Here is a 55,854-nt window from a genome sequence, read left to right on the forward strand (position 1 = left end):
AGGGCCCTCCCTCGCTGCGCCCGCCAGGTGAGCAGGGTCAGGACGAGTACGCCGACGAACGTCACCAGGCCGATCGCCGACGCGTAGCCGAACCGGTAGAACTGGAAGCCGGTCTGGTACATGTAGTACGAGATCGTGGTGGTCGCGTCGCCCGGACCACCCGCGGTGATCAGCGCGATCAGGCCGAAGCCCTGCGAGGCCCCGATGATCAGCGTGACCAGCAGGAAGATCGTTGTCGGCAGCAACGACGGCCAGGTGATCACGCGGAACTTCGACCACGCGGAGGCGCCGTCGATGTCGGCCGCTTCGTACAGCTGCTGCGGCGCGTCCTGCAGCGCGGACAGGTAGATCAGCGAGCAGTACCCGACGCCACCCCACACCGCCATCACGATCAGCGCCGGCAGCGCCCAGTGCGAGGAGGCGAACCACCCCGGCTGGAGCCCGAACGCGTCGAGGACCTGGTTCACCAGGCCGGCCTTCGGGTTCATCAACATCAACCAGGTCATGCCGATCGCAACCACGTTGACGATGTACGGCAGGAAGAAGATCGCCCGGAGTACGGCGCGACCCGGAAGCGGACGGTTGAGCGCGATCCCGAGGGCGAGTCCGAGTACGACGGTGAGCGGGACCGACACCACGACGTACACCAGTGTCAGGCCGATCGCGTGCCAGAACCCGGGGTCCCGGGCGATCGCGACGAAGTTGTCGAGGCCGTTGAAGGTGATCCCGCCGAGGCCGGACACCAGGTTCCAGTCCGTGAAGGCGAGTACGACGACGCTGATCAGGGGGATCAGCGTGAACGCGATCACGCCGAGCAGGTTCGGGGCGATGAACAGGAACCCGATCCAGCCGGACGGGCGGATCCCGGAGCCCCGCTCGGTCCGGGCCTTGGTGCCGGCCGCGACGACCGTGGCGGTGGCCATCAGGGCCTCCTCTCGTTACGGGCGATCGCGGCGTCGGCAAGCCGCCGTACCTCACGGATCGCGACCCCAGGGTCCTTCTCACCGAGCCAGCACAGGTCGCGCTGCTGCTTCATCGCAAGGGAAATCTCCGGAAATCCGGTCAGCCGGGTGTCGGTCGCGAGCTTCGGATCGGACGCCAGGACGACGCGCCGGAACGAGTCGAGATCGAAGTACTTCTCCGGCTCTTTTCCGAGCATTCCGGAAACGATCTGCTCGTCGGTGACGTTGCCGAGCGCCGGCATCTTGCCGCCCTTGAGCATCGGCGTCGCGCCCTCGGTCAGCCAGAACTTCACGAACGCCCAGGCCGCCTCGAACTTCGGCGACTTCGGGTTGACCATGATGAAATTGCTGAACGAGCCGCCGTTCCAGTTCTGGCCGTCGACGGTCGGCGACGGCGCGAACGCGACCTTGAAGTCGTGCGGGTACTTCTTCGCGTCGTACAGGTAACGCAGGTTGAACGGGGCCGTCGACCAGAGGTGGAACTCCTCGCCGAGGAACGAGTTCTGCTGGTACGCGTCCAGGTGCCGGGACAGCACCTCGGTCCACGGGAACGCCGTACCCTGGGCGATCATCTCGCGGCCGACGCGGAAACCCTGCTCGAAGTGCGGATCGCCGAAGTTCGAGCGGTTTCCGTCGTACCAGTAGTTCGGCCCGAGGGCGATCCGGGCGACGTCGGGCAGCGTGTACGTGCCGACCGTCTTGTCCGTCGTCAGCTTCTTCGCCGTCGCGCGGAACTCGTCGATCGTCCACGACTGCGGAAGTTCGACGCCGGCCTGTTGCCGGAGCTTCTCGTTGAACAGCACGAAGAACGGCTCCCGCGCGGTGGCGAGCGCCTTGACCTTGCCGTTGTCGATGTACGACCGCGGCTGCTCGGTGTCGAGGAACACCTGCAGCTCCGGGTCCGCCTTGACCCGATCGGTCAGGTCCGCCGCCAGTCCGGACCCGGCCCGCAACGCCATCGCACCCTGCGAGTACGTGAAGTACACGTCGATGTCGACGCCACCCTGGAGGGCGGTGTCGAGCTTGAGGTTGCCGCGGTCGTCGTTCACGAACCGCGTGTAGTTCACCTTGTACTGCGGAAACTTCGCCTGGAACGCCTTCACCACATCAGCCGGCCCGGATGCCGCCGGCACCCCGCCCCACACCTGCAGAGCCCCCGACCGCCCACCGTCGCCACCGGAACACCCCGGCACCACAGCAGCCGCCAGCCCTGCCCCCACCCCGGCCAACACCTCCCGCCGAGAAAATCTTTTACGCCTCACAACCCACCTCCCACCAGATTGCGCAAAAGATTAGCGACCCCAACCCCTCCTGCCTACCCCCAACGCAAATCTTTTTCAGAACCCGCTAACGACAGGAGGTAGTACCGCCCACCGGCCGTCGGCACCTGGTCGCGAGCGCATCTCAGGTAGCTCGACAGGCCTACCTCCTGTCGTTAGCGCGCCGCGAGCGCGCTGCGAACGGTCTCAATCACCCAGGCCGGATCCCCGATCACCTGCTGATAGGTGAACCGCAGTACCAACCACCCGGCACCGACCAGGTCGTCGTACCGCCGGCAATCCGCAGCGAACGCGCCAGCCGAACCGTGGAACTCATAGCCCTCGGCCTCCAGCGCGATCCGCGCCACCCGATGCCCGAGATCGACCCGAACCCGGATGCCGCCGGCGTACACGATGACCTGGGGCTCGAAGTCGTCGATCCCCGCGCCGATCAGCAGGCTCCGCAACATCGACTCCAGGAAACTCTCCGACCGCGTGGTGGCTGCGGCGGCGACCCGAACCGCGTTCGGGCGACCCGGTCCACGCATCGCCTCGGCAGCTGCTTCCAACTCGTCCTTCGCCAGCCTGCCGGTAGCCAACGCCGCGTCAGCCACGGCGAGCGCCTCGCCGAACGGCAGTAGTCGCGAACAATCGAGGGCAGTTCGCAGCAGGCCGGTCAGCCGAGCATCACGCTCCACCCGCGAAACCGCTGCCCAGTGCAGCTCAGCCGGGCGTCCCGGCCGAGGCCTGCGCTTCGCAGGAACCGTGACGTGCGGCTTCTCCGGTCGTACGAGCAGGGGCAATCCCCAGGCGGCTGCGGCGCTGGTGTAGGAAACGACACCGTCGTAGGCGACCGCAGCAAGTCGGTCCGGGCCGAGACTGGGCAGGCCGTAGACCCCGCGCGCGAGCCGCTCGACCTCGCCTCGCTGCACCGCCGCCTTCAAGGCCCCGGGCGAGACCAGCCCGACCAGCTGTGCGGCGGTGGCACAGCCACCCAGCCGGGCCAGGATCTCGGCGACAACGGTCACCCACCGATACTGCGGGATTCGCCGCGACTGGCGCGGAAGTTGTCCACAGGCCCGCTAACGACAGGAGGTAGTCGCCTCAGCGAAGACCCGGCACGCTCGGCCGCTCGCTCAGGAACGGCTCAGCAGGCAGTACTTCCTGTCCTTACAGGGTGCAGTTCACCAGGACGGGTTCGTTGACGAGGGTGATGTTGAAGGATTGTTGGACTTGGGTGCGGACGTGGGTGGCCAGGGTCAGGAGTTCCTTGGCGGTGGCTTGGCCTCGGTTGGTGAGGGCCAGGGTGTGTTTGGTAGAGACGGCGGCGTTGCCGATGGTGAAGCCCTTGGAGACGCCGGCGTGTTCGATCAGCCAGGCGGCGCTGGTTTTGACTCGGCCGTCAGGTTGCGGCCACTGGGGAGCGCCGGCGGGGACTTCGGCGGGGGTGTCGAGGATGGGGTTGGTGAAGAAGGAGCCTGCGCTCCACGTGTCGTGGTCGGCGGGGTCGAGGACCATGCCTTTGCTGCGGCGCAGGCCGAGGACGGCTTCCCGGACCTCGGTCATCGGCGCGCGCGAGCCCGCCTCGACGTCGAGCACCCGGGCAAGTTCGGCGTACCCGACCGGCGCCGACAGATCGCCCAGCGTCAGCTGGAAGGTGACCTCGAGTACGACGTACCGCGACGGGTCGGCCTTGAACCGCGAGTTGCGGTAACTGAACCCGCAGTCGCCCGCGAAGATCGTCTCGACCTTGCGGACGACGCGATCCCACACCCGCACGGACGCAACGGTCTCCGCGACCTCGTGACCGTACGCCCCGACGTTCTGCACCGGCGTCGACCCGGCGAGCCCGGGGATGCCGGACATCGACTCGAGCCCGCTCCACTCCTCCGCGATCGCGCGCTGCACGACGCCGTCCCAGTCCTCCCCGGCCGCGATGTGCACCATCGCCCCGGAGCACATGTCCGCGTCGACGCGGATGCCGGAGGTCGCGATCTTCACCACGGTCCCGCGGAACCCGTCGTCCCCGATCACCACGTTGCTACCGCCCGAGAGCAGCAGCACCGGCTCCCCGGCTGCGTCGGCGTCCCGGACCGCGGTGATCAGGTCTTCCTCGGTGCTGACCTCGACGAACTTGTCGGCCAACCCACCGATTCGCAGCGTGGTGTAGTCGGCCAGCGACACGTGCGTACTCACCGGACCCGCACGACCGCCCTGGCCCGGCCGAGCACCTTCTCCTCGCCGGCGACCGCCGTGATGTCGATCTCGGCGAGCCCGTCCGCGACCTTGTCGACGCGCGCGGAAAACGTCACACCCGCGCCCTTGTCGTCGTCCGGTACGACGACCGGCTTGGTGAACCGTACGCCGTACTCCACCAGGTCGGCCGGATCGTCGATCCAGTCCGTGACGACGCGCACCGCGGACGCCATCGTGAGCATCCCGTGCGCGATCACGCCGGGCAGGCCGAGTGCCGCGGCCATCCGGTCGTTCCAGTGGATCGGGTTGAAGTCCCCGCTCGCCCCGGCGTACCGGACCAGGTCCTCGCGCCGCAGCGTGACGGTCAGCGCCGGCAGCTCGGTCCCTACCTCGATCATGCGTCCGCCCGGTTGTGCGAGAGGGTCGACGTCGCCGTGGCGATCGGCTCGCCGTCGACTGTGGTCAGGGTGGTCTCGTACATGATCACCTCGACGGGCCCGGCCTTGCGCACGGTGGTGATGGTGGCGGTCGCGGCGATGTTGTCACCGGCCTTGATCGGACGGGTGTAGTTGAACTTCTGCGCGCCGTGCACGATCCGGTCCAGCCGCAGGCCGAGCTCCTCGTCGTTCAGCAGCTCCTCGAGCGCGCGGCTGCCGACCATGAACGCGAACGTCGGCGGCGCGATCGCGTCGTCGCCCCGGTACGCCGGGTTTCGGTCACCGATCGCGTCGGCGAACTCCCGGATCTTCTCCCGGCCGACCTGGTAGGACTCGGCGGCCGCGTAACTCCGGCCGACCATCGTGGCGTCGATCGTCATATCCGCTAACCCTACTGGCAGACTATGGTCCGGGTTTCCGCCGCCCACGATTGTGACGGAGAAGGTTGAACGTGACGACAGTGGCGGCGCTGGCGAGGTACGCGCCTCGGTACCGGCTGGAGATCGGCGAGCCGGAGGGCTCCGCGTGGCTGCGGGTGGACCGGATCCTGGAGCCCGGCAGCCCCGAACTCACCGAGCTGCTCAAGCGGGACGACGAGGCCAGTTGCCACCGTACGGCGCACGCGAACGCGCTCAGCATGATGTCGTTCTACGCCGGCCGCGCGCCCGCGACCGCGCTCCTGCTCTGGGCGCTGGAGGGCCGCGTCCTCGACATCCGCCCGCAGAACCTGTGGGTCCGGCCGCACGACGGGCACGGCATCGCGGCAGTCGCCGTACGCTCCGCCCGCTTCCTGCCCGGTGGGATGGACACGCTGTACGACGTGGTGCTGCGCCAGCATCTGCTGCCACTTGCCGAGGAGCTGCACCGGCGGACGCGGGCCGGGTTGCGGCAGGTGTACGGCGGTGTTGCGGCGGGCGTCGCGATGGGATTCTGTGCCGCAACGCGCGAGGACGTCACGGTGGAGCCGACGTACCTGCTCGAGCGGTGGCGGACGTTCATGGCGAAGGCACCTGGCGGGCTGGCGCGGCTCGGCGAGGTGGAGGTAGCGGCCGGGAAGCTCGTCTACCTGCGGAACACGTGCTGTCTGTATTACACGAGCGACGTCGGCAACGGCACGCTCTGCGGCTCCTGCTGCCTCACTCCGCGTGACGAGCGTCTCACGGCGTACGAGGGCGGCTGCCCGATTCTGACCGTCTGAGGGAACAGCGAAGGGCCGCTTCGGTAGTCCGAAGCGGCCCTTGCGAAAGACCTGAGGTCAGCGCGTCTCGCGGTGGTCCGTGTGGTCGTTGCACCGGTGGCAGTACTTCTTCAGCTCAAGACGATCCGGGTCGTTACGCCGGTTCTTCTTGGTGATGTAGTTCCGCTCCTTGCAGACCGTGCACGCCAGGGTGATCTTCGGGCGAATGTCGGTTGACTTGGCCACTGCTGCCTCTTCTGTTCAGGAGTGCGCAACTGAGGTGATCGCACTCTCGAGATACTGCCTTGCCAGGTAGCGGGGGCGGGAGTCGAACCCGCGACACCACGATTATGAGCCGTGTGCTCTAACCACCTGAGCTACCCCGCCGGGTGAGAGTTCGTCATCCCACCCGGAGGTGGGATGCCGTTCTCAGAGCCCCTTTACGGAATCGAACCGTAGACCTTCTCCTTACCATGGAGACGCTCTGCCGACTGAGCTAAAGGGGCGGGCCGAGGAGAGAGATTACACGGTCCGCCGCCCCGATGTGAAATCGAGCCGACCGCACCTTGCAGGCCCCTCAGTCCGTCCCGGAAATCATACCGGGTCCGGCGGAGTGCTCTTGACCATTTTCAGTCCAGTACGGCGTCGTCCTCGGAGAAGTCGTCAGAAGCGTCCGTCGGCGGATGCGCGAGATGCCACCGGACCGACGCGCGGAGCGTCTCGGCCGGATCCACTGGTGCCCAGCCGAGCACCGTGCGCGCCTTCCACGGGTCCATCAGCAGGTGCTGGTCGATCGCCCCCGTGAGCGACAGGTCCGACGGCAGCAGGTCGTCCCGCACCCGCACCAGCTCCGCGTCCTCGACCCCCGCCGCCGCCAGGATCTGTTCGGCGAACAGCCGGTACGGCGCGGTCGACGGCTCCACCACGTTGAAAGCACCGGGGAAGTCGCCACCCAGCGCCAAGGACACTGCGGCCGCGACGTCGCCGACGTACACCCGGCTGAAGAGGAACTGCCCGGAACCGACCGGGATCCGGCGCCGCCCGGACCGGACTCGCCGCAGGACGAACTCGAAGCGCCGCTGATAGTCGTGCTCGCCGTACACCGCCCCGAGCCGCAGCACGGTCGCCCCCCGCGGGAGGTACCGCTCCTCCACCTCCAGGTTCTCGTACTTCGGCCCGTCGACGAAGCGGCGGTCCCGCAGCGGTGATTCCTCGGTCAGCGGCAGCGCGTCCGTCGTACGGTCCGAGTGCAGCCCGTCGTAGGCGCGGTAGACGTCGCCGCTGGAGATGGCGACGAGCTTCACGGACGGTCCGACCGCGCCGAGGGCCGCGTCGGCGGCCGCCGCGTTCATGCCCGAGATGTCGACGAGTGCCTCGGGATCGAACGGTTTCAGCGCGGCAGCCAACGCCGTCCCGTCGTGACGGTTGACGTGCGCGTGCTCGACGGGCACCAGATCGTCGGGCTCATGGTCGCCGCGGTGCACCACCAGCAGCGTGTGCTGCTCCGCAGCCAGCCGCTCGACGACGGCCCGTCCGATGAACTGGGTTCCACCCAAGATCGCGATCCGCATGGAGACAGTCCTACCGCTCCGGGTGCCCGGGTCCTAGATTCGTCTGCGATCGGCAGACAGCGGATGTCGAGAACCGCCGGACGGCTCCGTCCTACTGGCAGGACCTACGAGAGGAGCAGGGATGTCCGAGACAGCAATGCCGCCGGTGGTGCCGGCCGAGGAATGGGCTGCGGCCCGCGCCGAACTGCTGGTCGCCGAGAAGGAGGCCACGCGCACCCTGGACCGGATCGCGGCCCAGCGGCGGCGGCTGCCGATGGTGCGGTTCGGCGAGTACACCTTCACGTCGGCGGACGGGCCGGTCACGCTGCTGGAGTTGTTCGGTGAGCACCGCCAGCTCGCGCTGTACCAGTTCATGAACGTCGGACCGGACGCGTTCTGCGGCGGCTGCACGTATTTCACGAAGAACGTCGCCAACCTCCCAGGCCTGGCCGGCAACGACGTGGCCTGGGCGACCGTTTCCGACATGCCGATCGAGCAGATGGCCGGGTACTGGAAGGAGATGGGCTGGGAGCACATCCCGTTCGCCTCCTCGGCGAGTACGACGTTTTCCGCCGACTGCGGTGTCGGCGGCGGCTTCCTGCTGAGCATGTTCCTGCGCGACGGCGACAACGTTTTCCGCACCTACACGACCGGCCAGCGCGGCGTCGACCGGCTGTTGTTCAGCACCAACGTCTCCGACCTCGCCGCGTACGGCCGCCAGGAGGACTGGGAGGACTCCCCGGCAGGCTGGCCGCAGGCGCCGACGTATGGCTAGGCCCAGACGCGGCTCGGGTACGACGCTCGCAGTGCCGGCATGACGTCTGTGACGAAGGTCTCGACGGACTCCCGGTTGTCCTCCTCCGGGAGCCCCGCGACCTCCAGCGAGATGCCGGAAAGCTCGTGCCCGAACGCTTCCTGGTACCGGCCGAACTTGTCGATCACCTGTTCCGGCGACCCGACCAGCACCGATCCGCCGTCGAGGAACTCCTCGAGCGTCCGGAACGGCAGCTGGTTGTGCCGGGCACCCGGTGAGTCCATGAACGCGTCGAAGATCGGCCGGTACCCATCGACCGCCTCCTGCGACGTCTTCTTCACGTACAGCCCGTTGAACCCAGCACCCACCACAGCTGCCGCCGGGTCCCGCCCGTACGCCTCCCAACGCTCCCGGTAGTGCCGGATCAGCCCGGCGTACTTCTCCAGCGGATGGAAGCCGTTCGCCGAGAACAAGGGATCACCCCAGCGCGCGGCCAGCTCGGTGGACTCCGTCGATGACGCCGACCCGTGCCACAGCGGGATGCCCTCCGGTCGGTACGGGCGCGGCTGCGTGGTCGCGTCGGTCAACGCCGGGCGATAACGCCCCGACCAGGAAACTCCGGTTTCCTGCAGCAGTCGACGGAGCAGCTCGTACTTCTCCCGGTTCCGGTCCCACTGCCCGTCCAGCTCGTACCCGAACAGCGCGTTCTGGTCCGGGTCGTTTCCCTTTCCGATGATGATGTCGAGCCGTCCACCCGACAGCTGGTCGAGCGTCGCGTAGTCCTCCGCGACTCGCACCGGGTCCAGCAGCGACAGCACCGTCACCGTGGTCAGCAGCCGGATCCGCGACGTCACCGCCGCGATGTAGGACAGTACGACCGGCGGCGACGACGAGATGAACCGTTGCGCGTGCCGCTCCCCCACGCCGTACGCGTCGAAGCCCAGCTCCTCCGCCCACTGCGCCTGCTGTACGACGCGCCGGAACCGCTCGGACGGCGTGAGCTGCACGCCGCTGATCGGGTCCGGCGAGTTGTCGATCAATGTGTAGGTACAGAACCTCATCGCACCTTCTTCTCGCCCGCGGTCACCGGCAGACCGAGGCGGTTACCGGGCACCGGCGCCGGGCAGGTCCCGTACGCCGTGAACGCGAACGGCAGGTTGATGGTCCGGTTGAAGTCGATCCGCACCGACCCGTCCCGCTCCACCGGCCCGGTCGTCACCGTCCGCCAGGGCGCCGTTTCCTCACCGTTCGTCTTGTCGTGGAACGAGAGGTTGAGCCGGCTGTCACTCGCCGCGGTCGCGACCAGCTCGTACGCCGTACTGCCCAACGCGACGTGCACCGTGCCGACCGCGGTGATGTGCTGACGCAGGTCGTCGCGCGCCGTGGACACCTCCACCCGCTGCGCCTTCGAGTACGGACTGAAATACCCGGTGACCGTCCAGGCGTCGTCGATCGGGTACGTCGGTACGCCCTGGAAGCCCTGCCGCGTCGCCGCGCCCGGGTCCCGCTGCCGGACGGCGTACCGGCCGCCGCGGAGAACGAGTTCCGCCAACCGGTTTCCGTGCAGCAGCCAGCTGATCGAGCCGGCTTCCGGAACGCTGGCGGAAACCGTTCCGTGTACTGGTTCTCCGCCCGCCGTCAGTTCCCCGGAGGCCGTGACGTGGGCCTGTTCGTCCGCCCACCACTTGCCGGCCAGACCGTCGATCGCGGTCGGTGTGGCCGACAGCCAGTTGAAGGCGACGACGGACAGCCAGCCGTAGTCGGTGTCCAGGTCGCGCTCCCGCGCCGCGTGCCAGGTCTGCCAGTCCTGCTCAAGATCGGAAACGACCGTCATGACGCTTTCCTTTGTTCGCGGTGGGCTACCTCGGAGCGGACCAGCGGGATCACGTACCGGCCGAAGTCGATCGCGTCGTCGTAGATGTCGTAGCCGCGGGCGGAGAAGATCCGGATCCCGAGGTCGTAGTAGTCGAGCAACGCGGCGGCAACGGTTTCCGGCGTTCCGACCAGTGCCGTGGAGTTTCCGCCGCCACCGGTCACGCCGGTCGGCGCCGTCCAGAGTGCGCGATCGTGGCGCTCGCCGGCCGCGACCGCCTTCAGCAACCGCTGCGATCCGGCGTTTTCCGGCGTCTTCGACCGCAGCCGGGTGCTCGCCGGAACGCCGCCGGCCTGCACATCCTTGATCCGGCCGAGAACGCGTTCCGCCTTCTCCCACGCGAGTTCTTCGGTCGGCGCCAGGATCGGCCGGAACGCGATCTGGATCGTCGGCCGGTCCGTCCGTCCCGCGCGCGCCGCCGCGGCGTCGATGGTCGCGAGCTGATCCCGGGTCCCGGCAAGCGGCTCACCCCAGAGCGCGAAGATGTCCGCCTCGGCCGCACCTACCGCGTACGCCGCCGCGGACGAGCCACCAAATGAGATCCGGGGCCGCGGCTGCTGGATCGGCTTGATGTCGGCGAGGAACTGCTCGAACCGGTAGTGCTTTCCGTCGAAGTCGAACCGGGTGTCCGAGGTCCACGCCTGCTTGAGGATCTGGATGAACTCGGCGGTCCGCCCGTACCGGTCGTCCTTCGCCAGGAAGTCACCCTCCGCGGCCTGGTCCGCGGTCGACCCGCCGGTGATCACGTGCACCTCGAACCGGCCGCCGCTGAGGTGGTCCAGGGTCGCAAACGTTTTCGCGGTCAGCGTCGGGTACGCGACGTTCGGCCGATGGGCAACGACGAGGTTGATCCGCTCGGTGCGGCCGGCGACGTACGCCGCGACCTGGGCCGGGTCGGGTGAGCCCGAGTGATAGGCGAACAGGATGCGGTCCCACCCGTTGTCCTCGTGGGCTCGCGCGAGTTTGCTGGTGTACTCCAGGTCCAGCGGGTCGCCGGTTCGCGGCGTCACCTCGCTGGCCGGGTTGGTTCCGGCAATGCCGAGGAACTCAACTGGCATGGCGTTCTTCCTTCCGTACGGTGGGTGCGAGCAGCTTGAGCAGGTCCCTGGCGACGGCGTCGTTCTGCCGGAAGCCGGGACCGTTGAAATGCGGCCGGGAGAAACCTGACGAGCCGGCCGATCCGGAAACGGACGGCCCGAGCAGAAACAGCGTTTCCTGCGTGGATCCGTCGGAGCGGATCGCGCGGCATCGCGAGTCCGCCTTGAGCTGACCGCCGCCGAGACTCGTTCCGTCGGCCGCGAACAGCTCGTCCGCCGCCAGCGCACCCGAGTCCAGCAGACCGCGCAGCAACGGATCGGCGGTCGCGAGTACGTCGGGACGCGGCAACCGCGCCTCGACGAAGGCCCGCGCCCGGATCTCACCCGCCACAGCAGGGCTCGTGGCAACGAACTGATCGTTGTCCATAGCAACCTCAAGATCCGGACCGGCGAACCGGACAACGCCGGCCCGGTGCAGCGCGAGCAGCTCCTCCAGCCGCCGCGGCGGTGGTCCGCTCGCCACGAACGAGAAGAACCCATGCCACTCGGTCTCCACCCGCCGTACCCGGTCTTCGTCCGACAGTTGCCCGTCGGTGATCGCCCGCGACAACACGCTGTAGATACTCAGCAGCGCGTTGAACACGGCCAGATCCGCCGAGTACGCCGGATCCGCGCGCCGGAGCAGGTCGTTCTCGATCAGCTCGGTGAGAAACCGCTCGAACCCCTCCCGATCCTCGAAGAACCGTCCCGCCAACGGCCGATCCAGCTCGTGCCGAACGAACCGGTCGGCAGCATCCGGGACAGCCGCGTCAACGGCAACCTCGAACTCCGCATCGAATCCAGGCGACCAGACGTCGAGCGCTTCGGCGAACCGTTCCCACGGCCACCGGGTTCGTTCGGGATGGGCTGTGAACAGCTGCCGGTAGTGGGCGTAGGCCAGTTCTTTCTCGATTAACGGCGCCACGTCGCAGTCGAAGTCGAGAAGGCCTTCGCCCAACGCCTCCTTCGTCAGGTAGCGCGTCGGAACCGGCTTCGTTCCCGGGACGGTGTAGCCGAGCTTCGAGTGGTACGGGACGCCGCGGCGTGAACCGACGTACAGGATCGGCTCGTCGCCGGAGGGGTGGTAGCTGAGGATGCCGTCGCACTCGTCGTACCAGCCGCCGCGGCCCTCGGTGAGCAGCACCATCAGGTCGACGAACGCCTGCCCGAAGCCGCGGACGATCACCGGTGCCTGCGGCCACAACCCGTCCAGGTCGACGTCGGCGGTGTACCCCGGCGGGATGTACGTCAGGCCGGCGTCCGCGGCCTGCGCCGCCCACGCCGATTCCGAGGCCGTGGGCAACCGATCGAGATAGCCGAGCGCGAGCACCACCGCGTCGGCCGCGATCTCCCGTCCGGACCCGAGGATCACCCGCTGGTCCGCAGTGAGCTCGACGGCTCGCTCCGGATGGGTGACGACGGTCGCGGGGAGAGCGCGGACGACGCGCTCCCACACCCACGCCAGATACTCCGCCTGCACCAGACGCGGTGGGAAGTCCATCGGGCCGGGCGGTTCGAGCCCGGCCTCCTCGAGGATCACCGCACCCTCACCGGCGACCCAGGTGGCGAGGTCCGGCCCCGGCACGATCGGCCCGTCGCACTCGACCGACTCGTCGGTGAAGATCGTGACGTCGGACGTCATCGAGTTCATCCACAACAGCCGCGACTGCTCGCGCCGCCAGATCCGCCCGCCACCGGCCGGAAACGGATCCACCACGTGGATCTCGACCCGGCGGCCGCCGAGCAACTCATCGGCACTCGCCGCGAACCGTTCCAGCAACCCGGCGGTCCGCGGCCCACCACCCACGAACACCACCGTCGCCGGCGGCTCCTTCCACGGATGCAGATCGGCCACGGTCATAACGACAGTCCGAGGTGATCGCGAAGGGTCGTGCCGGCGTATTCCGAGCGGAAAACGCCGCGTTCGCGGAGCAGGGGGACGACGCGGTCTACGAAGTCGTCGAGGCCGGACGGAGTGAGGTGCGGAACGAGTACGAAACCGTCGGCCGCGTTTTCCTGGACGTGCCGGTTGACGGCCTCCGCGACCGTGGTGGGTGAACCGACGAACGTCTGCCGGTTCTGCTGGTTGATGACGGTCTGCCGTAGCGACCAGCCGTGCGCCTCCGCCTGCGCCCGCCACTCGGAAACGATCGGAAACGGATCGTTGTACCCGACCCGCCCCCGTGTCACCGACGACCCGACGACCGGGTCCTCGGCCGGCAGCGGACCGTCCGGGTCGTACGCCGAGAGATCGCGTCCCCAGAGCAGTTCGGCCAGCACCAACGCGGTCGGACCGGAAACCTGCTGCTCCCGGATGTACGCCGCTTTCTCGATCGCGTCGGCGTCCGTGTCCGCGACCACGACCGTCACCGCGGGCATGATCTTCAGCGACTCGTCGGTCCGCCCGTACTTCGCCAGCCGCGCCTTCACGTCCTTGTAGAAGGTCTGCCCGCCTTCGAACGTCCCGTGCCGGCTGAAGATCACGTCCGCGCTCGAGGCCGCGAACTCGCGTCCCTCATCGCTGTCGCCGGCCTGGATGATCACCGGCCGGCCCTGCGGCGACGGCGGCAGACCGAACCGCCCGCGGATCGTGAAGTGGGCGCCGTCGTCCGCGAAGGCCCCAGCGCCCTCGCGGGCGAACGCACCCGCCGCCTGGTCGAGGACGAGTTCGTCACCGTTCCAGGAATCCCAGAGTTTCCGTACGATCCGGAGCGATTCCTGCGCGCGGACGTACCGGTCGCCCTTGTCCAGGTACCCGCCGCGGCGGAAGTTCTCGCCGGTGAACGCGTCCCAGGACGTCACGACGTTCCAGGCCGCGCGGCCGTTGGAGACGTGGTCGAGGGTCGAGAGCCGTTTCGCCAGTTCGTACGGCTCGTTGAAGGTCGAGTTGACGGTCGCGGCCAGGCCGAGGTGCGTCGTGACCGAGGCGAGCGCGCTGAGCACGGTCAGCGACTCTGGCCGGCCGACGACGTCCAGGTCGTGGATCCTCCCCTTCACCTCGCGCAGCCGCAGCCCCTCGGCCAGGAAGAAGAAGTCGAACGTCCCGCGTTCCGCGGTTTCCGCAAGTTGCCGGAACGATCCGAAATCGATCTGCGACCCGGCCACGGGGTCCGACCAGATGGTCGTGTTGTTCACGCCCGGAAAATGCGCGGCAAGATGGATCTGCTTGGTCATCGCACACTCCTCGCGTACCTGTTCTGCGGCCGCCGCAACCCGAGCCGCCCGCGCAAACTCCCGCCCTGCTCCCCGGACCCGACCAAGCCGCGTTCCCGCAGCACCGGCAGCAACTGCTCCGCGATCACCGGCACGTCGAGCTCGAGCGACGCCGGCCGAAGCTGTACGCCGTCAACGCCCGCCGCGGCCCATCCCTCGATCAACGAGGCGAGCCGCTCGACACCGTCGACGTGCGGCCGCACCTCGGCGGACACGAGCACCAGCGGCCCGACCACCTGGTCCGACGTCAAAGTCACACTCCGATCGGCGAGCGTCACACTGCGACCAGCGTTTTCCCGCAGCTCCCGCACCCGGGTCGACAGGTCGCCGGAATCCGGCAGAAACACCAGTTCCGCGTCAGCGGCTGCGTCCAACGCCTCCGGGCTGGTGACCCGGATCGCGGTGATCGGGTGCCCCTGCGGCGGCCGCGGGACGATCGACGGACCTTTGACACTGAACGTCGGTGTTTCGAAGTCGACGTAGTGCAGCTTCTCCCGATCGACGAACCGCCCGGTGGCAGCGTCGCGGATGACCGCGTCGTCCTCCCACGAGTCCCACAGGCGACGCCCGGCGTCGACGACGTACCGCGCCTCGCGCCACGTCTCGGCGGCCGCAGCCGGCTCGCGCCGCCCGATCACCGCAGCCGCTTCGGCCGATGTCGAGACGTCCGCGATCCATCCGGCCCGGCCACCCGAGATGTGGTCGAGCGTCGCGACCGACGCCTGCACGTGGAACGGTTCCGTGTGCGTGACAGTGATCGTCGGCAGCAACCCGATCCGTTGCGTCACCGGCGCGACCCGCGCAGCCAGCCCGAGTGCATCCAGCCGGACACTCACCTGATCGAGTACGTCGTCCGGCGCCTCGAGCGCGTCCGCGAACGTCACGAGGTCAACACCCGCAGCCTCCGCCCGCTGCGCCGCGCGTACGGCGAGCTCACCGGTCAGAATCGCCCGCGGATCAACCTCCGGAGCACGCCACGCCCCAGGATCCCCGCCCGCCCCGTCGATCTCGATCGCCGTGATCAACCCCCGGCTCATGACGCCACCTTCAACGCGACCGGGAGGTCCTTCCTGAACGGCAGCGGACCGATCGACTCGGGATCGGCCTCGGTGTCGAACTGCGGCTCGAACCCGACCGCCAGATACAATCCAGCCGCCTCGGGCTGCCGCGGACCGGTTGTCAGATACAACCGCCGATACCCGAGATCGAGCGCCGCCGCCTCCAGTTCGGCGAGCACGCGACGCCCCAACCCCTGCCGGCGATGCAGATGCGACGTCCACATCCGCTTCACCTCGGCGGTCTCGTCGTCGTACCGACGGATCGCGCCGCCGGCAACCGTCTGGCCGCCGTGCCGCAGCAGCACGAACGCGCCGCCCCGCTCGACGTGAAAGTCCGACGGCGGTACTTCGGTCAACTGCGTGTTCTCGTTCGTACGCCCGTACCGCGTGCTGTACTCGACGACCAGATCCGCCAGCAACGGCGCCGCCTCGGGATCCTCCGGCCGCGCCCGGATCGCCTCCACCGCAGCGATCTGCACCGGCGTACTCTCCACTGGCTGTTCGCCCTCGACGGTCGCGAGGAACGCCTCCGTCACCTGATACAGCGGGACCGATGCCACCGGATCGAGCAGCAGCCCGCCGCCGTCGTACAGCTGGACGTGCGAGGACAGGACGAACCACCCCTGCCCGATCGCGCCCGCGCCGAGGCTGGTGAGCACCGGCCGGAGGGCGTAGTCGATCACCAGCACATGCGCCGGCGTACCACCCGTTGCCAGCGGCAACACTGTCTTGCCCTTCAACGCGTACTGCGGCAACAGGTCGAGAAACACCTTCAGCAAACCGGAGTACGCCGCCTTGTAGACCGGGGTCGTGACCACGACCGCATCCGCGTTCTCGAGCACTGCGGCCGCTGCGGAAATCGCTGGATCGTCGGCCTGACCGCGCAGCAACGGCTCGGCCGGAAGATCGCGCAACACGATCGGTGTGACGGTGTGGCCGTGGCTGATCAGGCGCTTGGTGACATAGTCGAGAACCGCGTCGGTCCGCGACGGGACCGAGGGGCTGCTGGAGATCGTTGCAATGGTCGCCATTGAGTTCTCCTATTTCTTCGGCAGACCGGGCGGGTTGATCAAGGACTTCGGGACGGCCTCGCCCTGCAGGCCCCACTTGGCCAGCACCTTCGCATAGCTGCCGTCGACGATCGCCGCGTTCAGTGCGTCCGCGAGCGGCTTGACGAGACCGTTGTCCTTCTTGGTCGTGATCCCGACCAGGCCCTGCACGGGATAGCTGGACGAGACGGTGCCGACGATCTCGGTCTTGTGCTGAGTCGCGACGTGGTACGACGCGTTCGGGTTCGGGCCGAGGTACAGGTCGATCCGGCCGGACTGCAGCGCGAGGTAGGTGTCCGCGGCCTGCTGGTAGTACTTGAGGTTCGCGGGTTTCCGCCCGGCCGCGACGTTCTGCTTGTTCCAGTCGACCAGGATCGCTTCCTGCAACGTTCCGGAACCGACCGCGACGTTCTTTCCGGAAAGGTCCGCCGGGCCGGTGACCTTCAGCCCCGATCCCAGCTTCGCCTCGAACGCGTGCAGCCCGAGCCGGTACGTCGCGAAGTCGTACTTCTCCTTGCGCAGTTCGGAAACTCCGATGTTCGAGATTCCGACCTGGTATTTCCCGGAGTCCAGCCCGAGGAACAGGTTCTCCCAGCTCGTCGTTTCGATCTCGGCCTGCAGCCCGAGCACGCTCGCGACCAGGTAGGCGATGTCGATCTCGACCCCGATCGGCGTCTTGTTGTCGTCCGCCGTGAACCCGAGCGGCGGCAGACCGCCGCCGGCCGAGCCGTTCCCGATCACCAGCTTCCCGGACTCCCGCACCGAGGCCGGCAACTCGGCCGCGATGCTGTCCACCTTCGCCGAGGTGATGTGCTTCTGGTCGGCCGAGGTGTCGAACGCCACCGCCGACGTGTCACCGCTCTTGGCAGCGGGTTCAGTTTGTGGATCCGCACAAGCAGCCGCCGCCAGCAGAACCATGCCGAGCACCAAGCTCCAACGTTTTCTCATCAGTTGTCCTCAGCTCGTCAGGGGAAGGCCGGGCGGGTTGATCTCGGACTTGGCGACCGCCTCGGTCGACACGTTCCAGCGGTCCAGAACCTTGGCGTAGCTGCCGTCCGCGATCACGCCGTCGATCGCCGCCTGGTAGGCCTTCACCAGGCCGTTGTCCTTCTTCGTGGTGGCCGCAATCAGGCCCTGTAGCGTCGGCCCGGCGCCGGAGAACTTGCCGATCGTCTCGGTCTCACCGGACGTCTTCACGTGGTAGGCGATCGACGGGTTCGGACCGAGGTACCCGTCGATCCGGCCGGAACTCAGCGCCAGGTACGTGTCGGTGTTCTTCTGGAAGTACTTGATCGTTGCCGCCGGCAACCCGGCCTTGACGTTGGCCTCGTTCCAGTCGACCAGGATCTTCTCCTGATTCGTCCCCGAGCTGACCGCAATCGTTTTCCCGGCGATGTCCTTGCCACCGGTGACCCGCCAGGTCCCGCCCTTCTTCGCCTCGAACGCGATGTCGTCCTTGCGGTACGTCGCGAAGTCGTACTTCTGCTTGCGCTTCTCCGTCACGGTGATGTTCGAGAAGCCCACGTCGTACTTGGCCGAGTCGAGGCCGACGAACAGGTTCTCCCAGCTGGTGACCTGGACCTCAGGCTGTAGCCCGAGCGCCTGGGCGACCAGGTAGGCGATGTCCACCTCCAGCCCGATCGGGGTCTTGTTGTCGTCGGCGTAGAAGCCGAGCGGCACGCTGCCGCTGCCGAAACCGGCACCGACGACCAACGTGCCGCGGTCCCGGACCTTCGCCGGCAGCAACGCGGCAGCGGCATCGTTGCGAGTGGTGGTGACACGGTTCTGCTCGGCGGAGGTGTTGACCCCGGTGTCCGAGGCAGCGGTGGCCTGTACACCACAACCGGCCAGCGTGAGCAGCGCAAGGGAGAGGACAAGAAGTCGTTTCATCACAGCACCTTCGAGATGAACGCACGGGTGCGCTCGTGGACGGGGTTGTCGAGCACTTCGCGCGGTGGACCGGACTCGACGATGCGGCCGTCGTCGATGAAGACGACCGTGTCGGCGATCTCCCGGGCGAAGCCGATCTCGTGGGTGACGACGACCATCGTCGAGCCGTCGCGGGCGAGTTCCTTGATCACGTCGAGGACCTCGCCGACGAGCTCCGGGTCCAGCGCGCTGGTCGGCTCGTCGAACAGCAGGACCTTCGGTTTCAGCGCCAGCGCGCGAGCGATCGCGACACGTTGCTGCTGACCGCCGGACAGTTGCCGCGGATAGGCGTCCGCCTTCTCGCCGACGCCGACGCGCTCCAGCAGGTCCCGCGCGAACGGCTCGACCTCGCTGCGCTTGCGGCGCTGCGCCGACACGGGCGCCTCGACGACGTTCTCCAGCGCGGTGAGATGCCCGAACAGGTTGAAGTTCTGGAACACGAACCCGACCTGCGACCGCTGCCGGAGGATGTCGCGCTCCCGCAGCTCGTGCAGCTTGTCGCCGCGGCGTCTGTACCCGATCAGCTCGCCGTCGATCCGGATCAGCCCGCGATCCACCTTCTCCAGATGGTTGATCGACCGCAGCAGCGTCGACTTCCCCGATCCGGACGGGCCGAGGATCACGGTAACCGCGCCGGCCTCGACCTCGAGGTCGATCCCCTTCAGTACTTCGAGCTCGCCGAAGCTCTTGTGCACACCCTTCACGTCGATCATCGCGTCGTACCTCGCGCGAAGCGGCGTTCCACGTAGTACTGCACGATCGACAGCAGTGTGGTCAGCACGATGTACCAGACCGTGGCGACCATCAGCAGCGGTACGACGCGGCTGTTCCGGCCGTAGATCACCTGCACCTGGTAGAAGAGCTCCGGGATCGCCATCACCGAGACGATCGAGGTGCCCTTGAACAGACTGATCACCTCGTTCGCGCCGTTCGGCAGGATCGAGCGCATCGCCTGCGGCAGCACGATCCGGAAGAACTGCCGCCGTTTCGGAATCCCCAGTGCGGCGGCGGCTTCGGTCTGGCCGGCGTCGACGGAAATGATTCCACCGCGGATGATTTCCGCGGCGTACGCCGCCTGATGCAGAGCCAGTCCCAGTACGGCGGCGCCGAGCGGACCGAACAGGTTGTTCGTACTGAAGTGCACGAACTCCGGGCCGAACGGGATGCCGAGGCTGAGCTCCTGGTAGAGGTACGCGATGTTGAACCAGAACAGCAGCTGCACGATCAACGGGATCGAGCGGAACGCCCAGATGTAGCCCCAGGCAACTACTTGCAGGAACGGGCTGCCGGACAACCGCATCGACGCGAGGACGGCGCCGAGCACGAACCCGAGCACCGTGCCGTACACCGTCAGCTGCACGGTCACCCAGAGCGCCGAGAAGACGGTCTTGGTGGCGAAGAACTGGAAGAAGGTCGGCCAGTCCCAGCCCGGGTTGGTGGCCAGTCCGTGCACGAACATCGCGAGCAGGACGAGTACGACGCCGACACCGACCCAGCGCCACGGATGTCGCCGGGCTACGACGGTCAGATCGGCTTCGAGCGGTACTGCGGTCGCCGGCGGTCCGGTCGTACCGGACGCAGACGTGACTGAAGTGGTGGACACGATGACACTCCCTGGCGGTGGGCAGGCTTCGCGGGCCCTGCGACGGCGGAGGGCGGCAGCGGGCAGCAGGCGTCCGGAACCGGACGCCCTGACAGGACGTGAGGAGACTCAGGTCAGCGCAGACAGAGGGCGCTGGAAACCCGGAGGAGGTCGATGTGGAGGCGGTAGTACGGCGGCTTGCGCGTCATTCCCGTCTCCTCTCGTCGGTCGTGTCATTTCAGTATGGGACGCGGCTGAAAGATTAGTAAGTCGGTCGACAAAGCTCTCAATATATGGACGCCTTATACCGGCCTGGAGGGCCTGCTCGACGCCAATCGCGGGGTGATCCGCGTCACGGCGACGGCGACTTTCTTGCCCAACCGGTTCACGCCTGAGCATGCACCGGACGGCAGGACGCCCTCACCGAGCGTGTTCGATTTCGTTGAACTTTCCGCAATCCGTGTTTGAGGGGTTCGTGACCTGCTCGTTATGGTCATTCAGTCGCCGTACCCCCTCAACGGCGGATACCCCTCCCTGGAAGGCTTCTCGTGCCCACTCACCAAGACGCGCCGCAATCAGACCGGCAGGCGTCCAGCCGCCCGGCTGCTTCGCGCCGGGTGGCAAAGCACCGCTCCTCCCGCCGCAACGCGACCCGCCGTACCCAGCTGATCGGCCTGACCGCCGCACTGGCCGCCGCAGCCGGGACCACGACCGTCGGACTCAGCTCGTCCGTGACCGGTCCGGCCAACGCATCCGGGAGCACCGGCCTGAACCCCTCACAGGCCGACGCTCTGACCGCCGCCCGGATCGACCGGCGCGACCTCGGGTCCCGGGACGCGTCCCGGATCGACCTGTCGCTCGCGTCGACCCGGAAGGCGGCGGCCGAGACCGCCGCGAAGCAGCGGGCCGCGCGACTGGCCGCGAACGCGACGCTGACGCAGCGCCGGGCGCTCGCGCTGGCCGCCGCGAAGGCAACCGCCGCGAAGAAGGCCGAAGCGAACGCCAAGGCCCTCGCCGCTGCGAAGAAGGAAGCCCTCGCGAAGGCAGCGGCGATCAAGGCGGCTGCGGCCCCGAAGATCGTGCTGCCGACCACCGGCTACCACCTGACCGCCCGCTTCAACCAGGCCGGCGGCCGCTGGGCGCACAACCACACCGGTCTCGACTTCGCGGCCCCGATGGGTACGCCGGTTCGCTCGGTGATGGCCGGTGAGGTCATCCAGGCCGACTTCGAAGGCGCGTACGGCCGCCAGGTGAAGGTGCGGCACGCCGACGGCACGGTCACGTCGTACAGCCACATGTCCGAGTTCGACGTCTCCGTCGGCGACTCGGTCGAGGCCGGCACGATGGTCGGCCGCATCGGCATGACCGGCAACACCACCGGCCCCCACGTCCACTTCGAGGTCCTCCCCGGAGGCGGCTCCCCCATCGACCCCGAACCCTGGCTCCGCGAACACGGCCTCAACCCGTAAGACCTCCTACAAGGTCTTGGCCATGTCGAGGGCGGCTATGTAGTGGCCCTCGATGAGGAATTCGTTGGGGTGGGTGCCTTCCAGCACGTAGCCGTGGCGTTCGTACAGGCGGCGGGCTGCGGTGTTGGTGCTGTGGACGTGCAGGCTGATCTTGCGCGCGCCGCGGAGGCGGCCCTCGGCGGTGGCGGCGTCCAGGAGGGCGGAAGCGACGCCCAGTCGGCGCGCCTCGTGGGCGACCGCGAGGCCGTTGATCGACAGTACGCCGGAACCCTCGGGGAACGGGTACTTGTCCTGCAGGCGCAAGTACCCGACCACGGCCCCCTCGTGCTCCGCCACCAGATGCGCCTCCGGCCCGCTCCGGCTGAAGAACGTGTCCTGCAGGGTTTCCAGGTACGACGGGAACCCCGACGACGCGTCCCACGCGCTCCGCTCGATCGCGAGCAGCGCCGCGTCGTCCTCCTCGACGGCACGTCGTACCGTCACTTGCTGGTCACCTGATCGGCGGTCGTCACTCACCGCACCATCCTCGCCCGCCGTACGGGCCAACTGTCTGCGGGGTCAGGTTCCGGGGCCGGTATCGAAAACGTATCGGAAATCGCAGACGCTGCCGCAACATCGCCTTGGATGAACTGTCGGCATGCTGACCAATCACCTGAGGCGCGATCGTCGGCTCGCCGTACCCGGCCGCCTGGCGATCGTTGCCGCCGTCATCAGTCTCGCGCTGACCTCGTGTACAGCGGTTTCCGCGCAGGACTCGGCACCGTCGAGCACCGGATCCGACCGGTCCTCCAAGTCCGGCTCGACCAAGGGCGGACCGCCCGGCGCGGCGGACGGCGTACTCCCGGACCACACCTCGGCGTACGACACCAGCCTGCCCGGGGTCACCAAGCTCGATCCCGCTCTCCGCGAGGCCGTCCAGAAGGCCGAGACCGCGATGAAGGCGGACGGCATCAAGATGCAGGTCACGACGGGCTGGCGCAGCAAGAAGTACCAGGAAGAGCTGATGGAGAAGGCGATCCGCAAGTACGGCAGCAAGAAGAAGGCCAAGGAGTACGTCGCCGACCCGGACGAATCGCACCACGTCACGGGCCACGCCGTCGACATCGGCCCCACCGACGCCGACTACTGGCTGATCCGCCACGGCAACCGCTACGGCCTCTGCCAAACCCTCTCCAACGAGATCTGGCACTTCGAACTGGTCACCACCCCGGGCGGGACCTGCCCACCCATGACCGACCCGAAAGGTTAGCGGGGTTCTTCGGGGGGATCGGGGAGTTTGGCGAGGGGGCGTTGGGACCAGGCGACGTCGTGCCAGGCGTCGAGCTTCCAGCCGATGTCGCGGTAGGTGCCGATCGGGTCGAAGCCGAGGGACTTGTGCAGGGCTTCGCTGGCTGGGTTGGGCAGGGTCACGCCGGCGATGGCGGTACGGAAACCGCGTTCGGACAGGCGGTCGAACAGGGCGTTGTAGAGCATTCGGCCGGCGCCGGTGCGATGGTGGCTGGGGGCAACATAGACGCTCACCTCACAGGACCAGCGGTACGCCGGGCGCGGCTTCATCGGACCGCCGTACGCATATCCGACGACCTGGCCGTCGTCTTCGAGAACCAGCCACGCGTGGGTGGACTGGGCCTTGGTGATGCGCTCGGCCATCTCCTCGACCGTCGGCGGTTCGAGCTCGAACGTGATCGAAGTACCGGTGACATAGGGCGTGTAGATCGCCGCGCAGGCCTCGGCGTCCGCGGCCGAAGCGTCTCTGACCTGAACCATGACACGATAGTAGCCATAACTGACGCTATAGTGGCAAGCGTGATGGATGAACTGTCTCGATCCTTGGCCGCGACCGTGCAGCAGGCACGGGTTGCGCAGGACCTGTCCGTGAACGCGCTCGCCGAGCGATCGGGGGTATCGCGCGCGATGATCGGGAAGATCGAGCGGGGCGAGGCGCAGCCCACCGCCGTACTGCTGGGGAAGTTGTCCGGTGCGCTCGGCATGACGTTGTCCGAACTGGTCGCCCGCGCGGAGAACACGGGTGAGCTGCTTCGGCGAGCGGACGATCAGCCGGTCTGGACCGACCCGGTCACCGGGTACCGCCGACGCGCGGTGTCCCCGGTGACCGACGGGCCACTGGAATTGGTGGAGGTGGAATTGCCTCCTGGGGCGTCGGTCTCGTACCCGGCCGACGCCTACATCTTCAAGTACCAGCAGTTGTGGATCCTCGACGGACGGCTCCGCTTCCACGAAGGATCACAGGTCCACGAACTGCACGCCGGCGACTGCCTGCAACTCGGTCCGCCCCTACCGACGACCTTCCACAATCCGGGTACGTCGGTGTGCCGCTACCTTGTCGCGCTGGTCAAAGGGCGCGGCTGAAACCACTGCGCCGCCGCGTCACGCAGACCTTCACGTTCCGCGATCCCGTCCTTGTCGGCCGCCCAGGCGACGTAACCGTCCGGCCTGATCAGCAAGGCGATCGGAGCCTCACCCCGGCCGGTGACCACCTCGATGGGCTCCGAGACGAGGTCGGCGAACGAGGCGTCGGGGGTGAGGTCGACGAGAAGCGGGCGGGCGGACCGCATCAGCTCGGCCAGCCGCACCGAGCCGATCGTCAGATCCGGCGCCCAGCGGCCGACCAGGGGATGCGAACCCTCGTAGTACTTGATGTCCGCGCCGGAAATCAGTTCCGCAACTCGCTGCACGTTCCGCGGATCGGTCAGAAACTCGCCGAACAGTTTCCGCAACTCCGTCACCTGCTCACCCGGTGCGATCAACGCGGACTGCGCCTGGGTGTGCATCACGACCCGCTCTCCCACCGGCCGGCGCTCGGACTCGTACGTGTCGAGCAGCCCCGGCGGCGCCCAGCCCTGCACCTCGGCCGCCAGCTTCCAGCCGAGATTGACCGCATCCTGCAGCCCGAGGTTCAGCCCAGGCCCGCCGATCGCGGAATGCACATGCGCGGCATCGCCGACCAGCAACACTCGTCCGGAACGGAAACTCGAGGCCAGCCGGCTGTTCCCGCCGACCACCCGCCGGAGCTGCCGCACACCCTCACCCGTTGGCTCGACCAACGGCAGGTGGACGCCGAGCACCCGGTCGGCGCTCTCCTGCAACTCCTGGAACGTCACCTCGCCGTCGGGCGGCGTGTCCCACTCTCCCGTGCTGATCGCGGGCAGCCGATTCGGAAACGGCGCCCAGACGAACAGTCCACGTTCCGTCCGCTGGTGCAGGAACGGCGGCACGACGCCGTACCCGGGGATCTTCAGCAGCCCGTCCTCGATGTACTCGGGCGGCACTGCGGCGCTTCCGGTCCGGGACACCATCGAGTCGTTGGTGACGCCGGGAAAGTCGATTCCGGCCAGTTTCCGCGTCGGGCTGTGCCCGCCGTCGGCGCCGACCAAGTAGCCGGCCCGCAGTTCGTACTCGCCGTCCGGTCCGGACAGCGACACCGTGACGCCGTCCGCGTCCTGTGTGAACCCGGTCAGCTCGTGACCACGCCGGATCTCGACGCCGAGTTCCAGGGCCCGCTCCTGCAGCACCTCCTCGATGCGTACCTGCGGAACCTGCAGCAGGTAGACCGGGTTCTCCTCGAGTACGTCGAGCGGCAACGGCATCGCACCGAACACGAAACCAGGAGCCGGCTGCGGCGGACCCGGCGTACCGCTCAACCGCTCGTACAGGCCCCGCCGGTCGAGCATTCTGATGACCTGGCCGACCAGGCCGTTGGCGCGCGGCACTGTGCTGCGTTCCGGAAGTTTCTCGAGCACGATCGGCCGGACTCCGGCCAGCCGGAGTTCACTGGCGAGCATGAGGCCGTTCGGTCCGGCCCCGGCGATGACAACTTCTGCGTCCATGACGCGTCCCTCCACTTAGGCGTGACTGACCGCCCCGGCGACTTACCGGGGTCGAGTAGTTCTGTTGGCTATTCGGGGACGGGCAGGCCGGCTTCGACCTGGTCGAGCGCCGACGACAGCAGGTCGGCGATCGAGCGCGGCGGATCGGCCCGCAGCCACTCCGCCATCACGACCGCGCGGGTCGCGCCGATCACCTCGGCGACCAGCCGCGGATACATCCCCGAGGCGCCGGTCCGGTCGGCGACCGCGGCCGCCAGTTCCTCACCGACCCGGGCGTAGGCGCGCGCGACCGCACCCTGCAGTGCCGGCTCGCTCATCATCAACCGGATGCCGGCGAGCCACTGCTCATCCGGCGGCCGGCGCCCGCCGTGACCTTCCTCGCCGAGGGCGAAGTGCTTCTCGATCGCCACCCGGATCGCGACCCACAACGGCTCGTCGGCGGGCCGTGCCCGGAGCTCCTCGGCGATCCGCAGGCTGCGATCCACCTCGCGGGCGGCGATCGCATCGGCCTTGCTGTCGAAGTAGTTGCGGAACGTCCGCAGCGAGACGCCGGCCTCGTCGGCGATGTCCTCGATCCGCACGTTGCCGTACCCGCGCTCGACGGCGAGCCGGACGGCCGCCCAGCTCAACGCGATCCGCGTCTCCTGCTTCTTCCGCTCCCGCAACCCGTCGGCCATATCTCGACCGTAGCAGAAGTTGCCCAAAGAGCAAAGATGCCTTTTAGGCAATTTCTTCCAACCGGGCAGAACTGGCGTCGGACCGTGGTTGGGTTAGCTCATGACGGTGTCCCCGCTGGTCTGGGTGCTGACGCTGCTGGTGATCGTCGGCCTGTTGCTGTTCGACTACTTCTTCCATGTGCGGTCGGCGCACGTCCCGACCCTGCGCGAAGCCGCCGTCTGGTCCGCGCTGTACGTCGGGATCGCGCTGCTGTTCGGACTCGGCACCCTCGTCCTCGGCGGCGGCGACATGGGATCGGAGTACTTCGCCGGCTACATCACGGAGAAGGCGCTGTCGGTCGACAACCTGTTCGTGTTCCTGATCATCATGACCGGTTTCCGGGTGCCCCGGGAGAACCAGCAGAAGGTCCTGCTGGTCGGGATCGTGGTCAGCCTGATCGCGCGGGCCGGGTTCATCTTCATCGGCTCGGCGTTGCTGAACACGTTTTCCTGGGTGTTCTACCTGTTCGGGATCGCGCTCCTGCTGACCGCCGGAAACATGCTCAAGCCGGAGACCGAGGAGTCGCACCAGGCGCAGAACCTCGTGGTCCGGCTGAGCCGCCGGCTGTTCCGGACCTCGGAGGAGTACGACTCGGACCGGCTGACGACGGTCGTCGACGGTCACCGGATGCTCACGCCGATGCTGCTGGTGATGGTCGCGATCGGCGCCACCGACCTGATGTTCGCACTCGACTCGATCCCGGCGATCTTCGGCCTGACGCAGAACGTGTACGTCGTGTTCACCGCGACCGCGTTCAGCCTGCTCGGCCTGCGGCAACTGTTCTTCCTGCTGGACGGGCTCCTGGACCGGCTGATCTACCTGTCCTTCGGGCTCGCCGCGATCCTCGCGTTCATCGGCGCCAAGCTGATCCTGCACGCGCTGCACGAGAACAACCTGCCGTTCGTGAACGGCGGCGACCACGTCGAGGTGGCGGAGATCAGCACCGGTCTCTCGCTGGTCGTGATCCTGGCCGTGCTGGTGATCACGATCTTCGCGTCCCTGTTCAGCACCCGCGGGCGGACGCAGACCGCGATGGCCCACATCCGCCGGGACGCGACGGCGTACCTCGATCCGGAGTACACCGACGACCCCGGGGAGCGGGAGCGGGTGTTCCAGCGGTTGCTACGGGCCCGCGACCACATCACCGAGCTCGGTCCGAAGGCCAAGCAGCAGGTCTGGAACGAGGAGGATCTGATGGCCCTGTGCCGCGAGGTCGGCGAGGCGCACGCCGCCGCCCACGCCGACCACGAGATCCGGCCTAGCCTTTGACGGCTCCTGACGCGAGACCGCTCACGTAGAACCGCTGCAGGCCCACGTACAGCACCACGCACGGGATCATCGCGATGACCGATCCCGCGACCAGCGAGCCGAAGTTGATCTCGCCGTACGCGCCGGCCTGGACGTTCACGAGCGCGACCGGCAGTGTGTAGAGCTCGTCCTTGGTCAGGAAGGTGAGCGCGCCGAGGAACTCCGTCCAGGCCGCGAGGAACGCATAGAGCGCGACCGTCGCAGCGCCCGGTGTGATCAGCGGACGCAGGACGGAACCGAGCATTCGGAACGTTCCGCAACCGTCGACATGCGCCGAGTCCTCCAGCTCCACCGGCACCGAGGCGAACGAGTTCCGCATCACGAACACCCCGAACGGCAGGTTGACCGTGGTGTAGAACAGCACCAGCCCGAGCAGGCTGTCCGTCAGCCGCAGGACATTCATCTCCAGGTACAGCGGCGTCAGGATCGCCTGGAACGGGATCATCATCGACACCACCACGAGCGCGAACAGCAGCGGCCCGCCGCGGAACCGGAAACGCGCGAACCCGTACCCGGCGAAGGTGGCGAGCAAGGCCGTCAGGATCGCGGTACTGATGGCGACGACCAGACTGTTTCCGACCGCCCGGATCAGGTTTCCGGGTCCCTCGATCAACGTCCGGAAGTTGTCCCAGGTCAGATCGAAGAAGGTTTTCCCGTCCGGGGCCGCGACGATCACGTCGTTCGGCTGCACCGACCGGAAGAGGGCCCACAGCAACGGTACGGCGAAGACCAGGAACGCGCCGCCACCGCCGATCACGTAAAACGTGTTCTTGAGTCGCATCGTCAGTCCTTCTCCCGGAGCAGGCGGAACTGGGCCGCGGTGACGAGACCGACCACGATCACCAGCACGATCGACAGCGCGGTCGCGGCGCCGAGCTGCAGCTGGACGAAGGCCCGGTTGTAGATGTACTGGACCACCGTCGTGGTGTCGGTTCCCGGACCGCCGCGGGTGAGGATGTAGAACTGCGAGAACGCGAGCAGCGAGCCGATCACCGAGATGATCACCGCCATCGCGATCGTCCGCCGCAGGATCGGGATCGTGATCTCCCACTCCTGTTTCCACCAGCCGGCACCGTCCAGCTCGGCGGACTCGTAGTACTCCCGCGGGATCGCCTGCATGCCGGCCATCAGCAGCATCATCGTCAGCCCGCTGACCGCCCAGATCACCAGCACGCAGATCAGTCCGGTGGCGAGCGGCCCGTCCACCAGCCAGGCCGTCGTACCGTCGGTGATGCCGAGCTTGCGGAGCACGATGTTGATCACGCCGCTCTCCGGCTGCGCCTCCAGGACGGTGACGAAGCTGAGCGTCGACAGTCCGACGACGAACGGCAGGAAGAAGACCGTCCGCAACAACGTGGAGCCGCGGCGTTTCCGGCGTACCAGGACCGCGAGCGCGTAGCCGAGCACCAGGATCGGCCCGGTCACGATGACCGTGTAAAGCAAGGTGTAGAGGACGGACTTGGCGAACGCGGCGTCGGAAACGATCGCGGTGTAGTTCTTCAGCCCACTGAACTTCACCGTGCCGATCAACGGCCAGTTGGTCAGCGAGATCACCAACGCGAACCCGAGCGGGACCAGGACGAAGACGCCGACGAACAGTACGGCGGGACTCACCAGGAGCAGCCCCGTCCGGCCAGGATGTGTGAGCGAACGCGGCGTGGTCATGCCTGCCCCTGACGGAGAATGCGGTCGTAGTTCTGTTGTGCTTCCTTCATGGCGGCCTCCAGCTCGCCGTCGAACACGGCGCGGCGGAACATCTGCAGCCACGGCCCGTCCGGCTGGTTGTAGAGGAGGTTGTAGGAAAGCGTTGTCGGCGCGTACCCCTCCTGGATCCGCTCCAGCGGCAGCGTCGCCAACGGGTACTTCTTCGCGAACTCCGGCGTCCGCGCATCGGATCGCACCGGCGTGTATCCACCGGCCGGCAGATCGATCTGTTGCGGCAGGTCCAGCGCGAACCGCACGAACTCCCACGCCCCCGATGCATTGCGCGCGCCGCGTGGGATACACATGTTGTCGCCGCCGTCGAAGAACGCCGCACCGCCGTCGGGCCCGGACAGCAACCGTGGCGCCACCTTCTGGTGGAACGCCTCGTCGGACGCGGACACGACCACGCTGTAGTTGGACGGGAAGATGCCGATCTTGCCGGCCCGGAAATCGCTCCCCCAACGGGACGCGTCGTCGGAGAAGTTCGCCCTCGGCACCAGGCCGTCGACCCACAGCTGCCGGTGCAGCTCGAGCATCTGCCGGACGACGTCGTTCCCGGTGATGTGCCCGGACTGGCTGCCGATCGGTCCCTGGATCAGATCCGTGTCCGCGGCCCACACCATCGGCTGGACGACGAAGCCGAGCGCTCCCGGACTGTTCGCCGGGAAACTCCACGCATAGATGTCGTCGCCGAGTTTCCGGAACTTCCGGGCCGCGTCGAGCAGGTTTCCGAACGACTTCACCGCCTCGTCAGGATCGACGTCGGCCCGGTCGCAGAGCTCGGTGTTGAACCAGAACATCGAGTTGTCCGCGAGGTACGGAACGCCGTACGCCCGGTCGTCCTTGGTCGCCAGCCGGAGATGGCCGGGGCTGAGTTTGTCCCGGAAATCCAGCGCGGCAAGCGGTTCCGTCAGGTCGGTGAACGCGTCGCGGTAGATGAACAGCATCGAGTTGATGTCGTCGATGTCGACCAGGTCCGGCACCGTCCGGCCGCGGATCGCGGTCGCCAGCTTGGTCACGTACTGGGCGTCCAGGACCGGTGTCAGCTCGACGGTGAGCCGGTTCTGGGACGCGTTGAACTTCTTCACCAGGTCGGTCAGACCGGTCTGCGTCGCCGCCCGGCACCACACCTGCACGGTGCCGGTGGCGTCCTGCCCGAAACCCGCCGCCTGGACGTCGGGTTCGGGCAGGACCGAGCTACAGCCCGGGAACAGACCGGCCGTGGTCGCCGCGGCACCTAAGCCGAGGAGCTTCCGCCGGGTGAGCATCGTCACGCCCTGGGCAGCCAGACGCGCATGGCACCGATCTCCCGGTTCGCCCACGCGTAGTACGGAACCGCCACCACCTCCACCGCATCACCGGTCGAATCGGTCGCCCCGGGCTCGAACGACCACCCTGGTTTGTGCCCCGTACCTGTACGTCCTTGGGCCCTCAGCACAGTCACCCCGTCCAGCAGATTCGACGCCTCAGCGGTGGGTGCCTCAGGCAACAGGTGCAGGTCGTCCACGTTCGCGTGGTTGTCGGCCTGTTCGACCGCGTACACCAGTGGGCCGCGTTCGAGAGCCACACAACCTCGCACGGCGTCGATGCGTGGATCTGCACCTACTACACGTGGTGTGAGCGGGAGAACCAGTTCGATCTCGGAGGCCTCTACCCGGGCATAGCCGCCCGCGTCCACCGAATCCCCGTTCACAGTCGCACCTACCGCCCACCCCGGAATGCGTAGTTCAACCACAGCAGGATTCGTGGAGGTGATGCGAACGGTGCCGTCCCACGGGTAGTTGGTGTCGATGGTCACCTCGACGTCGCCGGACTTGATGACGCCGGCGGCGTACTGGTGGATCTGGACGGCGTCGTCGGTGGTCGTCGCGAGGTAGCCGTCGAGACTGGACAGCGTGCGCATGATGTTCGGCGGACAGCACGCGCAGTCGAACCAGCCGCGCCGTCCGTGCGCCGGACTCCGGCCGGTGTCCGGGTACGCCGCTCCGCGCAGCTGCAACGGGTTGACGTAGAAATACTCCGTCCCGGACAGTGACACACCGGCAAGGAAACCGTTGTACAGCATCCGCTCGATCGCATCGCCGTACGACGCCTCACCCGTCGCGAGCAGCATCCGCCAGGCCCACTGGATTCCGCCGATCGCGGCACACGTTTCCGCGTACGCACGGTCCGGCGGCAGCTCGTACTCGTCGCCGAACGCCTCACCCTCCCACCGCGCACCCAGCCCGCCGGTGACGTACGTCTTCGTGGACCACATGTGGTCGAACTGCCGCTTCAGGGAGTCCAGCAGCTCGGAGTCGCCGGTTTCCAACGCGACGTCGGCCGCACCGGCGGCGAGGTAGACCGCGCGGACCGAGTGCCCCTCGACCGTGGTCGCCTCGCGGACCGGGACCCGGTCGGAGAAGTACGCCGGCGAGTGTCCGTGCCGCTCGATGATCCCGTGCCCACGAGCCTCGACGAACCATTTCGCCAGGTCCAGGTACGCCGTCGTACCGGTTTCTCGATAAAGCTCGACGAGGGCCATCTCGATGACCGGGTGGCCGTCGATGTCGACCGTCTTGTCGTCGCCGAACGTCGCGACCAGGTGGTCGGCCAGCTTGGTCGCTACATCGAGCAGCGCCCGGTCGCCGGTGCAGCGGACCTGGGCAACCGCGGCCTGGATCAGGTGGCCGGCGCAGTAGTGCTCGTGGCTCCAGACGAGTTGCTGGTAGCGACCCTCGTCGCCGTACCGGAGCTGGACAACCGAGTCGAGGTACCCGTCCTCGCGTTGGGCGGCCGCGACGACCGCGGTCAGATCGCGGATGCGCCGCAGCAGGTCGTCGTCGGGATTGCGCCCGTACTCCCACGCCGCGGCCTCGAGCCACTTGTAGACGTCGGAGTCGGCGAACACCGGGCCGATCGCCTCGCCCTCGCCGAGGCCGGCCGCGAGGCGGAGGTTCTGCAGGTTTCCGGCCTTCTCGAGCTGGTCCTGGCCGCTCGGGATCGCGTCCGCGCCGTTGCGGGCCTGCCGCGGCGCCCAGAAGCCGCCGGTGATCGTGGCCTGGCCGAGTCCGAGGGGGTGCCGGCGGCCCTTCGTGGTGGCCGCCGGGCTGCGGGAAGTAGTGACAGTTTCCGGGGAAGCGCTCATCTGCCGTGACTCCTGAGTTAGGAAAATCCGGAACACGTTTTCCTGGACGAAGGTAGAGAGCCTTCAGCGCCAGGTCAACCCCTACCTGTGGATAAACTCCGGACCGGCCGCGATCCGTGGGGTACTGTGCCGGAAACCTCAGGAAAGGAGTTGCCGCATGGCGTCACGGACCATCCGCACGCCCGGGATCAAGGACGTGGCCGCGCTGGCCGGCGTCTCGGCGAGCACGGCGTCGAAGGCGCTGAACGACACCGGGCAGCTCCGCGCGGAGACCCGCGAGCGCGTCCGGCGGGCCGCCGAACAGCTCGGTTTCACCCCGGACAGTCGCGGCCGCGCGCTCGCGTCCGGGCGTAGTTTCACGGTCGGTCTGATCACCACGGACAGCTCCGGCCGGTTCAGCATCCCGATCATGCTCGGCGCCGAGGACGCGCTCAGCGCGGGCGAGATGGCGCTGGTCCTCTGCGACACCCGCGACGACCCGCTCCGCGAGCAGCACTACCTGAAGTCGCTGGTGTCGCGCCGGGTGGACGGCATCATCGTGACCGGCCGCCGGACCGAGGCGCGGGAGCCGATCGACGTGCCGATCCCGGTCGTCTACGCGTTCAGTCCGTCGACCGATCCGGACGACACGTCGGTGATCGTCGACGACCACGGCGGCGCCGCGTCCGCCGCGCGGCACCTGCTGTCCCTCGGCCGCGAGCAGATCGCGCACGTCACCGGGCCGGAGTCACACCTCAGCGCACAGATTCGAGCCGCGGCGACCATGGGGGCCGCGCGGGAGGCGTTCGTCGGCCAGCCGCTGTACGGCGAGTGGAGCGAGCGCTGGGGCCGGCACGCGGTCGACGTACTGCTCCGGGCGCAGCCGACCGTCGACGCGATCACCTGCGGCAGTGACCAGATCGCCCGCGGCGTCTGCGACCGCCTGCGCGAGCTCGGCCGGTCAGTCCCCGACGACATCGCGGTCACCGGCTACGACAACTGGTCCGTGATGGCACTGGCCAGCCGCCCACCGCTCACCACCGTCGACATGGAACTCGAAGAACTCGGCCGCCGGACCGCCAACCTGCTCCTCGACGTCATCGCCGGTTCGCCCCGCCGCGGCCAACTGATCCTCCCCACCCGCCTGATCCCCCGCGAGTCGACGCTCGGCACCTGAGCGGACCTTTCGGCGGCGCACGTCCAGTCTTCGGATGGTCACCCGCAGGACCGCCGTTGGTTCCGAAAACCCTCTAGATTGATGCGGTGCTGCGCAAGCTAGTGATCGGCGTGGCGGTCATTGCCACGCTGGTGGCGGGGGTGGGGACCGCACGCCTGGTCCTTCCGTGGACCGATCCCGCCCGTGGTGTGGTGAAGCAGCTGGCGTTCCTGCGTGCCGAGCTCGAGGGCGGCGCGGATCTTTCCGCGCAGAAACAGTTTCCGGAGGGCTACTTCTTTCTGAACGTGCTGTACGGACTGACCTGGGTCCAGGTCGGCATCGACGATCCCGGGCGATCCGCGGACGCGACCGCGGAGGTGCGGTGGGCGCTCGACCGGATCGCGTCCTCGGACGGGACCGCTCCGTTCGACGAGTCGCTGCAACCGCAGTACGGCGTCTTCTACGCGGGCTGGACAAACTGGCTGCGCGGCGGGCTGATCGCGCTCGGCCACTCGGATGCCGCCGACCGCGACACGTTCACCAGCGAATCGGTGGAGATCGCCACCGCTTTCCGGACCGCGGAAACCCCGTTTCTGGCGGCGTACCCCGGACAGGCCTGGCCGGTCGACTCGGTCGTGGCGATCGCCTCGCTCCGCCTGTACGACGCTTTGGTCGCACCGCGCTTCGGGCAGATCGCGCGGAACTGGGTGACGACGGCGAAGACGAAACTGGATCCGGCCACCGGGCTGCTCCCGCATCAGGCCGTTCCGCAGGTTTCCGGCGCGCGCGGCTCGTCGCAGGCGATGATCCAGCGGTTTCTCATCGACGTCGATCCGGCGTTCGCGCGAACGCAGTACGAGATCTTCAAGGACAAGTTCGTCACCGGGCTCGGCGTTCGCGAGTACCCGAAGGGCACGACCGGACAGGGCGATGTCGATTCAGGCCCGCTGGTGTTCGGGATGAGTCTTTCCGCGACCGTCGTCGCGATGGGCGCGGCGCGGGTGCACCACGATCCGCTGGGCGACCGGCTGGCGCGGACGGGTGAGTTGGTCGGGCTGCCGTTCAGCGGCTTGAAGACGAAGCGGTACGTGTTCGGCGCGGTTCCGATCGGGGACGCTTTCCTCGCCTGGTCGACCTCCGCGCGGCCGCTGGTCGCCGCCGGCCAGCCGGAGCTCGACGGCGAGTCCGGCTGGTGGCGGCTTCCCTGGCTGGTGCTGCTCTGGCTACCGGCGTTGATCCTCTGGGGCGCGCTCCACCTCAGGCATCGCGGCCGAAGGCGGAGGCGAGCGCACTGAGCTTGCGCGGCAGGTCGTACTCCGCGCCGCCTTCGTGCCCGTTGTAGGTGAACACCTCGATTTCCGCGGGACCGGCGTACCGGTGGTAGGCCGCGAACACCGTCGACGGCGGGCAGATGTTGTCCATCAGCGCGACCGAGAACCACGCCGGGCAGGTCGCCCGGGCGGCGAAGTTCACCGCGTCGAAGTAGGACAGCGTGCCGATCGCGGTCTCGGTCTCGAACCGGTGACCCTTGAGCCAGCGCGCGATCTCGGCGTACGGACCGTTGTCCGTGATCTGCGACGCCCGCCGGTAGTGCGACAGGAACGGTACGTCGGCGATTGCGGCGGACAGGTCGGCACGCAGACCGGCGACTGCGATCGCCAGCCCACCGCCCTGGCTGCCACCGAGCACGGCGACCCGATCGCTGTCGACGTCCGGACTGCTCTTCACGGCGTCGACCGCACGGACCGCGTCGGTGATCAGCCGGCGGTAGTAATGCTTGGCCGGATCTTCGATTCCGCGGGTCAGGAAACCCGGTGACGACGATCCGTGTCCTTCCGGCGCGATGTCCGCAGTTTCCGAAACGGTTTTTCCGCCACCGCCCTGACCACGGTTGTCCATGATCAGGTGCGCGTACCCGGCCGCGCTCCAGGTCAGCCACTCGTACGGAATCCCGCGGCCACCGTTGTAGCCGATGTACTGCACGACCGCGGGCAACGGCCCGGTGCGATGGCGTGGCAGGAGCAGCCACGCCTTCACCGGTTGACCACCCCACCCGCTGAACGTGACGTCCTGGACCTCGACGGTCGCCAGGCGTGCGTTGTACGGCGTGAACCGGGCGTCGATCGGGTATCCAGTCGCGTCGTCGAGCGTCTGCTTCCAGAACGCGTCGAAGTCCGCGGGCTCCTCCGGCTCCGGCCGGTACTCACGCAACCGGTCCAGAGGCATGTCGACCAGCATTCGCCTTCCTTTCAGTGGAAGTGGCTTTCAGTGGAAACAGACTGTTGCCGCGTTTCCGTGGCGGTCGGTCGTGTCGACGACGATGCGCCAGCCGCGGTCGCGGCGGCTGACCGTGACCCCGGCATCGGCCTTCGTCAGCAGCAGGTCGGGCTTGTCCAGGTCGACGGTGACCGAGGTACGCGTCTGCGTCGGATCCGAGATCGCGACCGTTCCGCCGGCGACCACGATCGAGGCCGGGCCGTCGGCGGTGAGTTCGGCGACGGTGCCGGCCGTCCAGAAGTTGGCCGCCAGGACATTGCGCAGCCGGACAGCGTGCGCCGTACTGTCCGCCCGCAGTTTCTGGACCGGGAGCTTGCCGGCGAACGACTTCGTCTCCGCGAGTGTTGCGGTCGGCAACTGCACGTAGAAGTAGCCCTGCCCGGCCGGCGCCGTACCGTGCGCGAACCACACGGTTTGGTAGGGCCGGGTCACCGGGGTGTCGGTGCCGTACTTGAGGTTGATCTCCCGCCAGGTCGCGGTCCGGTTCTCGCGCAGCGCCTGTACCGGTGTGCGATCGGGGAACACGTAGCCGCCGGTGCCCTCGAGATGACACCAGCCCGGAGCTGCGGTGAAGGTCTCGTCGCCGGTGCGCAGCTTGCGGTTCTCGACCACCGTCTCGACCGTGCCTTCGCCGGTAATGTCCGACCCGAGGCACACCATCACGTCGTCGACCAGGAACCAGCTCTTCAACGCCCGCAGGTTCGTCCCGAACCCGCGCAGATCCATGCCATAGGCACCGATCGTGCGCTTCGGAATCGACACACCACCGACCCAGTCGGCCTCGCTGGTGCTGCGGAAACCGTAGGAGTCGGCCAGTCGCCGGGTGTCGATCGTGGTCCCCGGCAACCGGTACGGGTCGACCGTCGGCCAGTAGTCGCCCGAGTAGTGACCCAGGTCGTCGTCGTACAGCAGCACCATCCCGTCGGACAGGTGCCAGCCGTGCAAGTTCTCGGTCTGGATCGACTCGTAGTTGTAGATCCGCGACGAGTACGCGCTCAGTCCGATCGTGAACGACGGACGGTGGTGCGCGACCTTGTCCATCCGCGGGTACTGCTTGTGCAGGACGAGCGGACCGCGGGCCGAGGCCGACGATGCGAGGATGCTCCGGGCCGCCACCAGCGAGGCCGGATCGGTGACTGTGAGGAAATCCCGGAAAGTATCTTCGGTGATCCACTGCTTGACCAGTGCGGTCAGTTGCGCGGCCCGTTCCGCCGGCGCGGCCGGGATCAGGCGCAGCGTGCCCTCGATGATCGTCTGCGTCGGCGCGTGATTCTGCTTGCTGGGACGGGCGATCTCACGACCGCAGACCGAACCCATCAGGTCGCCGCGCACCATCAGCGGATCGAACGCGTCGTTGATCCAGCCGTAGATGTTCTCGAGCTCCGGATCGGTGACGGTCCACTCGGTCCCGCCGAGCAGATAGAGCAGGGAGGAAAGCGTTCCGAGCAGTTCCTTGCCGTAGCCGCCGTTGTACGGGTGCTTGTAGTGCTGCAGGAACGATCCGTCGCTGTAGAACCCCTCCCCGGTTCCGTCGATCCGCCCAGGGGCGTCATTGAACGCGAGCACGCTGTTCGCCCCGCTGCCCTCGACGTCGCTGATCGCGTCGCGGACGCGCACGAGTGCGGCGGTGTCGCCGTCGAGGACGGCCCGGACCGCCACCACGGTGGCGATCCAGACCCGGTTCGCGCCGGTCGCGATCTGCCGGTCGGCGCGCCACAGGTTCGGGTCGGGCGTGTAGTAGTTGATGGCCTGCGTGTACGTCGTACGCACGTCCGCCGGAATCACGTCGTACAGCAGGACCAGCGTGTCGGCGAAGGCGGCGGCACCGCCGATCTCCCAGTCGTAGTCGTTGTCGTACCGCGGGAGCGTGGGGCTGTAGCGGTTCGTGTGCATCCATTCGAGGGCGCCGCGAATATCGTCGGCAACCGACGCGTTTCCTTGGTGGGCCGAGCCGTTCGTGGCCCACGCGACCGCGATCTGCTTGATCCGGCGGAAGTTCGAGGCGACGTGGTTGGAAAGCGTTGTACTCGCGAGATCCGGCCAAAGGGTCGTACGGCCCGCCGAGCGGTCGAGAGTGGCGAGCGCGGACTGGGCCAGGCGGTCGACGCGGGCGATCGCGACGGCGAGGTCCGGGTCGGCGGGGTCGACGGTCGGGCCGCCGGTGAGCAGCGTCTGCCAGCGGAGGCGGAGTTCGTCGGTGGACGCGTCGGCCCAGGTGGGTGTGGGGAGGGCGAGGAGTGTGGCCCCGCCGATCATTCCGCCGAGAACAGTCCGGCGGCGGAGGGTGAGGTCAGGCATAGAGGTCCTCTCAAAGAGCTAGAGCGATCGCCTTCGCGCCGACGGAGTTGGGGTGCAGGCCGTCGCCGCTGTTGAAGTCGGGGCGGAGTCGGGCGGGATCGGCCGGGTCGCGGAGCGCGGCGTCGACGTCGAGCAGGCGATCGAAGAGACGTCCTTGCCGGAGTACGGCGTTGACGTCGTTGCGGACCTGGTCGAGTGCTTCTGTGTAGCGGATCCAGCCCTTGAACGGGCCGATTGTCGCGCCGATCACCTCGAGATCGTGGTCGTGCGCGCGGCGTACCAACTGCTCGTAGGCGTCGAGGATCCGGGTCGGGTCGGTCTGGCTGGGTGGTTGCTGGATGTCGTTGATGCCCAGGACCATCACCAGCGTCGCGACGTTCGGCAGGCCTAGTACATCGCGGTCGAATCTGGCCTGGCCGCCCGGTCCGAAGCGGGCGTCGTCGAGCAGAACACGGTTTCCGCTGATCCCGAGGTTGGCGATCGCGGGGCGCCGGCGGAACCGCGCGGCGTACTGGTCGGGCCAGCGGAGGTTGGCGTTGTCCGGCGTACCGACGCCTTCGGTGATCGAGTCGCCGAGCACCGCGACCACCTCACGTCCGGTCGCCGGTACGTCGACGCCGGTGAGCAGGAACACCGAGTTCGTGGCGCGGTCTCCGATGTGGCCGGTCGCATGCACGTTCCGGTGGAAACTCAGCGGACCGGTGGGACCTGGCAGGTACATGCTCACCACGAGATCGCCACCGTCCGGCAGGATCAGCCCAACCGGATCACTCACCACGGTCGCCCCTGCAGCCAGCACTACATCCTTCTCGCCGCCGAACAACACCGGCTTGGCATTGGCCGTCACCGGCCCTAGGACGACAGGCGCAGAACCGAACGGATTCGCAAACCGCAGCCGAACCGCAGGCTCGGTGGTGCCGGCGGAGAGCCGGAGCTTGTATCGGAGCGTGGTGTCGGTGAAGCCGCTCGTCGCATCGGCATCCGCGGCGGTGGGAGCCGTCTGTGCGGTCGCCCAACTCGCAGCCCACTGGAGCCGCGCCGAGGCCGTTGTTGTCTGACCGGCAGTTGCGCCTGCGGTTGCAGTTGTGCCGAGGACGCCGCCCAGGACGCCACCAGCTGTGCCGCCGAGGATCGACCGGCGCGACACCCCACCCATCAGCAGGCCGCCGTGGGGTTGAAGTCGGCGGCGTAGGTGCCGACGGAATCTCCGCCGGTGTTTCCGGACATGGTGTTTCCGCACACCTGACCCTGCGGCGTGCGCATGAACTTGACGCCGCCGGACGCGTTGTTCGTGATCGTGTTTCCGTAGACGTTGTTGTCGACGCCATCGGTTTCCGTGTCGCCGCCGAGGCGGACGCCGGCGCCGGTGTTGTCGTGGATCGTGTTGTAGCGGAACGTGTTTCCGCTGCCGCGGGCGTCCAGTCCGCCCGAGCTCGGGTCCTTCTGCTGACTGCAGTCGTTGTGCTCGATGACGTTCGCGGTGGAGTTCTCCTTCACGTCGACACACTCGTTGCCGTACGTCGCGATCGTGTTGTCGTGGATGCGGTTGTTCCGGCTGCGGTCCGCCTGGGCGTCCGGTGCGCCGTTCTCGCCCTGCTGCTCCGGCGCGGTCCCGAGGTAGATCCCCTCGCCGTTCTTCCCGCCGTCGTTGAACTTGAAGTCGTACACCCCGCACGGACCGACAGTGTTGTCGTGGACGTCGGCGTTCGTGATCAGGTACCGCAGCCGCAGGCACTCGCCGCCCGCGTTCTTCAACCGCATGTTCCGGATCGTCAGCGTGCCCACGCCGTCACCAGGCGACGTGCTCATCACGTACACGAGCTTGTCCCGGTACCCGTCCTTGCTGGACGACGACCCGAACAGCCCGTCGATCGTGAACCCGTCCAGCGTCACGCTGTCGTGCTGGATCTGGAAGATGCGCGAGTTTCCGGCGCCTTTCACGACCGCGGTCGACGGGCCGGTGATCGTGACACCGGACCTGATCGTCACCGCGTCCTGGAGATAGGTGCCGGAGGCAAGATGTACGGTCGAGCCGCGCGGCGCGGTATCAAGCGCTTTCTGGATGGTCGCGAACGGCGTACCGGTCGACGTACCGGAGTTCGCGTCGCTGCCGGTGGTGGCGACGTAGTAGTCGGTCGCGGCGTGCGCCGGGATCGCGGGCAGCGCCAGCGCGGCGCCGAGAAGCAGGATCGGGACAGCTCGGGACATGGTGGTCCTCCTGATTGGGCGGTTTGCTGCCTATGAGTGGTCGGCGACGAGCAGGCCGACCAGAACCGGAACTGTGGTGCCGAGGAGCAAGGGACCTGCTGGTACGACGAGCGAGAAGACAGGTGCGGCGACGGCGGCACTGAGGAGTGCAGTGCCGCGCGGGACGGACGTGAAGGCGAGACGGAACGCCGTACGACGCCAGTCGGCGGCTGATCCGGATGGGTTGCGGCCCGCGGCGACGGCGAGCGCGAGGTGGTAGGTGACCGCGGCGGCGATCAGACCGACGTGGATCATGAACAGCGTCAGGACGAGCGGCCCGGACCGGCCGGACAGGAACGACAAGTTGCTGGCGGCAATCACTGCGGCGATCGTCATCAGCACCGAGTGCGGAAGCAGCGGACGCCAGTACTTGCGCCAGCCGACGAACACTCCCGTGAAACACCGCGTGTCACCATCGGTCCGCCACCGGTTCAGCACGAACCCGACCGCAGCCAACGCCGGCAACCACGTCACGATCCCCAAACACAAGACCGTGAACGCCGCCCCCGCCGCCGCCGGATTGGCTACCCACCCCAACCAATCCAACGCCCGCCGGCTCAACCCCGTCGGACGGGTCATAGGGTGATCGTCCTGTCTGTGGTGCGGATGATGGCGCGGACCGCCACGCCATCACAATCGACTCGCTGCCGGTGCTCGCCCGCTCCGATCGCCACATCGCCGGCAATTGTGATGGCCTGGGCGTCCAGCGCTCCTTCGTCGTCGGCGAGCAGGACGGTCTCGTCGTCGAAGGCGATTCCGAAGCCGTGGGTGAGGTCGAGCCGGCGGGCCGTCGGCGGGGTCGGGTGGAGGGCGGAGGTTGGTTCGATCGTGGTGAGGAGGGTGGCGGTCGTCGACTGGTGAGCGGTGGCTCGGAGCGTGTGCATCGTGCGGGTGAGGCGGAGGCTGGGAGTGCTGGACGTTGGGTTGGCCTCGACCTCCGTCACCGCAGACTCGACGGTCAGCGGCGTGTGGAATCGGACCCACGCCTGCGCAGACCCAGACCGAAGCGCGATCTCATCGGCGTACTCGATCGGCCAGTCGGCGTGCAGCAGGAGTGTCCAATCACGCGGAGAATCGGCCGCACAGCGATCCAGCAGGACAAGCCGTCCACCCGGGGTGAAGACCAGCGTCCGATCGAGCCGCGTGATGCCCAGTTCGGGCGGGTACATCGCAGCGATCTGCGCGGTGGCGTGCGCCATCCCGTCGACCGCGTGTACGTCGACCATTCGCGCCTGGCGCTCGTACGGAATCCCCTTGTAGACGTGGTATCGGTCCTCGTCGGCGTACCCGAAACCGTCGACCAGGATCAGGTTGTGGTCCCCCGCTCGCTTGCGGTTGCTGTATCCCTCGTCCACGGCCAGGAACGCGCCCCGCGACGTCAGCACGAACGATCCCGAGTCGGGATGATGGTGCCCGGCGCTCAACGTGTCCCACCCGCGCTCGAGGTCCAGCCGGCGTGACGTATCCCAGGCCCGGTGCCCGCCGCCGGGCGCCGCCTTGAACGACACCATCGTGGCCTCGTCGTCCCATCCGGTCCGTGCCGTGACGAGGCCGAGGTCCGGAAAGTACGCGGAAAGCGGCGCGGTCTTCGCGGGATCGACCGGCGGCAGCGAGTCGTCGTACCAGAGCAGCTCGAGGTACGCCTCCGGCATCACGCCTGGCTTCACGCCGCTCGCGTACGCCTCCCTCCAGAAGAAACGTTCGGAAACGAGATCCGCGAGCCACTGCGCCTCACCGATCCGGTACGCGGACGCGAGTTTCCGGTACAGCGCAACACTGTGTCCGCTCCGCCGGTCGTGGCAGTCGCCGTGATCGATGTTTTCCTCGAACCCCGGCGCGCACTGCTGCAACCGGTAGGAAAACGTGTTCGCCAGGAACCGGCAGTGCTCCCACCAGTCGAGCCTTTCCTGGTCCTGCAGCAGATCCAGGTACGTCGCCAGCCACGGAACGCCGTACCGCCAGTAGACGACGCCCTCCATGTCCGACCCGTCCGCCGGCAGCAACTCGATGACTGTCTCGAAGTTCCGACGAGCGCGGTCGGTCCACTCGGTGCGACCCAACGCGTACCCGGCCGCGGCGAGCCCGGTGTAGCAGATCCAGTTGTGGTTCTGCCAGTACGACGAACTCCACCACGAGCCCTCGGACTCGACGGCGAACTCGTACAACCGCGATCCCTGCAACTCCAGCTTGGCGCGCAACTCGTCAGCAAGCTCGAAGTCGTCGCCGAGCCAGCTGGAGGCGAGGGACAAGCCGTGGAGCAACCAGCCCGCGTCGAGATCGTGATCCGGCAGATGTGCCTTGCCCCAGTGGGGGAACCCGATTGCGGCCGAGATCCAGCGGGCTGCCTCGAAGCGGTAGCCCTCGTTGCCGGTCAGGCGGTAGGCCAGCGCCAGGTTCGCGGCCGCCGGGCCGAAGTACGTGATGCTCGCGGACGGATGCTCGGTCGGCGGGGTCTGCGTGCGGTACCAGTCGCACTGCTCCCGCAACCGCCGCCACTGCGCGGCGTACCGCCCTTCGAGCCCGTCACGTACCTCCGCCACTCGATCGTCGAACATCACAGCCCTCCGATCGGGTGCTCATGCCCGTCGACGGTGATCACGTCGCCGACCAGCCGCACGTCCACAGGCGTGGTCGAGTAGACAGAGCAGTACGTCGCCGCCGGACCAACAACCGTCCAATCAAGCCAGGTCCGCACCCGCTGCGGATCATCAGCCGGCCCAGGACCGGGTCGAGTCACCGGCACGGCGTCGCCAGAGACGTGGTCGCCGTACAGCGTCTCGTCGCCGAACCAGGTGGTCCGGATAGCGTCCGGTCCGACCTCCACGGTCAGCTCGACATCAGGCCGGAACTGCAGGACGATCTCGCGCTCGCGATCCGCCGTCACTCGGACGACATCCACCAGGTAGTTGTCACCGGCAATCAGCTTCCGCGTCGCGCGAACACCGTCGTACCAGCCGTCGATCGTGGCCGTCACCGAGTCCTCGTCCTGCGTCAGCTGGCCCGTCGCCTCGGCGGGTTCGAGGTTGTCGATGCGAATCGTCGGGTGCGCCGCGACCGACTTGTAGTGAGCGCGCCACTGGGCATGACCGTACGGGACCTGGCCGGGATCGGGCTGCCAAGGGGTGGTGGCGCCGTACAGGTAGAGCGCGAGTTTGTCGTGGTGCCCGTGGGAGCCACCGTGCGGCCCGTGGTCGAGGATCGCGTGAATGCCGGGCACCCGAATCACCGCATAGGACGAGCTGAGGTGTTTGCGCTGGAACGAAGTGGGCGCCGGCGTACCGGGTGGGCCGCCGAACCATCCGGTGAGCTTGTCCTCCAGGCCGTCGTACTCCGGCCCGACCTCCGCCAGAGCTCGAGCAGCGACGGCGTCCAACCCATGGGATGTCGTGAACTGGCGGGCCAGCGCCACGATCTCCAGCCACTCCAGGGCCAGCGGCGTCCGGAGGTACGGGCCGTCGTGCAGGGCCGGGAGAAGACCGCCGTCGGTGGCGATCGAGGCGAGGGCCGCGATCATCTTCTCCAGCCGGTCAGGCACCAAGGAAGGGTCGAAGCCACGCAGGCTCAGTAGGTAAGCACGCAGTACGAAGCCGTGGTAATACGTGCTCGCTTCCCACTCCCAGCCGTCTTCGCCGGTCGCCGCCTCCAGGTGCGCGAACTGCCCGTGCTCGCCGGTCAGCCACTCCTTCTCCCCGGACCACACCTCACCCCGAACGGCAGCAGCCGCCTGGCTCGCCGTCGTACCGAGCGCGTTGAACCACGCCGTGTAGTTCGACGAGAACTTGTCCTGGGCAACCATCGCATCACGCGCCCGCTGCGCCCCGGCAACCATGTCATCGAGCATCGGCAACGTCTCACGCAGCTCGGCCCGCCCAGCCAGGTTCAGGATCGAGTGTGCGATCGGCACACCCCACACCGCATCGGTGAGCGCCTGGTGAAAGAGCCGGCCGCGCTGCATCCACCCCTGCGCCTGCTCGTGCTCCCCCGCTTTCGTGAGGTCCGAATACAACCGCGCGTACGACGCGAGCAGCTCAGCCCCACCGCCGTCGTACGAGAGCAACCGGATCCGCCGCGCCCAGAAGTGATGTGCCAGCACGGTCCACGCGCCGCGCACCGCGGGGGTGTCGACCCGGCAACCGTAGGAACACGGAACCCCGCCGGCCGGAAAGTTTCCGGAATCGAATCCGACATGCGCCAGCTCGACGCCGTGCGCCGGGCACACGTACTCGTGCCACCAGCCGCCACGCTCGGTCGGAGGATTCATCGGGGCCACGTGCCACCGTCGATGTCGATGGTGATCCCGGTCAGGTACCCGGACGCCGGCAGCGCCAGGAACCGGACCGCGTTCGCCACGTCCTCGACCTGCCCGGCGCGGCCGATCGGCGTGCCCGCGACCATGTTCGCCTGCGCCGCTTCGGTGGAAAACGTTTGATGGAACGCGGTCTCCGCGATGTACCCGGGAGCGATCGAGTTGACCGTGATCCCCTGCGGCCCGAGCTCCTTCGCCAGGCCCTTGGTGAACCCGCGGATCCCGGCCTTCGCCGCCGCATAGATCACCGACCCGGGACCGCCGCCGTTGTGCGCGGCGAGCGAGGCCATCGTGATGATCCGGGGGTTCGCCGACTGCGCAAGATGCGGAATCGCGGCCCGAGTGGTCCGGAACGTCGCCCCCAGGTTCACGTCCACAACCTGCTGGAAATGCTCGTCGGACATTTCCGAGACCTTGACCCGCCCGATCAGGTGACCGGCATTGCAGACCAGGACGTCGAGCCCGCCGAGGAAACCGGCCGTTTCGTCGAGCAGCCGGTCGACGTCCGCCGTACTCGTCACGTCGGCGCCGACCGCAATCGCTTTCCGCCCGAGTTCCTCGATGTCGGAAACGCTCTGCGCGGCCGCGTCGGCGGACTTTCCGTAGTGCACCACCACGTCGGCCCCGGCCGCCGCCAGGCCGAGCGCGATCCCGCGGCCGATGCCGTGCCCGGCACCGGTCACCAGCGCGCGCGTCCCCTGCAGTTCCCCGGTCATAGAAACAGTCCTTTCAGTCAGTGTCATTTGATGCCCGCGGTAGCGAAACCTTGGACGAAGTAGCGCTGCCCGATCAGGAACAGCACCACCATCGGCACGGTGGCCAGCGTGGTCCCGGCCATCAGGAACGCCCACTGGGTGTCGTTCTCGGTGCGGAAAACGGAAAGTCCGACCTGGATCACCCGCAGGCTGTCGCTCTTGGTCACCAGCAGCGGCCAGAGGAAGTTGTTCCACGACCCCTCGAACGTGAGCAGCGCGACGGTGATGAACGCGGGCTTCACCAGCGGCGTCATGATCCGCGCGTAGATGCCGAGCTCGCTGAGGCCGTCCAGCCGGGCCGCCTCCTCCAGTTCGACCGGCAGGTCCAGGTAGAACTGCCGGAACAGGAACACCGAGAACGGACTGACCGCGCCCGGGATGATCAGCGCCCACCAGGTGTCCAGCCACCCGGTGCCGCCCTGCCCGGTGATGTCGTTCCCGCCGAACAGCGGCATGAACCGCACGATCAGGAACTCCGGCAGGATCTTCGTGTACGTCGGGATCATCAGCGCCCCGACGAACGCGAGGAAGATCAGCGAGCTGCCCCGGAACCGCAGCCGCGCCAGCGCGTACCCGGCCATCGAGGCGATCAGCACGTTCAGCACGGTATGGCTCGCGGCGATCACGAAGCTGTTCCGCGCGTACGTCGCGAACGGCGCGGCGCGCAACGCGTCCGCGTAGTTGCCGAAGGCCCACTCTGTCGGGAACAACCGCGGCGGCACCGCGGCGATGTCGCCGGGGGTCTTCACCGAGGTGAGCAGCATCCAGACGAACGGCACGATCATCACCAGCGAGATCGCGGTCAGGGTCAGGTAGAGCACGATCCGGCCGGTCCGGAACCGCGCAGAAGTCTCAACGGGTGGCACGGTCGCCTCCGGTGATCCGCCGGTTCAGCAACGTCAGGAACAGCAGCAGTGCGAACAACACCAGGCTCTGCGCACACGCGTATCCCATCCGGAACTCCCGGAAAGCGGACTTGTAGATCTCGTAGGTCATCATCGTCGTGCTGTTGGCCGGCCCGCCGTCGGTCAGGATGTACACCTGGTCGAACGACTGGAACGCGCCGATCACCGACGTGACGAAGACGAAGAACGTCGCCGGCCGCAGCAACGGCAGGGTCAGACTGAAGAACTGCCGGAACTTCGAGGCGCCGTCCACCGACGCCGCCTCGTAGAGCTCGGTCGGCAGACTTTGCAGCGCAGCCAAGTAGATCAGCATCTTCAGACCGATCCCCTGCCAGATCCCGACCACGATCACCGCCGGCATCGCCCAGTCCGTCGACGACAGCCAGGCCGGGCCGTCCAGGCCGAGGAACGACAGGACAGCGTTGGCCAGTCCGCTCCGCGGGTCGTAGATCCACAGCCACACCAGCGCCACCGCGATCGTCGCGGTCACCTGCGGAATGAAGATCGCGGTCCGGAAAATCGCCCGTCCGGCCAGCTGCGTGTTCAGCATCAGCGCGATCAGCAGCGAGATGCCCATGGCCACCGGCACGGTGAAGAACGTGTAGACGCTGGTGTTCAGTACGGCACGCCGGAAAACGCTGTCGGAAAACAGATCGCGGAAATTTTCCAGCCCGATGAAGCGCGGCGGTGTGAGCACGTCGTACGACGTGAAACTCAGCACGATCGCGGCGACCAGCGGAATGCCGATCCAGATCAGGGCGTGCAGCACGGCGGGCGCGACCATCAGCAGGCCGGCCCGGCGGCGGGCACGCAGCAACCCCCGGCGCCGGGGTGGAGCAGCGGAGGGCCCGGATGCGGCTGCGCGCACCCGGTCCCGCGTCGACACCATGGTTCCGCTCACAGTCGCGAAATCGCTTCCTTGCTCAGGTTCGCGAGCTCGTCGATCGCTTCCTTGGCGGTCCGCTTGCCGACCACGGCGGTCTCGAGGGTGGTCTTGATCTTCTCCCGGATCTCCATCCAGGCCGCCGTACCGCCCTCGGACCGGGCCTTGCTCATGTTGTCCAGGGCAAGCTTCACGAAACCGTTGTTCTTGACGTAGTCCGAGGTCCGCAGGTCCTGGACGCCGGGGACGGAACCGCGTTGTTCCGCGGTCGGCAGGATGGATTCCGGCGTACCCATGAACTCCACCAGCGCCTGGGCCGCGGCAGCGTGCTTGGACGACGCCGACCGGGCCACCATGGTGCCGCCCTGCAGCATCGCGGGCACCTTGTTGGCCAGGATGAACGCGCCGACCTTGTCCTCCTTGAGCAGCTCCGGACTCTGCTTCTTGAGCTGCACCCAGAGCGAGTTGTTCGACATCATCATCGCGGAACGACCCTGCTGCAGGGTGGTCGGCTGACCGGCGGACGACTTGAACGAGTAGTCGGCGGACTTGTCCTTGATGACGTCGAGGAACAGTTGCAACGCCTCGACGCCGCGGTCGTCGTTGAACTTCACCTGCTGCCCGCTGTCGTCGAACAGGTTGCCGTCGTTGGCGAACAGGAACGTCTCCCAGCACTGCCGGAGATCGATCGAGAACGGGTCGAAGCCGACCCGGCTGAGCTTGCCGGAGCTGTCGCTACGGGCCAGTTCCTTGGACATCTCGCGCAGCTCGGCCCAGTCCTTCGGCGGCGCCTTGATCCCGGCCTCGGCGAACAGGTCCTTGCGGTAGGTGACGATCCGGGTGTCGAGGACCATCGGCAACGCGTACAGCTTGCCGTCGTACCGGGACGGCTCGAGGACGCGGTCCTCGTACTCGTACCGCTTGGCCAGGTCGTCGGGCAGCGGCGCGAGCACCTTCTTGTGCGCGAACGGCGGGATCCACCCGACGCCGAGCATCACCACGTCCGGCATCAGGCCACCGGCCAGGCTGGTGGTGATCTTCTCGTTCAGGGCGGCGTACGTCGTGTAGTCGACCTTGACCGTGACGTTCGGGTTCTTCTGCTTGAACGCCGGCAGCAACTTGCCCTCCAGCAAGTCCTTGCCGGTGCTGCCCTCGAACAGCGGGGTGAGCAGGCTGATCTCGCCTTCGACGGGTCCGTCGGCGGTCGCCTGGCTGTTGCCGGACGACGCGGAGCACCCGGTGGCGGCGGCGACCGCGCCGAGCCCGAGGGCCGTCAGGACTGATCTGCGGGTGTACTCCATGGCGCGCCTTTCGTGGTGCTGCGGAAGGGAGTGGTGCAACGATCTACCAGCCGGAGCGGCGCAGTTATGCGAGGCTGGTGCAACGATGCACCGCATGTTAGGAACGGATTTCACAACACGTCAAGAGGTCGACGCCGATGAACTTCAAGCTGGACTTTCGGCAACGTGTGATGCATCGTTGCACTGCGATACGGCAGCACCGACGGGGTGACAGAATGCGCGGGTGGGCGGTGAATTGAGAACTGGCGAGGTGACGATCCAGCAGGTCGCGACCGAGGCGGGCGTCTCGCCGAGCACGGTGTCGAACCTGCTCAACGGGCGCAGCCACCGGATGCTGCCGGAGACCCGGCAGCGGATCGAGCGCGCCATCGACAAGCTCGGCTACCGGCCGAACCGGGCCGCCCGGCAACTGCGCACCGGCCGGAACACCACGATCGGACTCGTCGTCCCGTCGGTGGGCAACCCGTTCTGGGGTGCGCTCGCGCGGCACCTGGAGTCCGCGGCGCTGGCCGAGGGGTACCACGTGCTGCTCTGCAACTCCGAGCGCGATCCCCGGCGCGAGCGCGACTACGTCGACGAGTTGTGGGCCGACGGCGTACACGGCGTCGTACTGTGCTCGTCACTGCCGTCGCTCGAGCATGTGATGCCGCTGGTCGAGCGCGGGCTGCAACTGGTCGCATTCGACCGTACGTCGCAAGCCGGCGACCCGGCGTCGCTCGTCAGCATCAGCGTCGACAACGCGGTCGGCAGTCAGCTCGCCACGCAGCACCTCACGGATCTCGGGCACCGCCGGCTGGCGTTCGTGTCCGGCGCGTTGGCGAGCGTCAACCGCAAGGAGCGGTACCGCGGGTTCATGGCCGGTCTCGAACAGGCGGGGGTCGATCCGGCGACTTCCGTCCGGGCGCCGATCAAGGGCGACGCGGACGACTTCGGCGACGTCGAGGCGTCCGAGCTGGGTCGCGCGGCCGCCGCCGAGCTGCTCGCGCTGGAGGAACCGCCGACCGGGATCGTCGCGATCAACGACATGTGCGCGCTCGGGGTCTGCCGCGGGCTGCGGGACGGCGGACTCGAGGTGGGCAAGGACGTGTCGGTGGTCGGGTTCGACGACATCGTGCTCGCGGACCTGTACGCGCCGACGCTGACCACGGTCCGGCAGCCGATGAAGGAGATGGCCGCGGCCGCGTTCACCCAACTCCGGTCCCGGCTGGACGACTCCGGACCGACGCAAGGGCAGTCGCTGCTCTTCCGGCCCGAGTTGATCGTGCGCGAATCCACCGCAGCGCCGTCGTAAAATGAGCCCGGTGCAACGGATCTCCTCGCGGAACGCCCGGTTCCAGGTGTGGCAGGCGTCGCTGACAAATCGCACCAAGCGGCAGCGGTCCGGCGAGTTCCTGGTGCAGGGCGTGCGGCCGATTTCGGTTGCCGTGGACAACGGTTGGCCGGTGCGCACCGTCGTCACCGACGCCTCGCGGCCCTTGTCCCGCTGGGCTTCGGACCTGCTGCAACGGCTGCCGAGCGTCGAGCGGGTCGCGATGGCGCCGGAGTTGCTCGCCGAGCTCGGCGAGAAGGAGGAGCCCGAGCTGATCGCCGTACTGGAGCTGCCGGCCGACGATCTTGATCGGATCCCGGTCGGACCGGAGTTCCTGGGCGTCGTCTTCGACCGGCCGACCGGGCCGGGGAACATCGGGTCGATCATCCGGTCCGCCGACGCGTTCGGCGCCGACGGCGTGATCGTCACGGGGCATGCGGCCGACATCTACGACCCCAAGGCGGTCCGCGCGACGACAGGATCGCTGTTCGCGATTCCCGCCGTACGCGCGCCTTCGCATCGGGAGGTTCTCGACTGGGTACGTCGCTCCCCAGTCGCCGTGGTCGGCACCGACGAGCACGGGTCGACCGACGTGTACGACTTCGACTTCACCCAGCCGGTCCTGCTGCTGATCGGCAACGAGACCGCGGGCCTGAGTACGGCGTGGAAGGAAGCCGCCGACCACCTGGTCCGGATCCCGATCACAGGATCGGCCAGCTCCCTCAACGCCGCCAACGCCGCAACCGCGGTCCTCTACGAGATCTCCCGCCAGCGCTCACGCCCTCCCCACTGACCACCCCACCCACGATCCGCGCGGCCGGAGCCGTCGTACGTGGCGCGGCCGGAGCCGTCGTCCGCATTTGATGGGTCAGCCAGCGAATTTGATGGGTCAGCCAGCGAAATGCCGGGTTCCACACTCTGAGTTTCGGTCGCTAACCCCCAATTTGCCTGGCCCACCCAGCAGATTGCCTGGCATACCCAGCAAATCGGGGGAGGGTCAGGCGGTGCAGAGGAGTTCGCCGTGCAGGATGGAGATGCAGGCGTCGGGGGTGTCTGCCCAGGTCCGCCACGCCTGTGAGATCGCTTCGAGCTGCTGCTCCGGTACGCCGGATGCGCGCGCCTGATCCGCCAGAGCCGACTTGAGGATGCGGTCGGCCCACATGCCGCCCCAGAACGCACGGTCCTCCGGGTTGGCGAACGCCCAGGTCGACGTGGTCGCCTCCGCCTGCTCGAAGCCGGCCGCGAGCGCCCACGACAGCAGGCGCCGGCCCGCGTCCGGCTCGCCGCTGTTGGCGCGCGCCATCCGCTGGTAGAGCGCCATCCACTCGTCCAGCTCGGGAAGCTCCGGGTACCAGACGAAGCCGTGATAGTCCGAGTCACGGACCGCGACAATGCCACCGGGTTTGCACACGCGCCGCATCTCCCGCAGCGCCTGCACGGGATCGGCCACGTGCTGCAGGACCTGGTGCGCGTGTACGACGTCGTACGTGTCGTCCGGCAGATCCAGTGCGTGTACGTCGCCGACGACGAACTCCACGTCGAGGTCCAGGTTCTCGAACGCTGACTTGGTGATGTCGAGTGCGGCGGCGTTCGCCTCCAGCGCGGTCGTCCGGCCGGGCTCGACCAGGCGGGCCAGATCCGCGGTGATGGTGCCGGGACCGGCGCCGACATCGAGCAACGACATCCCGGGCCGCAGGTGCGGAAGCAGGTATCCGGCCGAGTTCTCGGCGGTCCGCCAGCTGTGCGACCGCAGTACGGACTCGTGATGGCCGTGCGTGTACACGTTGTTCATCCCAGGCTCCTTTGCCTTCTCGACGAACCTCACGCTAATCCAGAATCTTGCTGAATGAGACATATCATCTTGCTATACGAGACGATGTATGTGACCGAATATGGCCAGACCGGCCCGTGGTCCGCGGGCGAACCTTGAGGTACTTCGAACAAGAACCCAGGAGGATTCCGATGCTGGCAAAGGTGTTTCCGATCAAGCTGAAGGACGGCAACCAGGCCGCCGCCGAGGCGATCGTGCAGGAGTTCGCGCCGAAGGGACCGGGCGCCGAGGAGGGCACGTTGTCCTTCCGCGTGTACCGCGACCCGTCGAACCCGGACTACCTGTTGTTCGTCGAGCACTTCGCGGACCAGGCGGCGTACGACGCGCACACCGGGTCGGCGGCGTACGAGGAACTGATCGCGGGCCGGTTCGCCGACCTGATCGTCGAGTTCGTCGAGGTCGACCACGAACTACTGGTCAGCCTGTGAGCGACCTGGCGCGGCGGTTGCGTGAGCTGCACGGACAGCCGCCGCTCGTGCTGCCGAACGCGTGGGACGCCGGCTCGGCGCGGGCGATCGAGGCCGCGGGGGCGACGGCGATCGCGACGACGAGCGCGGGTGTCGCCTGGGCCGCCGGCGTGGACGACGCCGGCGGACTGAACCAGGAGTCCGCGATCGCGGCGCTGCGCGCGATCTGCGCGGCGGTTTCCGTTCCGGTCACGGCCGACATCGAGGCCGGGTACGGCGATGTCGCGGGTACGGTGACCGCTGTCGTCGAGGCGGGTGCGGTCGGCATCAACCTCGAGGACAGCACGGCACGGGTCCTCGACGATCCGCTGGTGCATGCCGAGCGGATCAAGGCGGCACGCGCTGCAGCTGTTGCCGCCGGCATCGATCTCGTGATCAACGCGCGGACCGACACGTACCTGTTCGGTGACCGGACCGGCACGATCGAACGCGCGAAGATCTACGCCGACGCGGGTGCGGATGTGCTGTTCGTTCCGGGCGTGGTCGACGCGCCGACGATCGCGGAGCTGGTGAAGGATTCGCCTTTGCCGCTGAACGTGATGGTCGGTCCGGGTGCGCCGACAGTCGCCGAACTCGCGGACCTCGGTGTCGTGCGGATCAGCGTCGGGCCGGCGATCACGACTGCGGCGTACGCGCTGGCGACAGCGGCGGCGAAGGAACTGCTGACCACCGGCACCTATGAGGCGCTGATCCGGTAGTAGACAGCGGCGAGCGACCGCCAAGGAGTGAGGTGGTCGCTCTCGCCGCTGAGGGGCCAGGCGTCGCGAGCTCCGAGGCGTAACGCGATTTCCTGCGCGGCGCGCGGGCTCGTGACGGCCTCAAGTGACCGTAGCTCCACGCCTGCTTGGAGCGTGATGTTGCCATTAGCAACTTCTCGCGCAAGCGGACCGACGAGCTCGGCGCCGGTCAACGCCTCCGGACCCGGGAACGCGTGCGTCAGCCCGTGCCCGAGCCCCGGGACCGGTGCGCCGTACACCTCGACGAGTTTGCGCAACGCCTCGGTCGCGTCGTCGCGTTCCAGCCGGTCCCGGACGACTGCCTGGACCGCCACCTCGAACGGACCCCACGCGCCAGGAACACGTATTCCGGGGCGCGCGGCTACGAGCGGCCCGAGTTCGGCGTCCGCGGCCAGGTGCGCCCGAGCGCGGATCGGCTCATGGTCGAGCCCGACGAGCTGGGTGGCCCGGTCGACGACATGGATGACGCCCTCCCAGAACGGAAGATGCGCGCGCAGAATCAGGTGATCCTCCCCGCCCGCACCGATCTCCAGCAGGCCGGGCTCGCCGTCGAGCGAGATCGTCCGCCGATACACGCCGTCCTCGACAGACTCGACGCCCGGGACGGCGTGCGCTTCGAGGTACGTGCTCATCGCTTCCCAGTCGTACGGCGGGGTGAACGGCAACCGCAGCACCAGACCACCGTCCGCGGCGAGGCGGTCGCCGCGGCGCCGGCGATCGCGCAGCGCACGCGGTGACGCGCGGAAGATCTCGCGCATCGCCCGGTTGAACTGGCGCAGGCTGCCGAAACCGGACGCGAACGCGATTTCCGCGACGCCGAGATCGGTGTCGTCCAGCAGACGTCGCGCGAAGTGCGCCCGCCGCGAGCGAGCGAACTGGTCAGGCGTGACGCCAAGGTGCTCGGCGAACATCCGCCGCAGATGCCGCGCCGACACCCCGAGCCGCGCACCCAGCGCCTCCTCACCGGACTCGTCGAGGAGGCCCGCGATGATCAGCTGCACCGCGCGGCAGACCAGCTCGGGTGCCTCGTCCGCCACCGTCCCGGCCACTCGATACGGTCGGCAGCGCAAGCAGGCGCGATACCCGGCCGCTTCTGCGGCGGCAGGCAGCTCGAACGTGCTGACGTTTTCCGCGAGCGGCTTGGCCCCGCACCCGGGCCGGCAATAGATCCCCGTCGTACGGACCGCGGAATAGGTGGTCACGAGACCACACTAGGCGGGACCACCGACAGTTCTGACACGCGTTTTACACCGAGTGCCCACCGTGACGGATAAGGTACGGCGGGTGCAGTCGAAACCGATGCTGGTCGTGGTGAGTGGTCCGCCCGGGACCGGGAAGACGACGCTGGCGCACCGGATCGCGGTCGCGATCGGCTGCCCGGCGATCTGCCGGGACGAGATCAAGGAAGGCATGGCGCACGCGACCCCGGGCTTCGTGCCAGGCCCCGGCGACCCGCTGACGATGCGGACGCTGTCGACGTTCTTCGACGTACTCGGCCTGCTGATCGGCCGCGGTACGACGGTGGTCGCGGAAGCGGCGTTCCAGGACCGGCTGTGGAACCCGGGCCTGAGTCCACTGCTCGGCCGCGCCGACGTCCGGATCGTGCACTGCACGGTCCCGGCCGAGGTCGCGCTGGAGCGGATCACCACCCGGTCCAGCTCGGACCCACGCCGTTCCGCCCACGAGGACGCGCAGATCAGCGCCGACGCCCGCCTCCGCACCCACAACTCCTTCCAGCCCATTGATCTGCCAGTTCCTTCGATCACCCTCGATACGACTGCCGAGCCATCGATTGAGGAAGTGCTGGCGTTCTTGTCGCGCTAACGACAGGAGGTAGCGACCGATTTCGGGGCGCGCACGCGGCGAGTCGAGGGGCGTGGTGGACTACCTCCTGTCGTTAGCGCTTCGCGGAGGGGATCCACATGCTTGAGCGGTTTGCGGGGTTGACCACTGCACATGTCGCGGATGCTTGTGTGCGGGCGGGCGTTCCGGTGCGGACGGTGTCGTTGACGGCCGTGGCCGGCGGCCGGGTCGCCGGGCGGGTATTGCCGGCGCAGCATGTCGGCAGTGTCGACGTTTTCCTGGAGGCGTTCGAGTCCGCCGCCGAGGGCGACGTACTGGTCGTGGACAACGGTGGCCGACGGGACGAGGCCTGTGTCGGAGATCTGGCTGCACTGGAGGCTGCTGCCGCCGGTGTCGCCGGGATCGTGATCTGGGGACTGCATCGGGACACGGTCGACATCGCCGCGATCGGGTTGCCGGTGTTCAGCCTCGGTGCGTTGCCAACCGGACCGTTGCGGCTCGACCCGCAGCCAGCCGATGCGTTGTCCAGGGCAACGATCGGCGAGTGGACGGTCACCCGGGACGACGTCGTACTCGCGGACGAGGACGGGGCAGTCTTCGTACCGGCGGATCGTCTGGAGGAACTGTTCGGGCTGGCGGAGTCGATCCGAGACACCGAGCACCGGCAGGCGGACGAGATCCGGGCCGGGCGGTCGTTGCGTGAGCAGGTGAGCTTCAAGCAGTACCTCGAGCGGCGGGCCGCCGATCCGTCGCTGACCTTCCGCCAGCATCTGCGCGCGGTGCGGGGAGCGATCGAGGAATGACCACGTGGCAGTTGGGTGAGGTCATCGTCGACCGGATGGGTTTCGGGGCGATGCGGATCACCGCGAAATCCGGACCGAGCGATCGCCGTACTGCGTCGCGCCGTCGAGCTCGGTGTGAATCACCTCGACACGGCTGCGTTCTACGCGTCCGGAAAACGTTTCGCCAACGAGCTGATCCGCGACGCGCTGGCGCCGTACCCTACCGACCTGGTCATCGCGACCAAGGTCGGGCCGGGAACGCGACACCCCAGCAGGTCCGCCTGGCGTGGACCCTCCATCACTCCCCCAACATCCTCGCCATCCCCGGCACCAGCAACGTCACTCACCTCGAAGAGAACATCGCCGCCGCCTCACTACACCTGACCCCCGAGCAACTCGCCACCCTCAACTGATCGCCGCTCGGATTGCGGGGACTACCTCTTGGGACCAGCGGGAGAGTTGGACTTCGAACGGGTCGGAGCCGCGTGGGAAGAGTGTGAAGCCGGCGGCGTCGTGGTTGAGGATCGCGT

56 protein-coding genes, 2 tRNA genes and 1 pseudogene (2 of these 59 running past the window's edge) are annotated in these 55,854 nt (G+C 67.8%); 16 read left to right on the forward strand and 43 right to left on the reverse strand.

The genetic code is table 11. The annotated features are described in order from the left end of the window. The 6 genes from EV649_RS18610 to EV649_RS18635 all read right to left on the reverse strand — a co-directional run. On the reverse strand, positions 1-923 hold the 5' portion of the coding sequence (locus EV649_RS18610) for a sugar ABC transporter permease (protein ID WP_130384698.1). It extends 10 nt beyond the left edge of the window; the window shows 923 of its 933 coding nt (coding positions 1-923); it begins with the start codon at positions 921-923; its stop codon lies beyond the left edge, outside the window. Next, the gene (locus tag EV649_RS18615) at positions 923-2,182 is read right to left on the reverse strand and encodes an ABC transporter substrate-binding protein (RefSeq protein ID WP_241998331.1); all 1,260 of its coding nucleotides are present in this window, start codon (positions 2,180-2,182) and stop codon (positions 923-925) included. The genes EV649_RS18610 and EV649_RS18615 overlap by 1 nt, the downstream gene beginning before the upstream one ends. A gap of 215 nt (positions 2,183-2,397) precedes the next feature. Further along, complete coding sequence (locus EV649_RS18620; protein ID WP_130384699.1) at positions 2,398-3,249, reverse strand: type IV toxin-antitoxin system AbiEi family antitoxin domain-containing protein; 852 nt, start codon at positions 3,247-3,249, stop codon at positions 2,398-2,400. A gap of 142 nt (positions 3,250-3,391) precedes the next feature. Continuing rightward, entirely contained in the window at positions 3,392-4,417 is a 1,026-nt protein-coding gene (locus EV649_RS18625) for a UDP-N-acetylmuramate dehydrogenase (RefSeq protein ID WP_130384700.1), read from the reverse strand. Beyond that, the gene (locus tag EV649_RS18630) at positions 4,414-4,815 is read right to left on the reverse strand and encodes a MaoC family dehydratase (protein ID WP_130384701.1); all 402 of its coding nucleotides are present in this window, start codon (positions 4,813-4,815) and stop codon (positions 4,414-4,416) included. Before EV649_RS18630 ends, EV649_RS18625 begins: the two co-directional genes overlap by 4 nt. Further along, positions 4,812-5,234, reverse strand: a complete 423-nt coding sequence (locus tag EV649_RS18635; protein WP_130384702.1) for a MaoC family dehydratase N-terminal domain-containing protein — start codon at positions 5,232-5,234, stop codon at positions 4,812-4,814. The genes EV649_RS18630 and EV649_RS18635 overlap by 4 nt, the downstream gene beginning before the upstream one ends. Before the next feature lie 71 nt (positions 5,235-5,305). On the opposite strand from EV649_RS18635, the gene EV649_RS18640 reads away from it, so the two are divergent. Beyond that, the gene (locus EV649_RS18640) at positions 5,306-6,052 is read left to right on the forward strand and encodes a (2Fe-2S)-binding protein (protein ID WP_241998333.1); all 747 of its coding nucleotides are present in this window, start codon (positions 5,306-5,308) and stop codon (positions 6,050-6,052) included. A 57-nt stretch (positions 6,053-6,109) separates the two neighbouring features. Here the strand turns inward: EV649_RS18640 and rpmG are convergent, their stop codons facing one another. The 4 genes from rpmG to EV649_RS18660 form a co-directional block, all read right to left on the reverse strand. Further along, positions 6,110-6,277: a 50S ribosomal protein L33 gene (rpmG, locus tag EV649_RS18645; protein ID WP_130384703.1), complete on the reverse strand. Its 168-nt coding sequence runs from the start codon at positions 6,275-6,277 to the stop codon at positions 6,110-6,112. A gap of 67 nt (positions 6,278-6,344) precedes the next feature. Next, positions 6,345-6,418: transfer RNA gene (locus EV649_RS18650), tRNA-Met, on the reverse strand. A gap of 46 nt (positions 6,419-6,464) precedes the next feature. Further along, a tRNA-Thr gene (locus EV649_RS18655) sits at positions 6,465-6,537 on the reverse strand. Positions 6,538-6,660: 123 nt separating this feature from the next. Then, the gene (locus EV649_RS18660) at positions 6,661-7,602 is read right to left on the reverse strand and encodes an NAD-dependent epimerase/dehydratase family protein (protein ID WP_130384704.1); all 942 of its coding nucleotides are present in this window, start codon (positions 7,600-7,602) and stop codon (positions 6,661-6,663) included. 121 nt (positions 7,603-7,723) lie between these two features. Between EV649_RS18660 and EV649_RS18665 the strand changes: the two genes are divergently transcribed. Next, complete coding sequence (locus EV649_RS18665; RefSeq protein ID WP_130384705.1) at positions 7,724-8,356, forward strand: DUF899 family protein; 633 nt, start codon at positions 7,724-7,726, stop codon at positions 8,354-8,356. Here EV649_RS18665 and EV649_RS18670 read toward each other — a convergent pair. Genes EV649_RS18670 through EV649_RS18720 form a run of 11 tightly spaced genes read right to left on the reverse strand, consistent with a single transcriptional unit; the run spans position 8,353 to position 20,136 of the window. Then, positions 8,353-9,396 (reverse strand): LLM class flavin-dependent oxidoreductase, encoded by a 1,044-nt coding sequence (locus tag EV649_RS18670; RefSeq protein ID WP_130384706.1) that lies wholly within the window; start codon positions 9,394-9,396, stop codon positions 8,353-8,355. The two genes, EV649_RS18665 and EV649_RS18670, sit on opposite strands and share 4 nt — an antisense overlap. Then, positions 9,393-10,169: a DUF1684 domain-containing protein gene (locus EV649_RS18675; RefSeq protein WP_130384707.1), complete on the reverse strand. Its 777-nt coding sequence runs from the start codon at positions 10,167-10,169 to the stop codon at positions 9,393-9,395. Before EV649_RS18675 ends, EV649_RS18670 begins: the two co-directional genes overlap by 4 nt. Continuing rightward, positions 10,166-11,266, reverse strand: a complete 1,101-nt coding sequence (locus tag EV649_RS18680; RefSeq protein WP_130384708.1) for an LLM class flavin-dependent oxidoreductase — start codon at positions 11,264-11,266, stop codon at positions 10,166-10,168. The genes EV649_RS18675 and EV649_RS18680 overlap by 4 nt, the downstream gene beginning before the upstream one ends. Then, positions 11,256-13,145: an FAD/NAD(P)-binding protein gene (locus tag EV649_RS18685; protein WP_130384709.1), complete on the reverse strand. Its 1,890-nt coding sequence runs from the start codon at positions 13,143-13,145 to the stop codon at positions 11,256-11,258. Before EV649_RS18685 ends, EV649_RS18680 begins: the two co-directional genes overlap by 11 nt. Next, positions 13,142-14,458: an NtaA/DmoA family FMN-dependent monooxygenase gene (locus tag EV649_RS18690; protein ID WP_130384710.1), complete on the reverse strand. Its 1,317-nt coding sequence runs from the start codon at positions 14,456-14,458 to the stop codon at positions 13,142-13,144. The genes EV649_RS18685 and EV649_RS18690 overlap by 4 nt, the downstream gene beginning before the upstream one ends. Further along, positions 14,455-15,534: an LLM class flavin-dependent oxidoreductase gene (locus tag EV649_RS18695; protein WP_130384711.1), complete on the reverse strand. Its 1,080-nt coding sequence runs from the start codon at positions 15,532-15,534 to the stop codon at positions 14,455-14,457. Before EV649_RS18695 ends, EV649_RS18690 begins: the two co-directional genes overlap by 4 nt. Continuing rightward, on the reverse strand, positions 15,531-16,586 hold the full coding sequence (gene ssuE / locus EV649_RS42035; protein WP_130384712.1) for an NADPH-dependent FMN reductase: 1,056 nt from the start codon (positions 16,584-16,586) through the stop codon (positions 15,531-15,533). The genes EV649_RS18695 and ssuE overlap by 4 nt, the downstream gene beginning before the upstream one ends. A 9-nt stretch (positions 16,587-16,595) precedes the next feature. Further along, on the reverse strand, positions 16,596-17,552 hold the full coding sequence (locus tag EV649_RS18705; RefSeq protein WP_130384713.1) for an ABC transporter substrate-binding protein: 957 nt from the start codon (positions 17,550-17,552) through the stop codon (positions 16,596-16,598). 9 nt (positions 17,553-17,561) lie between these two features. Next, entirely contained in the window at positions 17,562-18,494 is a 933-nt protein-coding gene (locus EV649_RS18710; protein ID WP_130384714.1) for an ABC transporter substrate-binding protein, read from the reverse strand. Then, the gene (locus tag EV649_RS18715) at positions 18,494-19,246 is read right to left on the reverse strand and encodes an amino acid ABC transporter ATP-binding protein (RefSeq protein WP_130384715.1); all 753 of its coding nucleotides are present in this window, start codon (positions 19,244-19,246) and stop codon (positions 18,494-18,496) included. Before EV649_RS18715 ends, EV649_RS18710 begins: the two co-directional genes overlap by 1 nt. Continuing rightward, entirely contained in the window at positions 19,243-20,136 is an 894-nt protein-coding gene (locus tag EV649_RS18720; protein ID WP_130384716.1) for an amino acid ABC transporter permease, read from the reverse strand. The genes EV649_RS18715 and EV649_RS18720 overlap by 4 nt, the downstream gene beginning before the upstream one ends. A 527-nt stretch (positions 20,137-20,663) precedes the next feature. Here EV649_RS18720 and EV649_RS18725 point away from each other — a divergent pair. Then, positions 20,664-21,584: a M23 family metallopeptidase gene (locus EV649_RS18725; RefSeq protein ID WP_241998335.1), complete on the forward strand. Its 921-nt coding sequence runs from the start codon at positions 20,664-20,666 to the stop codon at positions 21,582-21,584. A gap of 6 nt (positions 21,585-21,590) precedes the next feature. On the opposite strand, the gene EV649_RS18730 is transcribed toward EV649_RS18725, so the two are convergent. Then, positions 21,591-22,100 (reverse strand): GNAT family N-acetyltransferase, encoded by a 510-nt coding sequence (locus EV649_RS18730; protein WP_130384717.1) that lies wholly within the window; start codon positions 22,098-22,100, stop codon positions 21,591-21,593. Positions 22,101-22,221: 121 nt separating this feature from the next. Between EV649_RS18730 and EV649_RS18735 the strand changes: the two genes are divergently transcribed. Continuing rightward, positions 22,222-22,833, forward strand: a complete 612-nt coding sequence (locus tag EV649_RS18735; protein WP_130384718.1) for a M15 family metallopeptidase — start codon at positions 22,222-22,224, stop codon at positions 22,831-22,833. Here the strand turns inward: EV649_RS18735 and EV649_RS18740 are convergent. Then, positions 22,830-23,351: a GNAT family N-acetyltransferase gene (locus EV649_RS18740; protein WP_130384719.1), complete on the reverse strand. Its 522-nt coding sequence runs from the start codon at positions 23,349-23,351 to the stop codon at positions 22,830-22,832. The two genes, EV649_RS18735 and EV649_RS18740, sit on opposite strands and share 4 nt — an antisense overlap. A 42-nt stretch (positions 23,352-23,393) precedes the next feature. Here EV649_RS18740 and EV649_RS18745 point away from each other — a divergent pair, with 42 nt between their 5' ends. Then, positions 23,394-23,954 (forward strand): XRE family transcriptional regulator, encoded by a 561-nt coding sequence (locus tag EV649_RS18745; RefSeq protein ID WP_241998442.1) that lies wholly within the window; start codon positions 23,394-23,396, stop codon positions 23,952-23,954. Here the strand turns inward: EV649_RS18745 and EV649_RS18750 are convergent. Both EV649_RS18750 and EV649_RS18755 read right to left on the reverse strand, forming a co-directional pair. Next, the gene (locus EV649_RS18750; RefSeq protein WP_130384721.1) at positions 23,921-25,432 is read right to left on the reverse strand and encodes an FAD-dependent monooxygenase; all 1,512 of its coding nucleotides are present in this window, start codon (positions 25,430-25,432) and stop codon (positions 23,921-23,923) included. The two genes, EV649_RS18745 and EV649_RS18750, sit on opposite strands and share 34 nt — an antisense overlap. A 68-nt stretch (positions 25,433-25,500) precedes the next feature. Continuing rightward, positions 25,501-26,109 carry a TetR family transcriptional regulator gene (locus EV649_RS18755; protein WP_130384722.1) on the reverse strand — a complete coding sequence of 203 codons (609 nt, stop codon included), beginning with the start codon at positions 26,107-26,109 and terminating at the stop codon, positions 25,501-25,503. Positions 26,110-26,209: 100 nt separating this feature from the next. On the opposite strand from EV649_RS18755, the gene EV649_RS18760 reads away from it, so the two are divergent. Beyond that, positions 26,210-27,418 carry a TerC/Alx family metal homeostasis membrane protein gene (locus EV649_RS18760; protein WP_130384723.1) on the forward strand — a complete coding sequence of 403 codons (1,209 nt, stop codon included), beginning with the start codon at positions 26,210-26,212 and terminating at the stop codon, positions 27,416-27,418. On the opposite strand, the gene EV649_RS18765 is transcribed toward EV649_RS18760, so the two are convergent. The 4 genes from EV649_RS18765 to EV649_RS18780 are packed head-to-tail and all read right to left on the reverse strand — an operon-like array spanning position 27,408 to position 32,288. After that, complete coding sequence (locus EV649_RS18765) at positions 27,408-28,238, reverse strand: carbohydrate ABC transporter permease (RefSeq protein ID WP_130384724.1); 831 nt, start codon at positions 28,236-28,238, stop codon at positions 27,408-27,410. The two genes, EV649_RS18760 and EV649_RS18765, sit on opposite strands and share 11 nt — an antisense overlap. A gap of 2 nt (positions 28,239-28,240) precedes the next feature. Then, on the reverse strand, positions 28,241-29,122 hold the full coding sequence (locus EV649_RS18770; protein ID WP_130384725.1) for a sugar ABC transporter permease: 882 nt from the start codon (positions 29,120-29,122) through the stop codon (positions 28,241-28,243). Next, positions 29,119-30,429, reverse strand: coding sequence for an extracellular solute-binding protein (locus EV649_RS18775; RefSeq protein WP_130384726.1), 1,311 nt, complete (start codon positions 30,427-30,429; stop codon positions 29,119-29,121). Before EV649_RS18775 ends, EV649_RS18770 begins: the two co-directional genes overlap by 4 nt. A gap of 2 nt (positions 30,430-30,431) precedes the next feature. After that, the gene (locus EV649_RS18780; protein WP_130384727.1) at positions 30,432-32,288 is read right to left on the reverse strand and encodes a beta-L-arabinofuranosidase domain-containing protein; all 1,857 of its coding nucleotides are present in this window, start codon (positions 32,286-32,288) and stop codon (positions 30,432-30,434) included. Between the two features lie 157 nt (positions 32,289-32,445). Here EV649_RS18780 and EV649_RS18785 point away from each other — a divergent pair, with 157 nt between their 5' ends. Both EV649_RS18785 and EV649_RS18790 read left to right on the forward strand, forming a co-directional pair. After that, complete coding sequence (locus tag EV649_RS18785) at positions 32,446-33,444, forward strand: LacI family DNA-binding transcriptional regulator (protein ID WP_130384728.1); 999 nt, start codon at positions 32,446-32,448, stop codon at positions 33,442-33,444. 86 nt (positions 33,445-33,530) lie between these two features. Next, the gene (locus EV649_RS18790; protein WP_130384729.1) at positions 33,531-34,718 is read left to right on the forward strand and encodes a hypothetical protein; all 1,188 of its coding nucleotides are present in this window, start codon (positions 33,531-33,533) and stop codon (positions 34,716-34,718) included. Here EV649_RS18790 and EV649_RS18795 read toward each other — a convergent pair. Genes EV649_RS18795 through EV649_RS18845 form a run of 11 tightly spaced genes read right to left on the reverse strand, consistent with a single transcriptional unit; the run spans position 34,681 to position 48,395 of the window. Beyond that, complete coding sequence (locus EV649_RS18795) at positions 34,681-35,661, reverse strand: acetylxylan esterase (RefSeq protein WP_130384730.1); 981 nt, start codon at positions 35,659-35,661, stop codon at positions 34,681-34,683. The two genes, EV649_RS18790 and EV649_RS18795, sit on opposite strands and share 38 nt — an antisense overlap. Before the next feature lie 27 nt (positions 35,662-35,688). Next, complete coding sequence (locus tag EV649_RS18800) at positions 35,689-37,998, reverse strand: polysaccharide lyase 8 family protein (RefSeq protein WP_130384731.1); 2,310 nt, start codon at positions 37,996-37,998, stop codon at positions 35,689-35,691. 10 nt (positions 37,999-38,008) lie between these two features. After that, on the reverse strand, positions 38,009-39,154 hold the full coding sequence (locus EV649_RS18805) for a GDSL-type esterase/lipase family protein (protein WP_130384732.1): 1,146 nt from the start codon (positions 39,152-39,154) through the stop codon (positions 38,009-38,011). Continuing rightward, the gene (locus EV649_RS18810) at positions 39,154-40,206 is read right to left on the reverse strand and encodes a right-handed parallel beta-helix repeat-containing protein (RefSeq protein WP_130384733.1); all 1,053 of its coding nucleotides are present in this window, start codon (positions 40,204-40,206) and stop codon (positions 39,154-39,156) included. Before EV649_RS18810 ends, EV649_RS18805 begins: the two co-directional genes overlap by 1 nt. 30 nt (positions 40,207-40,236) lie before the next feature. Further along, positions 40,237-40,824: a DUF624 domain-containing protein gene (locus tag EV649_RS18815; RefSeq protein ID WP_130384734.1), complete on the reverse strand. Its 588-nt coding sequence runs from the start codon at positions 40,822-40,824 to the stop codon at positions 40,237-40,239. After that, positions 40,821-42,800, reverse strand: coding sequence for a hypothetical protein (locus EV649_RS18820; protein ID WP_130384735.1), 1,980 nt, complete (start codon positions 42,798-42,800; stop codon positions 40,821-40,823). The genes EV649_RS18815 and EV649_RS18820 overlap by 4 nt, the downstream gene beginning before the upstream one ends. Beyond that, positions 42,800-44,506, reverse strand: coding sequence for a heparinase II/III family protein (locus EV649_RS18825; RefSeq protein WP_130384736.1), 1,707 nt, complete (start codon positions 44,504-44,506; stop codon positions 42,800-42,802). Before EV649_RS18825 ends, EV649_RS18820 begins: the two co-directional genes overlap by 1 nt. Next, positions 44,503-45,267 carry an SDR family oxidoreductase gene (locus EV649_RS18830; protein ID WP_130384737.1) on the reverse strand — a complete coding sequence of 255 codons (765 nt, stop codon included), beginning with the start codon at positions 45,265-45,267 and terminating at the stop codon, positions 44,503-44,505. Before EV649_RS18830 ends, EV649_RS18825 begins: the two co-directional genes overlap by 4 nt. 23 nt (positions 45,268-45,290) lie before the next feature. Beyond that, the gene (locus EV649_RS18835; RefSeq protein ID WP_241998338.1) at positions 45,291-46,172 is read right to left on the reverse strand and encodes a carbohydrate ABC transporter permease; all 882 of its coding nucleotides are present in this window, start codon (positions 46,170-46,172) and stop codon (positions 45,291-45,293) included. Then, the gene (locus EV649_RS18840) at positions 46,159-47,112 is read right to left on the reverse strand and encodes a sugar ABC transporter permease (protein WP_198682552.1); all 954 of its coding nucleotides are present in this window, start codon (positions 47,110-47,112) and stop codon (positions 46,159-46,161) included. Before EV649_RS18840 ends, EV649_RS18835 begins: the two co-directional genes overlap by 14 nt. Beyond that, positions 47,109-48,395 carry an extracellular solute-binding protein gene (locus EV649_RS18845; protein WP_130384738.1) on the reverse strand — a complete coding sequence of 429 codons (1,287 nt, stop codon included), beginning with the start codon at positions 48,393-48,395 and terminating at the stop codon, positions 47,109-47,111. The genes EV649_RS18840 and EV649_RS18845 overlap by 4 nt, the downstream gene beginning before the upstream one ends. 223 nt (positions 48,396-48,618) lie before the next feature. Here EV649_RS18845 and EV649_RS18850 point away from each other — a divergent pair, with 223 nt between their 5' ends. Both EV649_RS18850 and EV649_RS18855 read left to right on the forward strand, forming a co-directional pair. Then, a complete protein-coding gene (locus EV649_RS18850) occupies positions 48,619-49,686 on the forward strand; it encodes a LacI family DNA-binding transcriptional regulator (RefSeq protein WP_198682553.1) in 1,068 nt (355 codons plus the stop codon). Position 49,687: 1 nt separating this feature from the next. After that, a complete protein-coding gene (locus EV649_RS18855; protein ID WP_130384739.1) occupies positions 49,688-50,497 on the forward strand; it encodes a TrmH family RNA methyltransferase in 810 nt (269 codons plus the stop codon). 204 nt (positions 50,498-50,701) lie between these two features. Here EV649_RS18855 and EV649_RS18860 read toward each other — a convergent pair whose 3' ends face one another. Next, positions 50,702-51,496, reverse strand: coding sequence for a methyltransferase domain-containing protein (locus tag EV649_RS18860; RefSeq protein ID WP_130384740.1), 795 nt, complete (start codon positions 51,494-51,496; stop codon positions 50,702-50,704). Between the two features lie 170 nt (positions 51,497-51,666). Here EV649_RS18860 and EV649_RS18865 point away from each other — a divergent pair, with 170 nt between their 5' ends. After that, positions 51,667-51,963 (forward strand): antibiotic biosynthesis monooxygenase, encoded by a 297-nt coding sequence (locus EV649_RS18865; protein ID WP_130384741.1) that lies wholly within the window; start codon positions 51,667-51,669, stop codon positions 51,961-51,963. Next, positions 51,960-52,700 (forward strand): isocitrate lyase/phosphoenolpyruvate mutase family protein, encoded by a 741-nt coding sequence (locus tag EV649_RS18870; RefSeq protein WP_130384742.1) that lies wholly within the window; start codon positions 51,960-51,962, stop codon positions 52,698-52,700. Before EV649_RS18865 ends, EV649_RS18870 begins: the two co-directional genes overlap by 4 nt. Here EV649_RS18870 and EV649_RS18875 read toward each other — a convergent pair. Continuing rightward, the gene (locus tag EV649_RS18875; RefSeq protein ID WP_130384743.1) at positions 52,679-53,941 is read right to left on the reverse strand and encodes an AlkA N-terminal domain-containing protein; all 1,263 of its coding nucleotides are present in this window, start codon (positions 53,939-53,941) and stop codon (positions 52,679-52,681) included. The genes EV649_RS18870 and EV649_RS18875 overlap by 22 nt on opposite strands. An 82-nt stretch (positions 53,942-54,023) precedes the next feature. Here EV649_RS18875 and EV649_RS18880 point away from each other — a divergent pair, with 82 nt between their 5' ends. From EV649_RS18880 to EV649_RS42045, 4 genes and pseudogenes are all read left to right on the forward strand, one after another. Then, the gene (locus EV649_RS18880; RefSeq protein ID WP_241998341.1) at positions 54,024-54,563 is read left to right on the forward strand and encodes an AAA family ATPase; all 540 of its coding nucleotides are present in this window, start codon (positions 54,024-54,026) and stop codon (positions 54,561-54,563) included. A gap of 98 nt (positions 54,564-54,661) precedes the next feature. Continuing rightward, a complete protein-coding gene (locus EV649_RS18885; protein WP_130384744.1) occupies positions 54,662-55,345 on the forward strand; it encodes an RraA family protein in 684 nt (227 codons plus the stop codon). Between the two features lie 114 nt (positions 55,346-55,459). Continuing rightward, a pseudogene (locus EV649_RS42040) lies at positions 55,460-55,518 on the forward strand (hypothetical protein); the annotation flags it as partial. 117 nt (positions 55,519-55,635) lie between these two features. After that, positions 55,636-55,737: a hypothetical protein gene (locus EV649_RS42045; protein WP_347233139.1), complete on the forward strand. Its 102-nt coding sequence runs from the start codon at positions 55,636-55,638 to the stop codon at positions 55,735-55,737. Here EV649_RS42045 and EV649_RS18895 read toward each other — a convergent pair. Further along, on the reverse strand, positions 55,730-55,854 hold the end of the coding sequence (locus EV649_RS18895; RefSeq protein WP_130384745.1) for an LLM class flavin-dependent oxidoreductase. 760 nt of this gene lie beyond the right edge of the window; 125 of the gene's 885 nt are visible here — the last part of the coding sequence; its start codon lies beyond the right edge, outside the window; its stop codon occupies positions 55,730-55,732. The two genes, EV649_RS42045 and EV649_RS18895, sit on opposite strands and share 8 nt — an antisense overlap.

The sequence above is a fragment of the Kribbella sp. VKM Ac-2569 genome, from assembly GCF_004216905.1.
In the GTDB taxonomy this organism is placed as follows: domain Bacteria; phylum Actinomycetota; class Actinomycetes; order Propionibacteriales; family Kribbellaceae; genus Kribbella.

Bases quoted from the DNA above. Each gene is read 5' to 3' on its own strand.
- EV649_RS18630 (WP_130384701.1), bottom strand. From the start codon at position 4,815: ATGATCGAGGTAGGGACCGAGCTGCCGGCGCTGACCGTCACGCTGCGG.
- EV649_RS18635 (WP_130384702.1), bottom strand. From the start codon at position 5,234: ATGACGATCGACGCCACGATGGTCGGCCGGAGTTACGCGGCCGCCGAG.
- EV649_RS18660 (WP_130384704.1), bottom strand. From the start codon at position 7,602: ATGCGGATCGCGATCTTGGGTGGAACCCAGTTCATCGGACGGGCCGTC.
- EV649_RS18665 (WP_130384705.1), top strand. From the start codon at position 7,724: ATGTCCGAGACAGCAATGCCGCCGGTGGTGCCGGCCGAGGAATGGGCT.
- EV649_RS18670 (WP_130384706.1), bottom strand. From the start codon at position 9,396: ATGAGGTTCTGTACCTACACATTGATCGACAACTCGCCGGACCCGATC.
- EV649_RS18675 (WP_130384707.1), bottom strand. From the start codon at position 10,169: ATGACGGTCGTTTCCGATCTTGAGCAGGACTGGCAGACCTGGCACGCG.
- EV649_RS18680 (WP_130384708.1), bottom strand. From the start codon at position 11,266: ATGCCAGTTGAGTTCCTCGGCATTGCCGGAACCAACCCGGCCAGCGAG.
- EV649_RS18685 (WP_130384709.1), bottom strand. From the start codon at position 13,145: ATGACCGTGGCCGATCTGCATCCGTGGAAGGAGCCGCCGGCGACGGTG.
- EV649_RS18690 (WP_130384710.1), bottom strand. From the start codon at position 14,458: ATGACCAAGCAGATCCATCTTGCCGCGCATTTTCCGGGCGTGAACAAC.
- EV649_RS18695 (WP_130384711.1), bottom strand. From the start codon at position 15,534: ATGAGCCGGGGGTTGATCACGGCGATCGAGATCGACGGGGCGGGCGGG.
- ssuE (WP_130384712.1), bottom strand. From the start codon at position 16,586: ATGGCGACCATTGCAACGATCTCCAGCAGCCCCTCGGTCCCGTCGCGG.
- EV649_RS18705 (WP_130384713.1), bottom strand. From the start codon at position 17,552: ATGAGAAAACGTTGGAGCTTGGTGCTCGGCATGGTTCTGCTGGCGGCG.
- EV649_RS18710 (WP_130384714.1), bottom strand. From the start codon at position 18,494: ATGAAACGACTTCTTGTCCTCTCCCTTGCGCTGCTCACGCTGGCCGGT.
- EV649_RS18715 (WP_130384715.1), bottom strand. From the start codon at position 19,246: ATGATCGACGTGAAGGGTGTGCACAAGAGCTTCGGCGAGCTCGAAGTA.
- EV649_RS18735 (WP_130384718.1), top strand. From the start codon at position 22,222: ATGCTGACCAATCACCTGAGGCGCGATCGTCGGCTCGCCGTACCCGGC.
- EV649_RS18740 (WP_130384719.1), bottom strand. From the start codon at position 23,351: ATGGTTCAGGTCAGAGACGCTTCGGCCGCGGACGCCGAGGCCTGCGCG.
- EV649_RS18745 (WP_241998442.1), top strand. From the start codon at position 23,394: ATGGATGAACTGTCTCGATCCTTGGCCGCGACCGTGCAGCAGGCACGG.
- EV649_RS18750 (WP_130384721.1), bottom strand. From the start codon at position 25,432: ATGGACGCAGAAGTTGTCATCGCCGGGGCCGGACCGAACGGCCTCATG.
- EV649_RS18755 (WP_130384722.1), bottom strand. From the start codon at position 26,109: ATGGCCGACGGGTTGCGGGAGCGGAAGAAGCAGGAGACGCGGATCGCG.
- EV649_RS18760 (WP_130384723.1), top strand. From the start codon at position 26,210: ATGACGGTGTCCCCGCTGGTCTGGGTGCTGACGCTGCTGGTGATCGTC.
- EV649_RS18765 (WP_130384724.1), bottom strand. From the start codon at position 28,238: ATGCGACTCAAGAACACGTTTTACGTGATCGGCGGTGGCGGCGCGTTC.
- EV649_RS18770 (WP_130384725.1), bottom strand. From the start codon at position 29,122: ATGACCACGCCGCGTTCGCTCACACATCCTGGCCGGACGGGGCTGCTC.
- EV649_RS18775 (WP_130384726.1), bottom strand. From the start codon at position 30,429: ATGCTCACCCGGCGGAAGCTCCTCGGCTTAGGTGCCGCGGCGACCACG.
- EV649_RS18780 (WP_130384727.1), bottom strand. From the start codon at position 32,288: ATGAGCGCTTCCCCGGAAACTGTCACTACTTCCCGCAGCCCGGCGGCC.
- EV649_RS18785 (WP_130384728.1), top strand. From the start codon at position 32,446: ATGGCGTCACGGACCATCCGCACGCCCGGGATCAAGGACGTGGCCGCG.
- EV649_RS18795 (WP_130384730.1), bottom strand. From the start codon at position 35,661: ATGCTGGTCGACATGCCTCTGGACCGGTTGCGTGAGTACCGGCCGGAG.
- EV649_RS18800 (WP_130384731.1), bottom strand. From the start codon at position 37,998: ATGCCTGACCTCACCCTCCGCCGCCGGACTGTTCTCGGCGGAATGATC.
- EV649_RS18805 (WP_130384732.1), bottom strand. From the start codon at position 39,154: ATGGGTGGGGTGTCGCGCCGGTCGATCCTCGGCGGCACAGCTGGTGGC.
- EV649_RS18810 (WP_130384733.1), bottom strand. From the start codon at position 40,206: ATGTCCCGAGCTGTCCCGATCCTGCTTCTCGGCGCCGCGCTGGCGCTG.
- EV649_RS18815 (WP_130384734.1), bottom strand. From the start codon at position 40,824: ATGACCCGTCCGACGGGGTTGAGCCGGCGGGCGTTGGATTGGTTGGGG.
- EV649_RS18820 (WP_130384735.1), bottom strand. From the start codon at position 42,800: ATGTTCGACGATCGAGTGGCGGAGGTACGTGACGGGCTCGAAGGGCGG.
- EV649_RS18825 (WP_130384736.1), bottom strand. From the start codon at position 44,506: ATGAATCCTCCGACCGAGCGTGGCGGCTGGTGGCACGAGTACGTGTGC.
- EV649_RS18830 (WP_130384737.1), bottom strand. From the start codon at position 45,267: ATGACCGGGGAACTGCAGGGGACGCGCGCGCTGGTGACCGGTGCCGGG.
- EV649_RS18845 (WP_130384738.1), bottom strand. From the start codon at position 48,395: ATGGAGTACACCCGCAGATCAGTCCTGACGGCCCTCGGGCTCGGCGCG.
- EV649_RS18855 (WP_130384739.1), top strand. From the start codon at position 49,688: ATGAGCCCGGTGCAACGGATCTCCTCGCGGAACGCCCGGTTCCAGGTG.
- EV649_RS18860 (WP_130384740.1), bottom strand. From the start codon at position 51,496: ATGAACAACGTGTACACGCACGGCCATCACGAGTCCGTACTGCGGTCG.
- EV649_RS18865 (WP_130384741.1), top strand. From the start codon at position 51,667: ATGCTGGCAAAGGTGTTTCCGATCAAGCTGAAGGACGGCAACCAGGCC.
- EV649_RS18885 (WP_130384744.1), top strand. From the start codon at position 54,662: ATGCTTGAGCGGTTTGCGGGGTTGACCACTGCACATGTCGCGGATGCT.